Source organism: Acinetobacter sp. AOR41_HL (assembly GCF_027854645.1).
In the GTDB taxonomy this organism is placed as follows: Bacteria; Pseudomonadota; Gammaproteobacteria; order Pseudomonadales; family Moraxellaceae; genus Acinetobacter; species Acinetobacter nosocomialis.
Genome location: NZ_JAKTHZ010000033.1, coordinates 1 through 57,671, shown reverse-complemented (window position 1 = coordinate 57,671; position 57,671 = coordinate 1). Strand labels below are relative to the sequence as shown.

54 protein-coding genes and 2 pseudogenes (1 of these 56 running past the window's edge) are annotated in these 57,671 nt (G+C 38.5%); 43 read left to right on the top strand and 13 right to left on the bottom strand.

The window, feature by feature from the left end:
• Both MKL35_RS13315 and MKL35_RS13310 read right to left on the bottom strand, forming a co-directional pair.
• Window positions 1–1,346, bottom strand: the 5' portion of a protein-coding gene (locus MKL35_RS13315; protein ID WP_032010504.1) for an IlvD/Edd family dehydratase. It extends 442 nt beyond the left edge of the window; 1,346 of the gene's 1,788 nt are visible here — the first part of the coding sequence; it begins with the start codon at window positions 1,344–1,346; its stop codon lies beyond the left edge, outside the window.
• An 87-nt stretch (window positions 1,347–1,433) separates the two neighbouring features.
• Window positions 1,434–2,609: a fumarylacetoacetate hydrolase family protein gene (locus tag MKL35_RS13310; RefSeq protein WP_032010501.1), complete on the bottom strand. Its 1,176-nt coding sequence runs from the start codon at window positions 2,607–2,609 to the stop codon at window positions 1,434–1,436.
• A gap of 111 nt (window positions 2,610–2,720) precedes the next feature.
• Between MKL35_RS13310 and MKL35_RS13305 the strand changes: the two genes are divergently transcribed.
• The 8 genes from MKL35_RS13305 (at window position 2,721) to MKL35_RS13270 (ending at window position 10,666) form a co-directional block, all read left to right on the top strand.
• Window positions 2,721–3,656 carry a LysR family transcriptional regulator gene (locus tag MKL35_RS13305; RefSeq protein WP_032010500.1) on the top strand — a complete coding sequence of 312 codons (936 nt, stop codon included), beginning with the start codon at window positions 2,721–2,723 and terminating at the stop codon, window positions 3,654–3,656.
• A 210-nt stretch (window positions 3,657–3,866) separates the two neighbouring features.
• Complete coding sequence (gene denD, locus MKL35_RS13300) at window positions 3,867–4,838, top strand: D-erythronate dehydrogenase (protein ID WP_002133608.1); 972 nt, start codon at window positions 3,867–3,869, stop codon at window positions 4,836–4,838.
• 33 nt (window positions 4,839–4,871) lie between these two features.
• Complete coding sequence (locus tag MKL35_RS13295) at window positions 4,872–6,248, top strand: MFS transporter (RefSeq protein ID WP_032010498.1); 1,377 nt, start codon at window positions 4,872–4,874, stop codon at window positions 6,246–6,248.
• Window positions 6,248–7,120: an NAD(P)-dependent oxidoreductase gene (locus MKL35_RS13290; protein WP_032010496.1), complete on the top strand. Its 873-nt coding sequence runs from the start codon at window positions 6,248–6,250 to the stop codon at window positions 7,118–7,120. Before MKL35_RS13295 ends, MKL35_RS13290 begins: the two co-directional genes overlap by 1 nt.
• Before the next feature lie 261 nt (window positions 7,121–7,381).
• On the top strand, window positions 7,382–8,401 hold the full coding sequence (locus MKL35_RS13285) for an ABC transporter substrate-binding protein (RefSeq protein WP_032010495.1): 1,020 nt from the start codon (window positions 7,382–7,384) through the stop codon (window positions 8,399–8,401).
• A 2-nt stretch (window positions 8,402–8,403) separates the two neighbouring features.
• Window positions 8,404–9,414, top strand: a complete 1,011-nt coding sequence (locus MKL35_RS13280) for a FecCD family ABC transporter permease (protein WP_081404404.1) — start codon at window positions 8,404–8,406, stop codon at window positions 9,412–9,414.
• The gene (locus MKL35_RS13275; RefSeq protein WP_270913853.1) at window positions 9,411–10,175 is read left to right on the top strand and encodes an ABC transporter ATP-binding protein; all 765 of its coding nucleotides are present in this window, start codon (window positions 9,411–9,413) and stop codon (window positions 10,173–10,175) included. Before MKL35_RS13280 ends, MKL35_RS13275 begins: the two co-directional genes overlap by 4 nt.
• A 2-nt stretch (window positions 10,176–10,177) precedes the next feature.
• A complete protein-coding gene (locus MKL35_RS13270) occupies window positions 10,178–10,666 on the top strand; it encodes a GNAT family N-acetyltransferase (RefSeq protein WP_270913852.1) in 489 nt (162 codons plus the stop codon).
• Here the strand turns inward: MKL35_RS13270 and MKL35_RS13265 are convergent.
• Window positions 10,661–11,449, bottom strand: coding sequence for an AraC family transcriptional regulator (locus tag MKL35_RS13265; protein ID WP_032010489.1), 789 nt, complete (start codon window positions 11,447–11,449; stop codon window positions 10,661–10,663). The genes MKL35_RS13270 and MKL35_RS13265 overlap by 6 nt on opposite strands.
• Window positions 11,450–11,547: 98 nt before the next feature.
• Here MKL35_RS13265 and MKL35_RS13260 point away from each other — a divergent pair, with 98 nt between their 5' ends.
• The 25 genes and pseudogenes from MKL35_RS13260 (at window position 11,548) to MKL35_RS13140 (ending at window position 34,878) form a co-directional block, all read left to right on the top strand.
• Window positions 11,548–12,357: a sulfite exporter TauE/SafE family protein gene (locus tag MKL35_RS13260; RefSeq protein WP_032010487.1), complete on the top strand. Its 810-nt coding sequence runs from the start codon at window positions 11,548–11,550 to the stop codon at window positions 12,355–12,357.
• 181 nt (window positions 12,358–12,538) lie between these two features.
• A complete protein-coding gene (locus MKL35_RS13255; protein ID WP_106479811.1) occupies window positions 12,539–13,423 on the top strand; it encodes a phosphoribosyltransferase family protein in 885 nt (294 codons plus the stop codon).
• Window positions 13,424–13,434: 11 nt separating this feature from the next.
• The gene (locus MKL35_RS13250; protein WP_032010483.1) at window positions 13,435–14,928 is read left to right on the top strand and encodes a nicotinate phosphoribosyltransferase; all 1,494 of its coding nucleotides are present in this window, start codon (window positions 13,435–13,437) and stop codon (window positions 14,926–14,928) included.
• Between the two features lie 60 nt (window positions 14,929–14,988).
• Entirely contained in the window at window positions 14,989–15,756 is a 768-nt protein-coding gene (gene ntrR, locus MKL35_RS13245; RefSeq protein WP_032010481.1) for an ADPR responsive transcriptional repressor NtrR, read from the top strand.
• Between the two features lie 72 nt (window positions 15,757–15,828).
• Window positions 15,829–17,223 carry a methylenetetrahydrofolate reductase C-terminal domain-containing protein gene (locus MKL35_RS13240; protein ID WP_146134265.1) on the top strand — a complete coding sequence of 465 codons (1,395 nt, stop codon included), beginning with the start codon at window positions 15,829–15,831 and terminating at the stop codon, window positions 17,221–17,223.
• A gap of 297 nt (window positions 17,224–17,520) precedes the next feature.
• Entirely contained in the window at window positions 17,521–17,925 is a 405-nt protein-coding gene (locus MKL35_RS13235; RefSeq protein ID WP_228132247.1) for a hypothetical protein, read from the top strand.
• A 7-nt stretch (window positions 17,926–17,932) separates the two neighbouring features.
• Window positions 17,933–18,181 carry a hypothetical protein gene (locus tag MKL35_RS13230; protein WP_032010475.1) on the top strand — a complete coding sequence of 83 codons (249 nt, stop codon included), beginning with the start codon at window positions 17,933–17,935 and terminating at the stop codon, window positions 18,179–18,181.
• A 151-nt stretch (window positions 18,182–18,332) separates the two neighbouring features.
• On the top strand, window positions 18,333–19,037 hold the full coding sequence (locus MKL35_RS13225) for a hypothetical protein (RefSeq protein ID WP_106479813.1): 705 nt from the start codon (window positions 18,333–18,335) through the stop codon (window positions 19,035–19,037).
• A gap of 91 nt (window positions 19,038–19,128) precedes the next feature.
• Entirely contained in the window at window positions 19,129–19,383 is a 255-nt protein-coding gene (locus MKL35_RS13220; protein WP_032010472.1) for a hypothetical protein, read from the top strand.
• Window positions 19,380–19,642: pseudogene (locus MKL35_RS13215) on the top strand (hypothetical protein). Before MKL35_RS13220 ends, MKL35_RS13215 begins: the two are co-directional and overlap by 4 nt.
• A 95-nt stretch (window positions 19,643–19,737) precedes the next feature.
• Window positions 19,738–20,256, top strand: a complete 519-nt coding sequence (locus tag MKL35_RS13210; protein WP_032010470.1) for a hypothetical protein — start codon at window positions 19,738–19,740, stop codon at window positions 20,254–20,256.
• 243 nt (window positions 20,257–20,499) lie between these two features.
• On the top strand, window positions 20,500–20,856 hold the full coding sequence (locus tag MKL35_RS13205) for a hypothetical protein (RefSeq protein WP_032010469.1): 357 nt from the start codon (window positions 20,500–20,502) through the stop codon (window positions 20,854–20,856).
• 4 nt (window positions 20,857–20,860) lie between these two features.
• Window positions 20,861–21,052 (top strand): hypothetical protein, encoded by a 192-nt coding sequence (locus MKL35_RS13200; protein ID WP_032010467.1) that lies wholly within the window; start codon window positions 20,861–20,863, stop codon window positions 21,050–21,052.
• Between the two features lie 67 nt (window positions 21,053–21,119).
• Window positions 21,120–21,419 (top strand): hypothetical protein, encoded by a 300-nt coding sequence (locus tag MKL35_RS13195; protein WP_032010466.1) that lies wholly within the window; start codon window positions 21,120–21,122, stop codon window positions 21,417–21,419.
• Between the two features lie 145 nt (window positions 21,420–21,564).
• Window positions 21,565–22,239: a DUF6988 family protein gene (locus tag MKL35_RS13190; protein WP_171073635.1), complete on the top strand. Its 675-nt coding sequence runs from the start codon at window positions 21,565–21,567 to the stop codon at window positions 22,237–22,239.
• Window positions 22,240–22,389: 150 nt separating this feature from the next.
• Window positions 22,390–23,109, top strand: coding sequence for a response regulator transcription factor (locus MKL35_RS13185; RefSeq protein WP_032010464.1), 720 nt, complete (start codon window positions 22,390–22,392; stop codon window positions 23,107–23,109).
• A 92-nt stretch (window positions 23,110–23,201) separates the two neighbouring features.
• Window positions 23,202–24,662, top strand: coding sequence for an indoleacetamide hydrolase (iaaH, locus tag MKL35_RS13180; RefSeq protein ID WP_032010463.1), 1,461 nt, complete (start codon window positions 23,202–23,204; stop codon window positions 24,660–24,662).
• A gap of 681 nt (window positions 24,663–25,343) precedes the next feature.
• The gene (locus MKL35_RS13175) at window positions 25,344–26,405 is read left to right on the top strand and encodes an HlyD family secretion protein (RefSeq protein ID WP_032010461.1); all 1,062 of its coding nucleotides are present in this window, start codon (window positions 25,344–25,346) and stop codon (window positions 26,403–26,405) included.
• 25 nt (window positions 26,406–26,430) lie between these two features.
• A complete protein-coding gene (locus tag MKL35_RS13170; protein WP_032010459.1) occupies window positions 26,431–27,978 on the top strand; it encodes a DHA2 family efflux MFS transporter permease subunit in 1,548 nt (515 codons plus the stop codon).
• 188 nt (window positions 27,979–28,166) lie between these two features.
• Complete coding sequence (locus MKL35_RS13165) at window positions 28,167–28,955, top strand: hypothetical protein (RefSeq protein ID WP_170318192.1); 789 nt, start codon at window positions 28,167–28,169, stop codon at window positions 28,953–28,955.
• Window positions 28,952–30,538 carry a GH3 family domain-containing protein gene (locus MKL35_RS13160; RefSeq protein ID WP_106479826.1) on the top strand — a complete coding sequence of 529 codons (1,587 nt, stop codon included), beginning with the start codon at window positions 28,952–28,954 and terminating at the stop codon, window positions 30,536–30,538. Before MKL35_RS13165 ends, MKL35_RS13160 begins: the two co-directional genes overlap by 4 nt.
• Window positions 30,535–31,863, top strand: coding sequence for a TolC family protein (locus MKL35_RS13155; protein ID WP_032010455.1), 1,329 nt, complete (start codon window positions 30,535–30,537; stop codon window positions 31,861–31,863). The genes MKL35_RS13160 and MKL35_RS13155 overlap by 4 nt, the downstream gene beginning before the upstream one ends.
• Window positions 31,856–33,019: a hypothetical protein gene (locus MKL35_RS13150; protein ID WP_032010453.1), complete on the top strand. Its 1,164-nt coding sequence runs from the start codon at window positions 31,856–31,858 to the stop codon at window positions 33,017–33,019. Before MKL35_RS13155 ends, MKL35_RS13150 begins: the two co-directional genes overlap by 8 nt.
• A gap of 231 nt (window positions 33,020–33,250) precedes the next feature.
• Window positions 33,251–34,222 carry a 5'/3'-nucleotidase SurE gene (gene surE / locus MKL35_RS13145; RefSeq protein ID WP_081404403.1) on the top strand — a complete coding sequence of 324 codons (972 nt, stop codon included), beginning with the start codon at window positions 33,251–33,253 and terminating at the stop codon, window positions 34,220–34,222.
• 11 nt (window positions 34,223–34,233) lie between these two features.
• Window positions 34,234–34,878 carry a hypothetical protein gene (locus MKL35_RS13140; RefSeq protein WP_032010449.1) on the top strand — a complete coding sequence of 215 codons (645 nt, stop codon included), beginning with the start codon at window positions 34,234–34,236 and terminating at the stop codon, window positions 34,876–34,878.
• A 35-nt stretch (window positions 34,879–34,913) separates the two neighbouring features.
• Here the strand turns inward: MKL35_RS13140 and MKL35_RS13135 are convergent, their stop codons facing one another.
• Window positions 34,914–35,354 carry an HD domain-containing protein gene (locus MKL35_RS13135; RefSeq protein WP_032010447.1) on the bottom strand — a complete coding sequence of 147 codons (441 nt, stop codon included), beginning with the start codon at window positions 35,352–35,354 and terminating at the stop codon, window positions 34,914–34,916.
• Window positions 35,355–36,166: 812 nt separating this feature from the next.
• On the opposite strand from MKL35_RS13135, the gene MKL35_RS13130 reads away from it, so the two are divergent.
• Window positions 36,167–36,715, top strand: a complete 549-nt coding sequence (locus MKL35_RS13130; protein WP_119689169.1) for a TetR/AcrR family transcriptional regulator — start codon at window positions 36,167–36,169, stop codon at window positions 36,713–36,715.
• Between the two features lie 139 nt (window positions 36,716–36,854).
• Here the strand turns inward: MKL35_RS13130 and MKL35_RS13125 are convergent, their stop codons facing one another.
• Entirely contained in the window at window positions 36,855–37,628 is a 774-nt protein-coding gene (locus MKL35_RS13125) for a hypothetical protein (RefSeq protein WP_119689168.1), read from the bottom strand.
• 310 nt (window positions 37,629–37,938) lie between these two features.
• On the opposite strand from MKL35_RS13125, the gene MKL35_RS13120 reads away from it, so the two are divergent.
• From MKL35_RS13120 to MKL35_RS13110, 3 genes are all read left to right on the top strand, one after another.
• A complete protein-coding gene (locus MKL35_RS13120; RefSeq protein ID WP_032010442.1) occupies window positions 37,939–38,757 on the top strand; it encodes a hypothetical protein in 819 nt (272 codons plus the stop codon).
• Window positions 38,754–39,251, top strand: a complete 498-nt coding sequence (locus MKL35_RS13115; protein ID WP_032010440.1) for a type II toxin-antitoxin system VapC family toxin — start codon at window positions 38,754–38,756, stop codon at window positions 39,249–39,251. Before MKL35_RS13120 ends, MKL35_RS13115 begins: the two co-directional genes overlap by 4 nt.
• A 96-nt stretch (window positions 39,252–39,347) precedes the next feature.
• On the top strand, window positions 39,348–39,866 hold the full coding sequence (locus MKL35_RS13110; protein ID WP_032010438.1) for a GNAT family N-acetyltransferase: 519 nt from the start codon (window positions 39,348–39,350) through the stop codon (window positions 39,864–39,866).
• Between the two features lie 179 nt (window positions 39,867–40,045).
• On the opposite strand, the gene MKL35_RS13105 is transcribed toward MKL35_RS13110, so the two are convergent.
• The 3 genes from MKL35_RS13105 to MKL35_RS13095 form a co-directional block, all read right to left on the bottom strand.
• Complete coding sequence (locus tag MKL35_RS13105; protein WP_032010436.1) at window positions 40,046–41,086, bottom strand: NAD(P)-dependent alcohol dehydrogenase; 1,041 nt, start codon at window positions 41,084–41,086, stop codon at window positions 40,046–40,048.
• A gap of 22 nt (window positions 41,087–41,108) precedes the next feature.
• Complete coding sequence (locus tag MKL35_RS13100) at window positions 41,109–41,867, bottom strand: SDR family NAD(P)-dependent oxidoreductase (protein ID WP_106479827.1); 759 nt, start codon at window positions 41,865–41,867, stop codon at window positions 41,109–41,111.
• Between the two features lie 88 nt (window positions 41,868–41,955).
• Window positions 41,956–42,879, bottom strand: coding sequence for an alpha/beta hydrolase (locus MKL35_RS13095; protein WP_171073634.1), 924 nt, complete (start codon window positions 42,877–42,879; stop codon window positions 41,956–41,958).
• Between the two features lie 109 nt (window positions 42,880–42,988).
• On the opposite strand from MKL35_RS13095, the gene MKL35_RS13090 reads away from it, so the two are divergent.
• Window positions 42,989–43,888 carry a LysR family transcriptional regulator gene (locus MKL35_RS13090; RefSeq protein WP_016654076.1) on the top strand — a complete coding sequence of 300 codons (900 nt, stop codon included), beginning with the start codon at window positions 42,989–42,991 and terminating at the stop codon, window positions 43,886–43,888.
• Between the two features lie 50 nt (window positions 43,889–43,938).
• Here MKL35_RS13090 and MKL35_RS13085 read toward each other — a convergent pair whose 3' ends face one another.
• From MKL35_RS13085 to MKL35_RS13075, 3 genes are all read right to left on the bottom strand, one after another.
• Complete coding sequence (locus MKL35_RS13085; protein ID WP_032010432.1) at window positions 43,939–45,018, bottom strand: HlyD family secretion protein; 1,080 nt, start codon at window positions 45,016–45,018, stop codon at window positions 43,939–43,941.
• Between the two features lie 13 nt (window positions 45,019–45,031).
• Entirely contained in the window at window positions 45,032–46,666 is a 1,635-nt protein-coding gene (locus tag MKL35_RS13080) for an MFS transporter (RefSeq protein ID WP_032010430.1), read from the bottom strand.
• Between the two features lie 141 nt (window positions 46,667–46,807).
• Window positions 46,808–47,452, bottom strand: coding sequence for a TetR/AcrR family transcriptional regulator (locus MKL35_RS13075; protein WP_004708743.1), 645 nt, complete (start codon window positions 47,450–47,452; stop codon window positions 46,808–46,810).
• A 136-nt stretch (window positions 47,453–47,588) separates the two neighbouring features.
• Between MKL35_RS13075 and MKL35_RS13070 the strand changes: the two are divergent.
• Window positions 47,589–47,790 (top strand): annotated as a pseudogene (locus MKL35_RS13070) (hypothetical protein); the annotation flags it as partial.
• 17 nt (window positions 47,791–47,807) lie between these two features.
• Here MKL35_RS13070 and adeS read toward each other — a convergent pair.
• A complete protein-coding gene (gene adeS / locus MKL35_RS13065; protein WP_032010428.1) occupies window positions 47,808–48,875 on the bottom strand; it encodes a two-component sensor histidine kinase AdeS in 1,068 nt (355 codons plus the stop codon).
• Window positions 48,876–48,906: 31 nt separating this feature from the next.
• On the bottom strand, window positions 48,907–49,650 hold the full coding sequence (adeR, locus tag MKL35_RS13060; RefSeq protein WP_004887203.1) for an efflux system response regulator transcription factor AdeR: 744 nt from the start codon (window positions 49,648–49,650) through the stop codon (window positions 48,907–48,909).
• Between the two features lie 145 nt (window positions 49,651–49,795).
• Here adeR and adeA point away from each other — a divergent pair, with 145 nt between their 5' ends.
• From adeA to MKL35_RS13040, 4 genes are all read left to right on the top strand, one after another.
• Window positions 49,796–50,986 (top strand): multidrug efflux RND transporter periplasmic adaptor subunit AdeA, encoded by a 1,191-nt coding sequence (gene adeA / locus MKL35_RS13055; protein ID WP_032010426.1) that lies wholly within the window; start codon window positions 49,796–49,798, stop codon window positions 50,984–50,986.
• Entirely contained in the window at window positions 50,983–54,093 is a 3,111-nt protein-coding gene (adeB, locus tag MKL35_RS13050; RefSeq protein WP_106479829.1) for a multidrug efflux RND transporter permease subunit AdeB, read from the top strand. Before adeA ends, adeB begins: the two co-directional genes overlap by 4 nt.
• 80 nt (window positions 54,094–54,173) lie before the next feature.
• On the top strand, window positions 54,174–55,571 hold the full coding sequence (adeC, locus tag MKL35_RS13045; protein WP_032010424.1) for a multidrug efflux RND transporter AdeABC outer membrane channel subunit AdeC: 1,398 nt from the start codon (window positions 54,174–54,176) through the stop codon (window positions 55,569–55,571).
• A gap of 725 nt (window positions 55,572–56,296) precedes the next feature.
• Complete coding sequence (locus tag MKL35_RS13040) at window positions 56,297–57,622, top strand: ISNCY family transposase (RefSeq protein ID WP_016805832.1); 1,326 nt, start codon at window positions 56,297–56,299, stop codon at window positions 57,620–57,622.
• Window positions 57,623–57,671: the final 49 nt, after the last annotated feature.

The window sequence follows — 57,671 nt, the reverse complement described above, 5'->3', positions numbered from 1 at the left end:
ATACAATGTTCATCAATATTTAAGGCAGGGTCATTGATACGTGCGTGATAGTCTTCGGGACCTTCAAAAACGATTGCTCGTGCTTCGAAGCTATTTTCATTGTTTGGATCTGATAAATAGGTTTTTTTAAATGCTTCGCCCACCACAGACATTTTCATAATGGCACTGTCAAAGAAGTTGCCACTGAGCACAATAAAACCGGCGCCATGTTTAAGAGGTTGATCATAAGGGAAAATGACATCTGCATTTGAGGTTTTTGCATTTTTGGCAATTTCCCCAATTGTTTTACCGCTAACCGATGCACAATCTTCGTGTAATACACCAGCTTTTTGTAATTCGTGTAGAACGGCAGGAACACCGCCGGCACGGTGAAAACCTTCACCCAAATACTTACCCGCCGGCATACAGTTCACGATAAGCGGAATGTTTTCACCCACACGTTGCCAGTCTTCTAGACTCAGCTCAATCCCCATATGACGGGCAATTGCAATGAGGTGAGGAGGGCAGTTACTCGATGCACCTAAAGCTGAGGCTACCGCTATGGCATTTTCAAAAGATTGTTTGGTCATAATTTTAGAAGGACGTAAGTCTTCTAAAACCATTTCACATATTCTTTTGCCGGTCATATAGGCCATTTGCCCACGTTCGCGATACGGCGCCGGAATACTTGCACATGTTGGTAAAGACATGCCCAACGCTTCTGCCAAAGCATTCATGGAAAGTGCTGTACCCATAGTGTTGCAGTGTCCGACCGAAGGTGAAGCAGAAGTGGTCATTTCCATGAACCCTTCATAGTCAATTTCACCGGTCGCAAGTAAATTGCGCGCATGCCAAAGCACAGTGCCGGAACCAATTAACTCACCTTTAAAATGACCATCCAGCATTGGCCCACCAGACAACACAATTGCAGGTATATCTGTTGTGGCTGCTGCCATTAAACATGCAGGAGTAGTTTTATCACAGCCAGTGGTCAGCACTACACCATCAAGCGGATAACCATGCAAGATTTCAACCAAACCTAAATAGGCTAAGTTGCGGTCAAGTGCAGCAGTTGGACGACGGGTTTGTTCTGCAATCGGGTGGACGGGGAATTCCATTGGAATACCGCCTGCGTCTCGAATACCCGCTTTAACGCGTTCAGCAAGTTCTTTGTGATGACGGTTACATGGGGTCAAATCACTCCCCGTTTGTGCAATTCCAATGATCGGGCGACCTGATTGTAACTCGGCACGGGTCAAACCATAATTCATGTAACGCTCAACATATAAAGCGGTCATGTCGGCATGTTCAGGATCATCAAACCATTCTTGGCTACGTAAAAAAATCCGTTTATTTTGATCATTCATTTTTTGATCCTTTCACTCATACTTTTTGAAATTTAGTTTATTTACGAGATGAATCTTGCAATTCAATCGATCGATAATACGTGAAAATTATAGTAATTCACGCTGCTTCAAATTACGCATCAAAGCATTTATTCCAAAATTCCACGGTGTTGCTTTGTCACTGGTCATAACCGTGTTGTATAAAGTACCAAGTTTAGGTGAATGAATACGGACGACATCTCCGACTTTATGGGTAAAGCCAGCCCCAGCTTGTTCTCGATCTTGAGTAGGTGCAAATAAAGTACCTAAGAACAAAACAAAACCGTCTGGATATTGATGGTTTTCATTGAGAGTTTGTTGAATTAAATCTTCAGGATCTCGGCTAATTTGCGACATAGAACTCACCCCATTTAACACAAAGTTATCGCTGCCTTGAATTTGCAGTTCAACATCGCAAGCACGAATATCATTTAAAGTAAAAGTATGGTCAAAAAGGCGAATAAATGGGCCAATCGCACAAGATGCATTGTTATCTTTCGCTTTACTCAACAGTAAGGCACTACGGCCTTCAAAGTCCCGTAAATTCACATCGTTACCTAAAGTCGCGCCTAAAATTTTACCTTGGCTATTGGCAACTAATACGACTTCCGGCTCTGGATTATTCCATTCAGACTTTGGATGAATACCAATATTTTGTCCTGTGCCTACAGCTGCTAAAACAGGGGCTTTAGTAAAAATCTCGGCATCTGTACCAATACCCACCTCAAGATATTGAGACCACATTTTTTGTTCGATTAAATATTCTTTGAGTTGTAGCGCTTTTTCAGAACCGGGTTCGATTGTTTTTAAACTATCACCGATTACGCCTTGTACAACTTCACGAATCGATTGAGCTTTTTGTGCATCGCCACCAGCTTGTTCTTCAATCACACGTTCTAACATACTTGCAGCAAAGGTAACACCTGCCGCTTTAATTACTTGTAAATCAATTGGGGCTAAAAAGTATGCCTTGTTGGTATCTGGCTCGGCGACAGTATTGGCAAATAACTCATCAATTGAACCAACTTGTCTTCCTTCAATTTCAGATAAAGCTTTTAAAGGATCAGCGTTTTCAAGTAATTCGGAAATGGTATGAAATTTTTCCGAAATATCAAAAACTTGATTGCCTCTTAAAATAATAGGTGATGGACCCGAGATTTGACTTGGAATCCACGCACGGCCAATTAAGCATCCTTGAGTTGCATCATCTGGTAATGAGTTCTGGGAATTTAACGTAAAGTTCATTTAAAGCTTCCTTCTTTTATTTGAAATCATGATATGTTTCTTATTTAATAAACACCAATCGTAATAATTTAATTATTAATAACCACTGGTTATCGAAAAGGAATTTTAAAAATGGCAGATTTGACTTACTCAAGTTTAAATAACTGGCTTAAATTCAAGCACTTGGTTTTGTTAGAGACGTTAGCTCGAACCAATAACATGCACTTGGCTGCCGAGCAGATGAATTTAAGTCAACCTGCTGTAAGTAAAATGCTAAAGGAAATTGAGGGCCTTCTTGGGTTTCAGGTTTTTGAGCGTCTGCCCCGAAATATGCCCGTAACGGCATTGGGTGAACATGTCATTCGTTATGCACAGCGTGTTTTGAATGACGCAAAACATTTTGTTGAAGACATCGAGATTTTACGATTGGGTGGACATGGGTTTTTAAAAGTAGGGGGAATATTTGCAGCAACCGCAGTGGTAATTCCAAATTCAATTATCGAAATTAAGAAACAATGGCCGCTACTTTCTATTGATGTTGTTGAACAGACCAGTGACCATTTAATGGAAATGTTGAGTGAACATACTCTAGATTTAGCCATAGGTCGTTTTACAGATGTAACGCAAAGCCAGTCTTTCGATTTCCAGCCGTTAGGCCCAGAGCCGTTCTGTATTGTTGTCAATAATGCGCACCCATGTGCCCAGAAAAAGTTTTGTACATTAGAAGAATTATTAAAATGGCCGTGGGTACTTTATCCTAAAGGCACACCCATTCGGGAGCGTATGGAAGGTGCATTCGCCCGAGCTAAAGTCAAAATTCCTTTAAATACGGTAAATACCATGTCGATGCAGACCTTTTTACAGATCTTAAAAGGGGCACCTATGGTGGGCATGTTGCCAGAAGCAATGGTGATTGATCAGGTGAAAGAAGGACAACTACAGATTTTAGAAACAGACCTGATTTTAGATGCTCAAGATTATGGAATTTTGACACGTAAAGATGAACCGGTATCTGATATAGCCGCAGCATTTATCAATATTTTACTTAAAAATGCAAAACGTAAATAAAGCCCTTAGCTTCAAGACATAGAAGACTTGGGGCTTTTAAATTAAAAGAAAGCCTACTTAATTTAGTCAATGTTTCATCATAAAACTGATATTAAAAAGTTATCAATATTTAGAAATTATTCATTGGAAATTATTACAGGGACTCCTTATCGTTTAATTCATGATGATTAAAAATCTTTAAGTGAATAAGAATTAGGAAAGGATCACTGTATGAATGTGTTAATTACTGGTGGCACGGGTTTTATTGGAAAGCAAATTGCCAAAGAGATTTTAAAAACCGGAAGCCTAACTTTAGACGGTAATCAAGCTAAGCCTATCGATAAAATTATTTTGTTTGATGCATTTGCGGGTGATGATTTACCGCAAGACCCTAAGATTGAGGTGATTGTAGGGGATATTACCGACAAAACCACAGTCGCAAATATCACAGAAAATATTGATGTTGTTTGGCACTTGGCTGCTGTGGTGAGTTCGGCAGCAGAGGCTGATTTTGACTTGGGAATGGATGTAAACCTTTATGGCCTTTTAAATTTATTAGAAGAATTAAGAAAAAAACAAACAATGCCTCGAGTCATTTTTGCGAGTGGCTGCGCTGTATTTGGTGGTCAATTACCAGAAGTTGTGACAGATGATACGGTGGTTACACCAAAGTCCTCTTATGGTATGCAAAAAGCAGTAGGAGAATTGCTCGTTTCAGATTATTCACGTAAAGGCTTTATTGATGGCCGTGTTTTAAGATTACCGACGATTGTGGTTCGTCCGGGTAAGCCTAATAAAGCCGCATCTACATTTTTTAGTTCAATTATCCGCGAGCCTTTAAAAGGGGAAACGGCAGTTTGTCCAGTCCCGCCAGATACTCCAGTTTTCATTACTTCACCACGACGCTGTGTTGAGTCAATGATTAAGGCTGCATCAATTTCTTCAGAGGCACTCCAAGATAACCGAATTATTCCCTTACCTGGATTGACCGTTACCGTTAAGCAAATGCTTGAGGCTCTTGAAAAAGTTGCCGGTAAACAAGCAACTGATTTAGTGCAGTGGCAGGAAGATAAAACGATTCAAAGGATTGTTCAAAGTTGGCCGGTTCAAGTGAAAGCCGAATATGCCGAATCTTTAGGTTTCCAAGCAGATGAGAATTTTGAAAGCATCATTCAGGCACATATAGAAGATACCCAAAATTAATGGCAGTGATCGCCAATTCATGTGAGAGTTATTATGGAAGATATCAAAAATGTCACTGCTCTCGAAGAGCAGACAATTAAGCGTATTTCGAGTCGAATTATCCCGTTTCTTATTATTTTATTCATTATGGCCTTTCTAGATAGAACCAATATTGGTTTTGCTGCGCTACATATGAATGATGCAATTGGAATTACCCAAACTATTTTTGGCTTAGGTGCGGGTGTATTTTTCTTGGGTTACTTTATTGCAGAAGTACCGAGTAATGTTTTACTTCATCGGTTTGGTGCACGGATCTGGATTGCCCGAATCATGATTACTTGGGGAATTATTGCCGGACTTATGGGATTTATCCATAGTGGGACTCAATTTATTATTTTACGGTTTTTACTGGGTATTGCAGAAGCGGGTTTCTTTCCGGGGGTTATTTTTTATTTAACCTTATGGTTTCCTGCTAAATATCGTGCCCGTGTCTTCGCGACCTTCTATTTAGGGTTACCAATTGCTCAAATTATCGGAGCACCAATTTCGGTCGGTCTTATGCAATGGGGTAATACCATTGGCTATGAAGGCTGGCGTTTGATGTATATTTTAGAAGGGATTCCTTCCATTATTTTAGGACTGGTTTGCCTAAAATATTTAACCAATAACCCAAAAGAAGCACAGTGGTTAACAGGTGAGCAGCGTCAATGGCTCATGAATACGCTAGAGCGTGAAGAACGAGAAAAACAGCAATCTGCCGATGCTGCTTTAACAAAAGGTGAACTCATTAAACAAGTGTTTAAAAATCCTTTAGTGTGGATTATGGCAATTGTTTATTTTGGAATTACGTCTGGTTCAAATGCGATGTTCTTCTTCTTACCAAGTGTTTTAGAGTCGTTCCGTAATACCTTCGGTATGCAAATCAGCCTTATCCAAAATGGCTTACTCACTGCTATTCCATATGCATTTGCGGCGGTTGGAATGGTTTTATGGAGCCGCCGTTCTGACCGTAAACAAGAACGTTATAAACACGGTGCTTGTGCTGCACTTATGGCGGCTTTCGCAATCGCAATTGCTTTGATTGTGAATCAACCGTGGGCAATTATTGTGGGCTTTATTCTGCTCGCAATCGGTGTATTTAGTGCGATTAATATCTTCTGGACTATCCCTGGGCAGACTCTAACAGGAGTGGGCGCTGCAGCCGGTATTGGCTTAATTAACTCTGTAGGTAATTTAAGTGGTTTTACTGGTCCATATTTAACAGGCTATTTATATACCACCACGGGCACCTATACAGTAGCGTTCCTTGCCATTGCAGGATTTGTTGCCATGGGCGGTTTGGGGTTACTGCTTTTGGCAAAGTTAAAGTCTGATAGCCTAAAAGTAGAACAACAGCGACTTAAAGTGCGGCCTGCTACGGAGATGAAATAATGGCTCAAATTGGTTTTGTTGGAACTGGTATTATGGGAATGCCAATGGCCATGAATTTATTAAAAGCTGGTCATCAAGTTAAGGTCTGGAATCGAACTTCATCTAAAGCAGAAATTTTAAAAGAAGCGGGTGCACATGTTTGTAGTGAACTTGAGCAAGTCGGAAAAGATGTAGAGTTTCTGATTTGTATGCTCAGTGATGGAAAAACCTGTGATGAAATTTTATTTCAAGAAGGTGGTGCAATCTCACAGCTAAAACCTGAAAGCACGGTCATTGTAATGAGTTCAATACCGGTTGAAGTTGCAAAAACACAAAGTGAAAAATGTAAAGAAAACGGACTTAGATATTTGGATGCACCTGTTTCTGGCGGTGAAAAAGGTGCTCAAAATGCAAGTCTGGCGATTATGGTAGGTGGCGATGCTCAAACATTTTCACATGCTGAACATGTTCTATCTGCCATGGGGCGGCCAATTTTAGTTGGAGAGGCTGGCTGTGGAATGTTGGCAAAACTCGTCAATCAAATGATAGTCGCATCTACCATTGCAACCGTGAGTGAGGGTTTATTGCTTGCCAGTAAAGCAGGAGCAGACCCGATAAAACTAAAACAAGCATTAACAGGCGGTTTTGCAGATTCTCCGATTTTGCAACAGCATGGCGAACGCATGTTAAATCGAGATTTTAAACCGGGAGGTACAGCTCGAAACCAGCATAAAGACATTCATACAGCCGTTAGCTATGCGAAATCGCTTGAGTTGAATTTACCTATTGCCCAAAAAGTCAGCCAATTATTCGAAAATATGCTTGCTGCCGGAGACGGTGAGCTTGATCATTCTGGCTTAATTCGTGAATTAGAACGCATGAATCATGTGTAATTATTGCTTTACTTAAGATCGGTATATTTTAATTTATTTATAAAAAGCAGCAGATTCGTTCTGCTGCATATTCAAACTCATTTGTAGTGCTGGCATTTTTATTGCTTAATCATAATTATCTTCTTCACAACTTTTAATTTGCTAACGTATTAATGATCATTCAAATAGTCTTGCTCACTTATGGTGTTTTTTTTACATGAAAAATGCACTAAATAAACACATCTTTATATTTTGCACTATGTCTGTGCATTTGGGGCCATCATGAGGTTGTTGGCTCCCATACTCACATTATTGATTCTATGCGGATGCTCTTCATCTGAGCAAAATAGAAAAACTCAAGAAAACTCAACTTCCCATTCAATATGTGTTTTTGATAGTACAAATACTAAAGTCTGTGTAGCTAAACCAGCGCAAAGAATCGTTTCTCTGTTTGAGTCGGGTTTAGATGGCCTCTATATGCTAGGGCAAGGTCATAAAGTGATTGGTATACCGGCCGAAGTATACATTCAACCTTTATTATTTAATGCCTATTCAAAAATAGATCAACGTATCGCCAATAAGCAGCTTGCAGCTCCTTCGCAAGGAGCCAATGCAACCAATATTGAAAGTCTCGTGTTGCTAAAACCAGATTTGGTCATTTTGGGAAGTGGGCAAACCCAAACGATTGAACTGTTACGGCAATTTGGCATCGCTGTATATGTAATGGAGTCAGGCACCTATAAACAGGTGAAAGAAGAGCTATCCGAAATTGCCGTTCTTAGTGGTGCCCAAAAGCGCGCTCAAGAAATTTTAAGTTTCTCTGATGAAATTGTGGCAGAAGTCGCAGCCAAAACTGCACGTCAGCCAAATAAACAATCGATTTACTATGCATGGTCAGGAGGGCGAATTTTTTCTACTTCAGGACGGGAGTCGATTACCAATGATTTTATTGAGCTGGCTGGTGCTTACAACATTGTTCAGACTGCTGCTAATCAGCCCAACGTCAACCCCGAGACTTTAATTGAATGGAACCCTGACAATATTGTGCTTTGGAATACCAATCCTAAACTGATTTATGAACGAAAAGAATTACAAGGTTTAAGCGCCGTACAAAACCGAAAGGTATTTAATTTGAGTCCTGCATTTATATATAACCCACACACCATCAAAATTATTATTACGGCGATTTATCTAAATCACAGTATTTATCCTGAACAGTCCGACTTACCTGTAAGTGGTTTACAACAGCGTATTTTAACCAAGTTGTATGGTGAGCAACTTGCCAAAGCGTTGGTGTCATGAATATGGAAAAGCTGAAATATTATTGGTTTTACCCGTTACCTTTCTTCATGATTTTTATCTCGCTGCTTATTGGGCCAACGCAAACATTGAGTGCATGGGACTATTTGCGGTGGGGGGTACAAGCAGTCTTTGATACGCCATATTTTGATGCGGAACAATTTAGACTTATGCAAAACATACTGGTCAATGTCAGATTACCCAGAATTTTACTGACCTTTATGGTGGGAGCTGCATTAGCAACTGCAGGTAATGGCTTGCAAGCATTGTTTCGTAATCCCTTGGTCGATTCGTATGTACTCGGTATTTCATCTGGTGCCGCGTTCGGTGCAGCTTTAGCGCTTTCATTAAGTTGGCTTTCGCCAAATCTATCTGCCTTTATTTTTGGTGTATGCGCTGTTGCCTTAACCTATTTATTTGCACATCAGAAACATGAAAGCCAGACGTCTTTAGTCATGGTAATTTTATCAGGCATGATTGTTTCTGGACTGTTCTTGGCAGGACTTACCGTTATTCAATACTTAAGTGATCCATTTAAACTACAAGCGATTGTGCAATGGACGATGGGCAACTTACATCAGGCGTCTTGGCAAAAAGTTCAATACGCCGTGTTACCAATCTGTATTGGCCTTGCCGGATTATTTGCGATGCGTTGGCGTTTAAACTTAATGGCACTCGGTGCTGAAGAAGCGCAGGCGGTTGGTGTTAACCCAAGGTGGGAACAGCTTCTTTTAATTGTACTAGTAACTGTATGTACTTCCACATCTGTGGCTGCGGCGGGCATTATTAGTTTATATGGGCTGTTTATGCCACATATTGTCAGAATGTTGGTTGGACCAGATCACCGCTACAGTATTCCTGCCAATATGGTGTTAGGTGGCAGTTTTCTACTGTTGATTGATAACTTTTCTCGGGTTTTACTGACGTTTGAAATCCCGATTGGCATTTTTACCATGTTACTTGGTGCGCCATTTTTCTTATTATTAATGAAAACACAGAGGACTCAGTGGGCATGATTCAAATTGATCAGTTAAATTATGCCTATGGGCACAAACAGGTTCTTAAAAATATTCATCTGGAGTTTCCCGAAAATCAGTTTTCAGTGATTTTAGGGCGTAATGGTTGTGGTAAATCAACACTTTTTAAATTGATGGCGGGCCTAGAACCTGTAAATGATGGCTTGATTCGTTACTCTGGAAAACCACTATCGGACTTTAAAGGGAAAGATCGGGCAGCCTTACTCGGTTTTTTACCGCAGTCTCATAAAACCCTATTTCCATTTTTGGTTAAAGATGTGGTGATTACAGGGCGTGCTGCTTTTAGCAGATATAGACCTTCAAAATCAGACTGGGAACGTGTAGACCAAGCTTTGCTTGATTTAGACATCGAGCATTTGCGTGACCGTCCTTATACCGAGCTATCGGGTGGCGAACGGCAATTGGTTATGATTGCCCGTATTTTAGTGCAAGCTCCAAAAGTTATTTTGCTCGATGAGCCAACCAATCATCTCGATGTTTATTACCAGTCTTATTTAATGAAAAAGTTGCGTCAGTTGTCGCGGCAAAATTTTACGGTGATTGCGATTATGCATGATCCCAACTTGGCTTTTTTATTTGCAGATCATTTGTTCTTTATGCGCCAACACGAAGTAGTTAAGCCTGAGTCAAAAACTCGAATCACCGATCCGAAGTTTTTAAAAAGTGTCTACGATGTTGAGTTTCATGAAGCCATGATTCAAGATAAAACCATTGTTATCCCTGATCATTCGTGGCTGTAAATATGACGCTTCGTTATCAGTTAGTAGACAAATCAGACTATGCGTCTGCGGTAGAGTTTGCACTTTATACAAGACAGTTGTTATTCCCAGAAATCTATCATGGGCAAATTCCTAAAGATTTACAAAATTTTGGGCAGTCCTATGTTAAAGACTCATTGGGCTGCTTTATTACGGTAAAAGATCAAAACCGTATTATTGGCAACATTGCATATCGGGCGTATGACCATCGTTTTGATTTAAATTTGCCGACCAATACGGTAGAAGTCGTTAAGTTGTTTGTATTGCCTGAATACCGCCGTAAGGGCATCGCGACTCAGCTATGTGACATGTTGTTTAGTCATGCCAAAAACAATGCAAATACTACTTTGTATTTGCATACCCATCCATTTTTACCGGCGGCTGAAGAATTTTGGGCTCTACAAGGCTTTGAGGTTATTCAACGGGAATGGATCGATACCTATGACACCATACACATGAGTAAATCTTTATAGCGTTTTATCATGCACATGAAATCTTTTTTGAAAATGGGTAGGCGGATAACCCATAATTTTACTAAACATTCCTGTAAAAGCTGCCGAGTGTTCATAGCCCAAACTAAAGGCAATTTCCGTAATTGAGATATTTTCTTTTAAGGCATTTAAAGCATAGATGATGCAGACTCGATTACGCCAAGCCTGAAAGGACAAGCCAGTTTCAGACTTAAACCAGCGGTGAAATGTTCGCTCACTTTTATTGTGATCATGTGCCCAATCTTTAGGGCTGCTATGAATATCGGGATGCTCCATAAACTCAGCACACTGTTTAGATAATAATGTGTGGTGAGGCAATGGAATAAACAGAGGCAGGGCTGGTGCAGCTTCTAACTCATATAACAATAAATCGATAAGAGCGCCGTCACGGCCTGAATGTTGATAGTCAATAGGCAATTGATTAGCCTGAATCAACAACTGATGCATTAACGGTGAAACTTGCACGACCTCGCAATAGTTTGCCTGTCTTGGGGCATTACTCACTTCTATATACAAACTATATGTACTGACTTTAGATAGCCATACCCGATGTGGTTTGCCTGCGGGTATCCATACACCGCTGTATGGTAAAACGAGCCATTGACCATCTTCAGTTTCAACTTTCATGAGACCTTCGGGTGCATATAAGAACTGTGCACGGCGATGGCTATGCGTATCTAATAAGGTATCAGCAGGATAATCTGACCCTAACGCTAGAACTGCTTGTGGTAGATGGTCTACCTCGTTAATTGAAATATTACGCATATATTTTTGGCTGAAAAAAATAAAAATATGGCTTTTTTACGTTAGTTTGCCATAGAGCTATTTTATATCATACCTCTATAAATGTGAGGAAGATGATGATGCTATATGAGCTATTTTTATTTGGACTACTTTCAGGCGTTACCACTTGGTTATTTGGTTTTGGTGGCGGATTTGTTGCTGTGCCTTTGCTTTACACCGTCATTATTCAAAAGTGGAGCAACGAAAATAGTGTTAGCATACATGCCATGCAAATCGCCGTTGCTACGTCCGCTTTTGTCATGCTGTGTTCGGCAAGTTTTGCAACCTTTCGACACTATCGGTCTGGACACATAGATTGGCAAAAGATCAATTTTTTATGGGGTGGTATCGCATTTGGGGGAATTGTGGGTGCAGTAATGGCCTCATTATTTAATGGAAATTGGCTTCGCTGGATATTTATGGGTTATGTATTCATAACCATTCTAGATTGTTATTACCGACCAGGCTTTATGGTTGCATCAAAACAAAAGCAAAACCATGGTCAAAACAGTGAACTGATTAAAGGCGGAATAATTGGTTGGGTTGCAGCACTTTTAGGTGTTGGAGGAAGTGTAATGACGGTTCCTTTATTACGGCGGCGGGGTAGTTCTATGGCAGAGGCCGCGGCGATTGCAAATATTCTCACACTGCCTCTGTCTTTAACTGCAACGTTTACTTACTGTGTATTGTCAATTTGGCAATCTACATGGGTACCTAAAGGATTTATCGGTTTGATCTGGTTTGAAGCCGCTTTATTCTTGGTTGCAGGGACATGGATCGGGCTATATTTTTCAGAAAAATTTATTTCAAAACTACCTGATTTATGGCGTGCAAAGTTCTATCCGCTACTTTTAATAATAGTTCTAATAGTCATGCTTTTTGTAAATTAATTTTTTATTTCAATTGATTGAAGAATAATTTTTCTTAAATAACAAATCTCTAAATGCTCTAAAACTGCAAAATTTATGTCTTAAATGGCTTTGAAAAAAGTTTGAAAATTAGACTTGAAATATATAGTGGCTTTGTGCCAATATATATTTATCTAAGGTCATCAGACAAAAAGAGGATGATATGGCTATCCAGCTTTTAGATGCGGCAAGAAATGAAATTCCAGTGAAATTCACGCAGTTTTCTGGTGGCGAGCGTCATGTTCAGATTGATGAGACAACGTTAGGTTCACTATCTGGCAAGGTATTGATCCGTGCAAAGATGGTCTCAAGTCACGATGTGATGGACTATTTACTACTTGAAAATATATTGCTGACTCAGGGTTTAACCATTGACCTAGAAGTTCCGTATTTTCCATATGCACGTCAGGACCGTATTTGTGCAGTAGGCCAAGCATTCTCACTTGATGTGATGACGAAGCTACTCAACATCAATGCAGACAAAAAGGCAGGCAAACAAGGCAAAGTGACTGTTTGGGACAGTCATAGTGAAGTCACTACAGCCTTACTTGCTGCCAATACGTCTTTTAGTGAAGTTGTAAATGTGAGTTCAGTCGACATCATCGAAAAGAGTGAAGCGCTAAGTACATTGTTAAAAGATGAAAAAACAGTACTGGTTTGCCCAGACAAAGGCGCAAAAGCACGTACACAAATGGTTGCAGATGCTTTTAATCACGAGCGCAAACAACCACTCACTATTGTTCAGTGTGATAAAAAACGTGATCCAGTGACTGGCAAAATTTTGGGTACACATGTACATGCGACTGATTTATCGGGCCTAACAGCGGTCATTACCGATGACATTTGTGACGGCGGTGCAACCTTTATTGGTATTGCCAAAGAACTGCGTCGCCTCAATTGCCATAAGGTTGTTCTATATGTGACACACGGTATTTTTAGTAAAGGAATAGAGGTTTTTGATGGATTGCTTGACCAACTGTTTACCTCGGACAGCTTTCCACAACAACCATCAGACAAAATTTCAGTAATTGCTTTTGCAGCAGAATAAAGAGAACAAAGATGACGATTAAACTTAATCCATTAAACGCTATCGATTTTTATAAAGCTGATCACAGACGTCAGTATCCAGCAGGCACAGAGTACGTGTACGCAAACTTTACGCCGCGTTCATCTCGACTTGCTAAAATGCTACCGGACTTTGACGATAAAGTTGTGTTCTTTGGGCTTCAAGGTTTTATTAAACACTTTTTAATCGATACATGGAATGAAGGCTTTTTCAAGCAACCTAAAGATAAAGTGGTAGCTGCATATAAACGCCGTATGGATAGTTCATTAGGTGAAGGTGCTGTACCAGTCGATCACATTGAAGCATTACATGACTTGGGCTATTTACCTTTACGGATTAAAGCTTTGCCAGAAGGTAGCCGCGTCAATATGCGTGTACCCGTGCTCACCGTCATTAATACCGACCCGCGTTTCTTTTGGCTAACTAACTATATTGAAACAGTTTTGAGTGCTGAACTTTGGAAAAGCTGCACTACAGCAACGATTGCCTACGAGTACAAACGTTTATTAACGCAATATGCCGTAAAAACTGGCGCACCACTCGATTTTGTACCTGTGCAAGGACACGATTTTAGTAGCCGTGGCATGAGTGGAATTTATGATGCGGCACAATCGGGTGTGGGGCACTTAACCAGTTTTATTGGAACAGACTCGGTTGCTTCAATTGACTACGCAGAAGAATATTACAATGCAACAGGTGTGATTGGGGTTTCTGTACCAGCGACCGAACACAGTGTGATGTGTATGGGTACAGAAAACAGTGAGCTAGAAACATTTAAGCGTTTAATTTGCGAGCTTTATCCGTCTGGTGTTGTCAGTATTGTGTCTGATACTTGGGACTTTTGGCGAGTCATTACAGAATTTACGGTGGCTTTAAAATCTGAAATTCTGGCGCGACAACCCAATGCTTTAGGTTTGGCTAAATTGGTTTTCCGTCCAGACTCTGGTGACCCAGTTAAAATTATTTGTGGTGATCCAGACGCGGAAATTGGCAGCCCAGCTTATAAAGGTGCAGTTGAATGTTTATGGGAAGTGTTTGGCGGTACAACCACAGACCAAGGCTATAAAATGCTTAATGAACGTGTTGGTTTAATTTATGGCGACTCCATTACCCTAGACCGTGCACAGCGTATTTTAGAAGGACTTGAAGCCAAAGGATTTGCTTCAAACAACTTGGTGTTTGGTATAGGCAGCTTTACCTATAACTACTTAACTCGCGATACTTTTGGGTTTGCTGTGAAAGCAACTTGGGGACAAGTGAATGGTGTAGGCAGAGAGCTGTTTAAAGACCCGATTACCGACTCAGGCGTAAAAAAATCTGCGAAAGGTCTGTTACGCATCGAAGAAAGTGAAAATGGTTTTACCTTGTTTGATCAGCAAACAACCGAACAAGAACAAGGTGGAGCACTAAAAACTGTCTTTGAAAATGGTAAACTTCAATATGAGTGTACTTTGGATCAAATACGTGAGCGTTTATCCATCGCATAACTGAGTTTAGATGAGCCGTTGCATGTGTATCGGCTCATCGTTTTTATCGAGAGGTTGAACGTGACTATTCAAACTGAACAAGAATTCCTTGCCAGTTATGATCGCCGAGATTATGACGCACCCTTACTCACGGTCGATATGGCTATTTTCTCGGTATTTAATGGTCAGTTACAGGTATTACTCATTAAGCGGCCAAATTTTCCAGCCAAAGACCAATGGGCTTTACCGGGCGGTTTTGCCGATTTAAAGCACGATCAAGATTTGATGGCCACCGCATATCGTAAGCTGGTCGAAAAAACAGGGATTGTTTCACCTTACTTGGAACAAGTTGCCTCTGTGGGCAATGCCAAACGTGACCCGCGTGGTTGGGCAGTGACGATTTTGTATTTTGCTTTAATTGATTTTAATGCTTATCAACATCAAGCCTTAGCTGAGTACAGCGAATGGGTGCCTGTAGCAAAAGCACAAGATTTCGCATTGGCGTTTGATCATAATGAATTGCTTAAGTTGGCATTAGAGCGTTTAACCAATAAAACCCGCTATACCGCATTGCCAGCCAGTCTCATGCCAGAGTTATTTACGCTGACCGAGCTACAGACCATTTATGAAATTATTCTTGGGCAATCCTTAGACAAAAAAGCGTTTAGACGCCGTATGATAGAAGCGGGTGCAGTTGAAGAAACCAACCATAGTAAAATTGTGGGTAAGCGACCAGCTCAGCTTTACCGGTATGCACTCGATTCTTTCGATTTTATATTTCCTCGCTCACTTGAATTACCTCGAAATAAAGAGGGTGAAGACAAGCAAAACAATGAGCTTTCTGACTAGCGCATCTTGATGCGCTTTGATTTATAATGCCGCGCTTATGATTGATGTCATGTTTTGATCAGCACTTTGCCTATGTCACACGTTTCTCCCTGCTTCCAGCAAAACCAGTTTTTTGTGTTGGTGGAGTACCTCACTTCACTGCATGAAATTTATCCTGTGAAACATGAGTTTGCAGGATATCCGGCTGCAATGACATTGGCAGATCGCGTACATTCAGATCATGATATTGTGCCGCTTGAAGCCAGTAAAAGTTACCCTGACTCAATAGAGAAAGTCTTACACTTTTCAGGTAAGGCCCGAGACATACAAGACTTTGAGCATTTTTTAGAGCAAGCTCAAACAGCCAATATTCAAAACTTGTTATTGCTTACAGGCGACAAACTTAAAGAGCATCATAATGGTCGAGATGGACAGCCTCGTAGCCGATACCTAGAGTCGGTAAACGCCGTAATGGCTGCCAAGCAACATGGCGGGTTTCGCATTGGGGTGGCTTTTAACCCATTTAAATATGTTGAAGCTGAGCGTGATGCACAGTATTTAAAACTACATAAGAAAATTAAAGCAGGCGCTGACTTTATCATTACCCAATTGGGCTATGACATTGAAGCTTTAAAACAAGCTAAAGCATTTTTAACTAAAAACAATTATTCGCAGCAAATACTGGCTTGTGTTATGCCACTGACTTTGGGCCGAGCCAATTTTATGGTGAAGCATAAAGTCGCGGGTATTGTAATTACTCCACACATGCTAAAAGTCTTGGCAGATGAAAAACAGATAGGGCATACAGACCGCGTTTATTTGCGCTGTGCTTTGCAGATTTTAATATGTAAACATTTAGGGTTTGCTGGAATTCACTTATCTGCCTGCCATAAGCCAGAAGAGCAAATGCTGCTTGAAAGCTACGTCGAGCAATACAGACATCTGGAGCTTAATGTTTTAGAAGAGCTTTGGAATTCACTTTGGCAAGTCACGTCAGGCAAAGAGTTCTCACCTGAAATTACTCGGTTTTCGCGTCAGCCAACATCTAAACAATTAATTAAATATCGTCAGTTACATGTTATGCATGAAGCAATGTTTGGATCAAAAATTGCTAAAGGCGTCGGACGTTTTATTTTTAAAGCATCTTTTTGGGAAAATGCTTTGATCGTCAAACTCTTACTTAAAACAGAAGTACTGAGTAAACATAGCCTAGTAGGCTGTGAAAGCTGTGGTCAGTGCCGTTTAGGTGACACTTTATATATTTGCCCTGAAACATGTCCAAAAGGTTTAGCCAATGGTCCTTGTGGTGGAACAACTTTAGACCGCTGCGAATTTGGTGACCGTGAATGTATTCATTCAGTCAAAGCGAGACTTGCAAAAGCGGTTGAACAAACTGAAATATTAAAAGAAAAACTCATTCCAACTGTACCTATTGAAACTAGGGGAACCAGTTCTTGGAAAAATTGGTATTTAGCGACTGAGGCTTAAGTTTTGTATTAACTGGATGTGTTTATGACCCGGTTAATTACGACAAAATACACGACCAAGAGTTCCAAGACCACCTCAGGCAAAACGGTTAGTAATAAAAAACCCACTCAATGAGTGGGTTTCATTGTTTAAAAAGCCCGACTATCTAATACATCTGCCTAGCCTTATTATCCTTCATTAATTTAAATTACTATTGTTTACATGCTCTTTTTTGAAAAGATTCATCTATTCTGCATTTCAGGAAAAAACGGCACAGGCAGCGCTTAAATTAGCTCTCTATTAATCTGATTTTAATTTATTCACTCTTTAATTGATGGATGGTTGGAGCAGTTGGGCACGTGGTGCGAAACGGTTCGTATGAAAGGAGGGGATTTACCTGATGGTCTTCATATCAATCAAATTTACTGGTTGATGCGTGAAGCAGAAAGAGAGCTTCCAAAAGGTAAATCTTACATTCGATGTGAGATCAGCGATTATGAGGCAGATCAGATTCAAGCACTTTTACGAAGTCTTTTAAAATCTGATAAAACAGATTTTACAACGAAGTTTGCACTAATATGTTTAATCAAAAATAAAGTTGAAAATAAAGGATTAGGTAAAGTTGCTCAAGAAACAAACCAATCAAAAGCTCAAGCTGCTATTATGGTAAGTTGCGCTAGATTTTATTTAGCTGGGCATCATAAAAGATTAAAACAAAATTGAGACTCAAATGAAAAAATACAAAGTAAAACTATATGAAGGTATCAATCGGGAGAAAGTGAATGAGGTTTTAAAATACTTCCCTGATTATGTCGGCAAAATATCTATTATTACAACTGTAATTAATAACAAGTTGGAATTAACACTAGTAGCATTTGAAGGAATCGATTTTAAAACAGCCAATGATCTTATAGTTCAGATTGTTGGCCGATTAGTACTTTTAAAATTGGTTGAAAACCATAATTTAAATGAGAGTTGACTGTCTAGACGCAATATGTCATATTTGTGATAACATGGCGATTTTACATTTAAATCGGCAATTTAGAAGGCTCGCTTATGCGAGCTTTAATTTTTTTAAATATCTCATGCTAGAATGAAGATACCTTAGTGAATTTGATAATAATTGAAATATGAGCATTAGTTCAAATATACAAAAATATCTTGAAAAGCTTGAGAAAAGTCTTAAAGTTTTATCTCAAAGTCACACACTGAAAGACCAACTTTTTGATTACGGATGGTATCCAATTAAATTTGTCAGTAGAGTCGAAAAAGATTCAAATGAGTCTATTGATGCATTTATGGAAAGGTTGATATTAGATAAATATGATCAAATCAAAGAATATTGTTTTGAGTTATTTCCTTTGCGGAAGGAGGTTATGGAAGTAGCATTTAAATTGTATGAAGCTGAAAACTATATAGCATGCATACCTCTTTTTCTGACTCAAACCGATGGTATAGCTAGAGATTATGGAACAAAAGGAATGTTCTCAGGTAAAATCAATGTAGAACCTAATAAAAGTAAATTCATTCCGTATGTGAATCAAGTAGCCAATCAAGATATAACAAAAGCAATATTTATTAGGTTTTTTCATAGCGAAAAATTTGTTGGTTCTAAAAGCTACGAAGAATTACCAATTTCAGTTAATACTGATAAAACAACCCCGAATGATAATTATTCAATGAATAGACATGGTATTTTACATGGACTTATTGAATATCAAAATTACGGTACAAAGTTAAACGCTTTAAGAGCTCTATGTTTCATGGTTTATACGATAAATCTTGGTGAAGATGTTAAGTTTATTTTTAAAAGTAACAATGATATAGATCATTAATATAAATGTCCTTAATTATATTAAGGCTCATTGCAGTGGTGAGCTTTTGTGTTTTGTGTTATAAAAAAAAACTCTAATAAAGGAAGTACATATGTCAATTAACTCTGGAAAATGGCTTTGTATTGGTGGAAGTGAATCTGGGAAGTGGATTGAGCAAAATGAATTTCATGAAGTTCATCCATATAACAATAATCCCCTAAGACCTCATATATATCGTCCAAAAATGTTGTTAAATCCGCATACTAATGAGAAAGAAAATTTTTACGTTTTAACTGATTTGCATGAAGATAGATATGAATATGCTTTAAATGAAGCATTAGCAAACCAAGTAGATACTAGTAATTGAATATCTGTATTGGTGGTGAACTAGATGATCAAATTATAGAAAAGAAGGGAAGCTATTAAAAGCTTCTGTTATTAACTCATCATTTAAAACTGAGTACTACAAACAGATTTACAACCGTTCTAACACTGAATACCAATTGTGGTTGCCTATAGATACTAATCTCAATGAAATGTCAAAATTGGTATTGGATATCCTAAGAGCACCTAAAAATAGTTTTATCGTTTGCCGAACATGTTACGACGCAAAAGAGCCCCGCTAAATATCGCTTATTGGCGGGGTTTTTATTTATTAAATTGTTAAGATAAAAACACAAATGTTATATAATTATAGTTAAAACCTATAATTGGAAACTTTATGACATCTTGTGTGTTAGATTGGGAATTAGCATCAAAATTTATTCCATTGATTACAGCATTAACCACAATATCTGTTGCATGGTTTGTATATAAGGTATGGCATAAACAAAAAGCTAAAGAAGTAATGGCTAGCGAAGCTAAACAATGTATAAAAGATCTATTAGAAATGATAAAAATCATTAATTTTATTGAAGTTGGAAAGTATGATGATGAAGAAGAGTTGAAGAAGCAATTTGCTAAGTTCAAAATTTTATTTGAACAAACAATAATAAATGTTATGTATGTTAATGATTGCGTAAATATTTTAAATTTAAAAAATAAAATATTTGAATTTACAGAGGCAGGAAATACACTCATAAACCTTAAATCTAAAAATTCTCTTAATTATGAGAATCCAAACTTTAAAGATAAATTTTATGGTGATACAAAATTATTTAGTGCTAAAGCTATTGATCTGACAAATATCTTACGACCCTATTCTGTATATATTAAAACTTTTGATTTTCGCGATAAGTGAAGTTATTAGAAAGACTTATATTTTTTTATATGCTTTTTCTCTAAAGATAAGGCCTTTTTTTAGGGAGGTTATATGAAAAATGAAATCGGCTTTCATGTTCCTGTGCGTCCAATGCTTTTTTGATAAATTAGTCTGCTACGGTTAAGTTTTTAAAAATTATTAGAGATCCCGATAGCTGATATTGTAATATTGTTTTGTATATATGGGGATAGATACGTGAGACTAATACTTATAGTAATTTTAATGTCAGTTGGAAGTCTATTGCATGCTGAAGAAAAAGAATCAACGGTCTGTGAAAAGCTCAATAGTGCAGCATATCAAATCATGTTAGAAAGACAGTCTGGTATTAAGCCTCTTGATTTGCTTGAAAAGCTACTTATTCCATTAGATCAAGATAAGGAAAATGTAATAACGAATTACTATATCAATCACTTTTTTGGTCATGTAAGTGGTTTGGCTTATGAGACACCTCTCTATACAACAGAAGATGAAAAACAAAAAGCGGCTACAGATTTTGGTTTGAGAATTGAAAGAATTTGCACAAAGGATAAGACGGCATTATTTGCTCCTCCGCAATTTCAGACTTTTGAGGAATATTAGCCTAATGCAAAATCAAATTGAACCAATTAATAAGATTGAGCAATTAGATACCGAGAATGAGCAAAAGCAGGAAAACTCGGTACTTAATTCTGTGAATCCTGATCTAGTTGAAGTAAAAAATTTAATTGTAGAAATCGGAAAAGATATAGTTGATTTTGCCTCATCTATTTTCGATAACATTGATATCAATTTTTAACTTAAGAGCTCCCTAATAGTGAGTTTTTATGTGTTATAAAAAGATTTCCCATAATAAGGAGATCGAAGTGGAACTTACGCAAATTAAGGCAACAATAGATCGAGAATATGATCTCTTTGTAAATTCACATGAATTTAAGACCTATCAGTACGATAAAGAAAAGCAAGCTAGATTTTTGGGTCATGCATTAACAACATTGAAATATCCTTATACGAACATCATTACTTTAGGCGGTGGTCGATATAAAATTTCAGGACATCATGATTTAAATGTTGATATTGACCTATTCCAGGCACCTTCTTTTACAGCCAAGCAAGCGTTTAATACTTGGTTGACTAAAATCCTATTCCAACATTTATATTCTTAAAATATATTGTAAATACATATTTTAATTTGTATTATCAGTATCAAATACTGCGCTGAAAGTTTTTTGTTTTGTGACCCGTTTCTTTTTTAGAAGCGGGTTTTTTAATGTAATATTTGATTTCACTAGAATAATTTATAGAAATTTTATGGAACGGGGAATCCTTTTAGAAAAATCATTAAAAATGATTTTGGAACTTAAAGATGAGATCATTAATAGCGAAGTGATTGATTGTGGACTACGTTTAGATTTGGTTGAACAATGTATTTATATTTCATTTGAACATGGAATAGGGGTTAATACTTTATTGACATTAGATATGCCAATTCAAGCGATGGTTTTATCACGCGCTCAGTTCGAGTCTACCGTAAGGGCCTATTGGCTATTGTTTTGTGCATCAAATCTTCAAATTTCTAAATTAAGTTTTGACTATACTTTTGAAGAACAGTTTGTCAAAGATAGATTTCCTACTTTAAATGAAATGTTGGGCATACTTGATAAAGCAAATTTACCAGCTAGAACGGTAATCAATATGTTGGTCGAATTTAAAAAATATCATCTCAACCAGCTGAATTCATTTGTTCATACAGGTAAACATTCATTCACTCGTGATGAGATAGGTTTTGATGAGAATCTTGTCCTAACTCTAATGAGACAATCAAATAATTTAATCACAGCTTCAGCACAAATAATGTTGGCACATACTATTCCAGATAAACAGAAATTCATTCATTTATTGACTGAAAAATATCGGGATTGTTTCTTTTTGCAGGAAGATTTAGATCCCAAAGTGAAAGCTAGATTAGATAATTATTTCAGCTAAATTTTTAAGTAGGCCGTATGCTTTAAAATTATTTTAATATTTGCATATAAATGTTATAGAAAAGGATGGAGTTAATAATAAGAATAAGTTCAAAGGAAGCACTTAACCGATCTTCTTAAAATTCGATGGATTTCGTTATATAGGTAAATGATGACCGAACTTTTAGAAAAGGATTTCAGCCCATCTGAGTTTACATTGTTTTCTGAAATATTATGGAAACTTGGCTCAGGGAAAGGGCACTATAATTTACGTGAAAATATCCTTGCTGATATTGCCATCTTATTACGGGCTGATTTCGCGGCATCTTACATTTGGGATTCAACCAATAACTTATCGAGAGAAGGCGTAATATGGAAAATCGACCCAAAAGCCATGAAGGACTATGAGTGTGTTTGGCAATTTGATGATCCGATTACGGCACAGCTTCGCAAACGTCAAAAACCAACATTTGTAAATGAAGTTATGCCTCTTGCTAACCTGAAAAAAACACCCTATTACAATGAGTTTTTGAGTGCCTATGGCTTATATCACGGTATAAATATTTATTTTGTCCGAAACGGTATGGATATTGGTGATTTACGCATTTGGCGTGCGAAAGACGCCGACATGTTTGGTGAACGTGAAAAAAGAATATTAAGCCTACTTGAGCCTTATTTTACTCAAGCCTTACCAACTGATTTATCAACCCAATACGGTTTGACTTCGCGTGAGCAAGAAGTGGTTCGCTTGGTATCTAAAGGTTTAAGTGATAAAGATGTGGCAAATTTACTGGGTATTAGCTTTACTACATTAAGGACTCATCTGAACAATTCTATGAGAAAAATCGGCTGCAATAATCGCACTGAAATGGCCTTGCTCATTCGACATTAAAGTTTAAGCAATCCTCAATTTTGAGGATGCGAATGAAAGAGCAATTTATACTAAGTTCCTAAAATTACAACTTAAACGGATTCTAAGTTACTATGTTAAATATAAATGAAAAAAATAATTGGATCGAATCACAGGGTTTATCAAACGCTTCAGTAGATATCATTACTAAACTGATTCATGAAAGAAAAGTATCTTGTGAAGAGCTTGTGCATCATTACTTCGATACGATTGAAAAACAGCAATCCTTAAATGCTTTTATTAGCACAGATAAAGCTTCGGCAATTCAACAAGCTCAATATTGGGATGAATACCTACTGAGTGGAAAACCATGTCCAGCTTTGATGGGTATTTTAATTGCGGTTAAAGATAATATTCATGTTGCAGGTTTTCCAAATAGTGCAGGTACACCAGCTTTAGCTCAATTTAGACCTCAAACTTCTGCGCCCGTTATTCAAAAGCTTATTGATCAAGGTGCAATCATTGTTGGTAAAGCCAATATGCACGAATTGGCCTTTGGGGTAACTGGTTATAATACTGCCATGCATATAGAGGGCGTTGTGGGTACACGAAATGCAGTAAACCCGTTACACATTGCTGGTGGGTCTTCTTCGGGTAGTGCGGTGGCTGTTGCGGCGGGCATGGTTCCGATTGCTATGGGTACAGACACAGGTGCTTCTATTCGTCTGCCAAGTGCCTTAAATGGCTGTGTCGGCTTTCGTCCTACGGTAGGACGATATTTACAAGAAGGTATTACCCCGATTTCACATACTCGAGATACCGCTGGACCTATTGCACATACCGTATCTGACATTATCTTAGTTGATGAGCTTATTACTCAGGAGCCAAGAAAAGAACCATTACAGCCCCAACAAATTCGACTCGGTATCAATTCATATTTTTGGAATCATTTAGATGAAGACGTTCATGAACAGGCTCATATTGCGCTTGAGCTTTTAAAAAGTGCAGGAGTCGAAATTATTTCGGTTGATATGCCAAATTTAGAACAACTCAATCAAGCTATTTCATTTCCTGTGGCCATCTATGAAGGCAAGTATGACCTGATTCAATATTTGAAAGATCATCATGTAAAATTGACCATAGAGACTGTAGTCGATCAGATCTCAAGCCCAGATGTACAGGCAATTTTTAAACTGAATATTCTTCCTGAGTTAACTTTAGATCAGACTGGTCAATTTGTTCCTGTTTTACCTTTGTATAAAAAAGCCATCAGTGAAGCTCGTCCACAATTGCTTGAACTCTACCAAAACACATTTAAAGCGCATAATTTACATGCTTTATTATTTCCGACATCACCGATTGTTGCACCACTAGCAAACGAAGACGTCTATTCAATTGAAACTTTCCAGACCCTCATGCGAAATACAGACCCTGGCAGTAATATTGGAATACCGGGCCTGAGTTTACCTATTGGAAAGGGCGCGAAATCAAAACTGCCAATCGGATTTGAAATAGATGGCTTAGCTCATCAAGATAGTGAATTGCTTGCGATTGGAATAACTTTAGAAGAAATTTTTAAGGTTTTAAATCAATAGACAAAACCTCTTAAATCACTATTTTTAAAGCTTTGTTTGTCTTTTAATAATAGGTCTAAATTTATTTTAAGACTGTTTTTTATCCAAAAAATTATAAGCCATTTTACTTGTTATAATGGCTTATTTATTAAGCAATCATTGCTTATTAGATTTAATATTTTGTCAGTTTGTTGTTGTTAATTTTAGAAAATATAATATTTATAAATCATATATATTCTATTTTTATAAGTATAACAATTTTTATTGTTAACTCATTTTTAAATTACATATTATTTTAATTAATAATACTTAAATATTACACAATAAAATTTATTCTTAATATTTCTGCAATATATTGCTTTTATTAAAGGAGTTTTATTGAAGCTTAAATAAAAATTAAAGTGTTTATTAACAATAGCTTGTATTGAATTTTTAGATGGATTTATTACGAGAAATCTACACTAGTTCGAATTACATAATTTTTAAACATAGTTTATATAATATGCTTTATTGACATAAATAGAAAAAATATATGGCAAAGAAGTCAATGATATTTAATTAACTTCAGAACCATAATTTGCACCAAATTTTACGCTGTCACGATTCATTGAATAAAACCAAGTGAAAAGTTACGTAAAAAAGAAACCAATAATTTTATTGGCTTAAATAAAAAATCGAATATTACAAATAAGCGGAATGAATATGGATAACGTAGCTCAGCTAGAAACTGATACTAATTTCCAAAGTCGAAAGAAAATAACTTGGGGTGTTTTTAGTGTCCTGCTGTTATTTTTAGTTGCCGGTATCGTATATTATTTTTTGGTATATCGATTCTATCAATCTACTGATAATGCTTATGTGCAAGCTGATGTGACTTGGGTTATGCCAAAGATTTCAGGCGAAGTGATGGAGTTATTAATTAACGATAATCAGGTGGTAAAAAAAGGGGAAACTTTAGCGGTATTAGACCATCGTGACTATCAAGCTCGTTATGACCAAGCCCGTTCTGTGGTCAGCTTAAAAGAAGCCGCACTGGGCGTACAACAACAAAATGAAAAGTCTGCCAAGTCGTCAATTACCGAAGCAAATAGTGGTGTAGTGGCAGCACAAGCCGACCTATCTCGTTTGAAAAAAGAATATGAGCGTTATCAAGATTTATTAAAAGATGGCGTGATTACCCGACAAAATTTTGAAGGGATCCAGTCTCAATATTTAACAGCTCAAGCACAGCTCAGCAAAGCGCAAGCCTCCGTAAATGCAGCAGAAGCTCAGTTGGGGAGCTTACAAGCGAGTCGAGCGCAGCTTTTAGCAGATATTCAAAGTGCCAATGCAAATTTAAACCTGTATCAGGTTGATTTAGCTTCATCAAAAGTGGTCAGTCCTGTTTCGGGTAAGATCGGTAGCCTTGCAATTCAAAAAGGTTCACGCGTTTCTCCACAAACCCGCTTAATGGCAATCATTCCTGAAAATAGTTTGTATGTACAAGCGAATTTCAAAGAAACCCAAATTGAAAAAATGCATATCGGTCAAAAAGTGAAGTTAAAACTTGATGCCTATCCGAGCCTCACCTATACCGGAAAAATTGAGAGTTTTTCACCAGCTTCAGGTGCAACTTTTTCACTCATGCCACCAGACAATGCAACGGGTAACTTTAACAAGGTTGTACAGCGTATTCCTGTACGTATTGTCATAGATTCAAGCCCACATATTGATTTGATTAAACCTGGAATGTCGGTGAGTGCCACCGTTGACCTAAGAACTTAATAAAAAAATTTTAGGTAATAAGAAAATGAATAAGCATGTTGAAGCCGAGTGGAGGTTTCCTGCAAAAACTGCATGGGCAATTTTTGCTGCCATGATTTTTGGCAACTTTATGGCGATTCTTGATATTCAGATTGTGGCGAGTTCTCTAAACGAAGTTCAAGCTGGTATGAGTGCAAGTCGTTATGAAGTCACTTGGGTACAAACGGTTTATTTAATTGCCGAAATTATTGCAATTCCAATGTCGAGTATTGTCTCGCGAGTGCTTTCAACACGGGTGTATTACACCATGTGTGCAATTGGCTTTACGGTGAGTTCTTTACTTTGTGCTTTGTCATGGAACTTGGAAAGTTTACTAGTGTTCCGTGGCATTCAAGGCTTTATGGGTGGCGGCATGATTCCGACTTCCATGACAGCGTTGTACTTGCTTTTCCCAGAAGCAAAACGCTCATTGCCTTTGGTCATGTTTGGCATGATCAGTACTTTAGGGCCTGCGATTGGCCCAACCATTGGTGGTTGGCTCACCAATAACTTCTCATGGCACTGGATGTTCCTGATCAATATTATTCCGGGCATTATCATTGCCACAGTCATTTACTCAGGCCCAAATATCGACCGTGCAAACTATTCACTCATCAAAAGCATGGACTGGCTCAGTCTAGTGGGAATGGCGATGTTTTTGGGTGGGCTTGAATATTTCCTCGATGAAGGCGCACGACATGACTGGCTTGCAGACACAGGCGTTCGTATTGCTTTTATGATCTGCGTTGTAGGCGGCATGATTTTCTTCTCTAGAAGTTTTACCCAGCCTAAGCCTTTGCTCGATTTATCGGTATTTAAAAACAAAAACTTTACTTTAAGTGCCATCACAACGTTTGTGATTGGTATGGCGCTGTATGGCTTAGGTTACATGATTCCTGTGTTTCTTGGGCAAGTCCGTGAAATGAATAGTAGCCAAATTGGTCATGTCATGATGGTGACAGGCATTGTCATGTTCTGCTTTGCACCGTTTCTTGCATGGCTTATTCCTAACTTTGATACCCGCAAAACCGTATTTGTCGGAATGGTTCTGGCTGGCTTTGGTGTATGGCTCAATTCGCACCTCAGCATTCATAGCGATTATGACTTTATGTTTTGGCCGCAAATTTACCGCGGTATTGGTCTTATGATTTGCCTGATTGTGGTGTCACATTTGGCTATGAGCACTTTGCCACTCAGTAAAGTGGCCGATGCCAGCGGTATTTATAACCTCATGCGTAATATCGGTGGTGCGGTTGGACTGGCACTGATTAACTCATCTTTAGACTGGCTTACCGCAATGCACGTCACCCAGATTAATCAGTCGATGACACCGCAAAACTGGATATTTACAGAACGACTCGACCAACTCACGGCGCAATATCAGGAAGTCGGCGCAAATGCTCAGCAAATTGCACTCAGTGTGATTTACCGCGACATTCACTTTCAAGCATTAACATCGAGTTTCAACGATTTATTACGCATGCTCGCAATCATCATGTTTGTGACCGCCTTTTTAACCATCTTTATGGATAGGGGGAAGAAAATGAATATGTAAGGTTTTAGCAGTAGAGGGCAGCTTTTAAAGAATGAAAAACAATAGGGCATATCAAAACGTATCCCTTCATAGAAAAAGAACATTTATACGAGTTTCTAATATCGCCGTATGAGCGAGTGGAACTCACAGATCTGAATGTGGGAGATTAAAGTATTATGATTAATACAACATATAAACTAATTTCAAAATTGAACCTGAAAAATGCAACTTATGGGCAATATTTTGAAAAAGAGCAAATTGATACTGATCGACTAAAAGTGATGTATTCCATTTACGAACAGTATTATGAAAATACCAGATTTTCTATTTTTGTAGATGATTTTGAAAATAAAAGCGGTGCGATTTTAATTTTTGACTCTGAAACAGACGAAATAGTCGGTTTCTCGACGGTTGTTGTGCAGCACTTTTATTTAAACGGTAAAGACTACACCGTACTCTTTAGCGGTGATACGGTTATTTTGAAGAAGTTCTGGGGCACGCGTAGCTTACAAAGCACCATGCTTAAACTCATGATTAAACTTCGCATTAAATATCCTTTTAACGAACTTTATTGGCTCCTTATTTCTAAAGGCTATAAGACCTATCTCTTACTTGCCAATAATTACTATGTGTATTACCCAAACATTAAAGATGAAAACCAACACCTTTCGGAAGTGGTTGAGCACTACTGTGAGAAATTCTTTGGTGAATATTACGACCGTGAAGCAGGCTTACTCAACTTTGGTGATGACTATCAGCCACTAAAAGGTGAAGTTGCACCGATTACTGCCGAAATGAGAGAAAAGAACCCAAATATTCATTTCTTTGAACAGAAAAATCCAACTTGGAAAGCCGGTACAGAACTGCCTTGTATTGGTCGTCTTGGCTGGAAAGATATTGCCCGTTTCCCTGTAAAGCTGATGACTAAACCGACCAGTAAAGGGAAGTTTGAAGCCCGCGTAACTCATAAAACAAAACGTAGAGAGGCTATCCAATGAAATCTAATGAATGGCTGACTCTCGGCTCGCATCTTATTTTAAAAAAATGGTGTGATGCATCTGACCGTAATTTCCAAAAGCAGTTTAATGCTTTAGAGACCACACAACGTCAAATTTTGCATTCGATATTACAGACCTCGACCTTTGCCAAAGATAAGAAGGTTCAAAATTATGAGCAGTTTGTAAAAGCATTTCCTGCCACTCGCTATAGCGCTTGGCGAGAAGACATTCAGCGTTACCGTGAACAAAAGCTTTCACTCTCGAGCAGTAAACTGGTTCGCTTTCAGCCGACTAGTGGTTCGAGCGAACAAATCAAGTTTATTCCATACACCAAGCTGTTTTTAGATGAACTTGACCATGCGATTGCGCCGTGGATGGCAAGTTTATACCGTAAATGCCCACAGCTGAGTTCAGGTACACACTACTGGTCGGTGTCATGGTTGCCAGAAAGTCAGCGTGAAGTTTTAAAGGACAAAAATCTAAATGATGACAGTGCGCTACTTGGCGTAGGTAAACGCATACTGTCTAAGTTTACCCAAGCCGTTCCAAGTAACGTTGCCTTTGCAGCCAACGCGGACGATGCACTGTTTGCCACCATTTGTTATTTGGTCGCAAACCGTAACTTAGCCATGATTTCGGTATGGAGCCCAACGTTTGCGCTGCAATTGCTTGAGCGTTTGGAGACACTGCAAAAAGATGTGGTTGAAGTTTTACAAAGTGGTAAATGGGGCAACCGTCAGGCTTCACTAAAAGAAGTGACGGCACCGCATAGCCCTGAAAGTGCTCAAGCTTTAATTGCAAGTTTAAACGGCGCACAGATCGACTTTAAAAAACTTTGGCCAAAGTTAAGTCTGGTTTCGAGTTGGGATACCGCAGGTTCAAAAGCTTGGGCCGAAAAATTAAAAGAGAAACTGCCCAGTGTTCAGTTTGAAGGCAAAGGGTTATGGGCAACCGAAGGTGTAGTGACCATTCCCTATAACGATCAATACCCACTCGCATACCAAAGCCACTTCTATGAATTTGAATATTTAGAAGGTGAGAAACAAGGCCAAATCGTTCCTTCATGGCAGCTTAAACAAGGTGACGTGGTCAGCCCACTGATTACTTCGGGTAATGGCTTATTGCGTTACTGTTTGGATGACTGTTTAAAAGTGACTGGCTTTATAGAGCAAATTCCGTGTTTTGAGTTCCAAGGCCGCCGCTTTGGTGTAGATCTGGTCGGTGAAAAACTCGCACCTGAAACTGCTCAACAGTTGTTGTCTCAGTTAAACGAAACCGAATCGAAAGCGATTTCTTTACTGGCGATTGATACGGAGCAACAGGTTAAACCATTTTATTGCGTGCTTTTTGAAGGTGAAATTCATCACAGCATTAGCAATGAATATATCGACAGTATCTTACGTCAAAACTTCCACTATGAACTTGCACGAAACTTGGGGCAGCTCGACCAGCCTCAAATTCGCCAAGCCAATAATGGCTGGAATGCCTATAAAAAACTGGTCATGTTTGATGGCATTATCGAAGGCAATATCAAGCCTGAGCCACTTAAGAAAGTCACCCTCAATAGTTTGGAACAACTATGAAAGGGATGAAGCACTTTAATACTCGTTTTTTTACACTTCGACACGCCTTGTATTTCGGCGTGTTGGTTGTGTCGAATACACATGCCATGACTTTAGACGAGGCGTTGTCTGCCAGTTTAAAACATGAAAGTCAGCTTGAAGTCAGCCGTTTAAGTGTAAACCAGTCTACCGCTATGCTTGAACAGGCCAAACAGCGTGATGGACTCAAAGTCAATTTAGTCGGGCAACTTGACTATGAAAGAATAGATACACCGCCAAAAGTCATGTTTCCAACTGAAGGAAACCGTAAAGGACGAAGTTTGCAGTTACAGGCAGATTATCCGATTTATACCTCTGGGCGGCACCGCTTGGGTGTAGATATTGCCGAAAGTCAGCTTTCTGCCCAACACCAAGGTTTGTCAGATCAACGGTCGGAAACTATTTTAAATACCGTGATGGTCTATACCGACGTATTAAAAAAGAAAGCCATTCTAGAACTTAGACAAAAGACCATGGCGAACCTGCAACGGTCTTTATATGAGTCAAAGCGCCGTTTTGATGTAGGAATGATTACCCGTGCAGACTTGGCTCAAGTTTTGGCGCAAGTCGCCCAAGGCCAAGCCGATATTACACAGGCGCAGTCTAACCTGACTGTAAGTGAAGCACAGTTTTACCAAGTGACAGGTACAACACCAGACAACCTTGTTGCAATAAAACAACTACCGGCTATACCGAATGGGTTAGATGAGATTTTGGCGCAAACCAAGAATCATCCCGCTTTAATGCGCGCTAAATATGAAATGCAAGCTGCAGAGAAACAATATGCCTTAACTAAGCGGGAACTTTGGCCCACGGTTATGCTGACCAGTCGTGCCGGAAAGCAAGATGAAGCAAGTTATATTGGTTCTGAAAGTAATAACTATATGGTTGGGGTACAGCTTAATTTACCGCTCTATGACGATGGTTTAAATCGCGCCAATGTTAAAAAAGCGCAGGCCGATATCGATTTGGCTGCGCAAAAAATTCGAAGTCTTGAACTGGACTTAAATAAGCGTACCCGTACCACCTATGCGCAGCTTCAAACCATCCGACAAAATAAAGAAGCACTGGCAAATGCCATAGAGGCAGCGTCTATTGCTTTTGTCTACACACGTAAAGAGTTTGATGTCGGCACCAAAACTACCTTTGATTTGCTCAATACCGAGCAGAAACTTCTCGATGCCCAAACCCAAAAAACCGTAAATGACCAAGACGAAGTAGTGTTTGTTTATCAGCTACTCGACCAAATGGGACGTTTAAACAATTTGGTTCCTACACAGACCACACAACAGGTGAATAATGAATAAAACAAATACACCACTTGCGAATAACACTCTCATTACCCGTGAAGCGACTTTGGCAGATGACGAAGCTTTACGAGAGTTAATTGCTGTGCCCATGACCACCAAAGGCATACAAATCAGCTTTCAGCGTGAACCGAGTTATTTTAAGGCATCCGACATTGTCTATCGGCATAAACTGCATGTCGTGATTGAAGATACCGAAAGCCAAAAGAAAGTGGCTTGTTATAGCAATGGCTATCGTCCTTGTTATGTCGACCGAAATATACAAAACTTACGCTACGCGGGCGATTTACGGGTAGATCATAGCTATCGGGGTAAATCACTGGTGAAGGTATTAGGCAAGCATGTAAAAGATACCATGCACGCACCTAACTTTAGCCAAATGATTATTTTTGATGATAACCACGCCGCACGCGCCGCTATACAAACGGGCAAAACGGGAATGCCCGATTATTATGATGAAGGGCTTATAGAGACACTCAGCCTAACGAGCACTGGTGCCAAACGAAAAATCACGGCTTTTTTAAAACAGACTGTTAAACAGAGTAACCTTCAAGAGATCCGTAGCTGTGTTGCCGAAGCTAAACATGTGGAAGCCATGAACCAGTTTATTCGCGACATGGCGGAACACTATAACTTTATACCTGCCTATAACTTTGAAGAGCTTGCCCAAGGTCATCAGTATTTTTCAGGGATAAAACTTTCAGACTTTTCACTTTACTTTAAGGATGAAAAACTAGTGGGTATGTTTGGACTATGGGATCAGCATAGTATTAAGCAAACCAAAATTTTAAATTACAGCTCGGCCATAGCTGTGCTTAGACCCGTTTATAACTTATTGACGCCAATAACTAAGGGCATGCGTTTGCCTAAGCTGGGTGATTCTATTCAATACCACGTGCTACATACGCTTATGTGCCATCCCGAAGATTTGGCTTTGCATCATAAAATGCTCGAAGATGCCTATAACAAGTCAAAACAGCAGGGTGTTGGCGTGGTGAGTTTTACGCTTTCACATAAAGACCCGCGTTATCAGCTAAACCAGTTTTATAAAGGTGAGCGTTTAACGGGTATGCATGGCTTTATTAGTTTTGAAGGTGACCCACGTCCAAATTTTGATAAAAACCTGATTCCATATTTAGAGGTTGGGCGTATTTAATTTAAAGTCTGAGGTGATACTTTGAATGAGGCCCACGAAAGTGGGTTTTGTCATTTTTAACATGAACAATGAGGCTGATAATTAGTTGATAAAAAGAAATATAGCAAGAACTTATAATATAATTATTTAATTTTAATGGAAAAATATTTGGATTTTTACGAGTGATTAGTCACTAAACCTACATATAGGGCAACTACTATACAAATCAAAATTTAAGAACATGGTAGTTAAGTGATGAAAAAAAGTTTATTGGGCGGCCTTATTCTGTCTTTGTGTACGACTCAAGCTTTTGCATTAAATATTTTATTGGTTAATGATGACGGTCTAACCAGCAATATCAAAGCACTCTATGATGAATTAAAAGCAAATGGTCATAACGTGCTTGTGTCTGTACCTTGTTCACCACAAAGTGGTCGTGGTGGTGCAATTGTCATGTACAGCTCAACGACGATTAACGCAGATAATGATAAGCAAATTACGGCTGAAAACGGTTGTCACAATGGTGCAGCACCGATTGGCGCACCTGCGGCTGGAACCTTTACCAAAGCGGGCTATACCAATGGCGACTGGAATTACACGCATGGTACACCAGTCATGGCAACCGTTTATGGACTAGACGTGGTTGCGCCAAAGCATTGGGGTAAAGCACCGGACTTAGTTTTATCTGGCCCAAATGAAGGCCTAAATGTCGGAAAAGTCGTTGTACACTCTGGCACCATTGGCAATGTACAGTTTTCGGCAGGCCGTGGCATTCCATCTATTGCATTAAGCGCCGATACCAACACGGTAGATGACAAAACTTTAAACAACCCTAACTCTGCAATTGTGGCAAAGCAAACCGTAGTGTTATTAAAAGAATTACAAGCTAAGGCGGGTAAGGGCCCGTTGTTGCCAAAAGGCATTACCCTTAATGTGAATTTCCCTAAAAATTTAACAACCAGCACGCCGTTTGCTTTTTCAAAAATTGGGACGTATGACTTATATAAATTGAAGTTCCAAGTGACCAAAGATAGTAAAGGCAATAACCAATATGGCCTTGGAATAGACGCGGCACCATCTGCTCCAACAGCCGCGCAAATGTCGGATGAAAGCGCTGTAATGCAAAGTAAAATTGCCGTGACTGCCATGCAAGTGGCTTATGATCAAAGACCAGCAGGTCAAGAATGGCTTAAAATCCGTTTAAAAAGCTTATTTAACAAGTAAGGAGAAAGACCATGAAACGTTGTTTATTGGTTTTACTCCTTGGGTTTGGATTGGCAGCTTGTAATGACAATGATCATGATGACCAAGTCTCGACTGAAAAACCTGCACTAGCGCCGAGCTTAGATGTCGGTACTTATATTATTAGTACCGAAACTGATGAAGAGTTACCTATGGCGGGTAAATACTATTCTGGCGCAGATGGAACTAAATTATTGGTTTTAGATGATGACGAAAACCGTGCCAAGATTGTGATGAGCTACGATGCCAAAAATAAGACTTGGAAGAGCAACCAGTCTAATCAAGTGATGACAGTCGAATTAGCACATTATGAAAAAATTGCTGATCAAAAACTTTTGCTTAATCAATTGGTCGGCACCTACGATTTATCGTTTCCAGATGGAACGACGGTAAATGCCGAGGTGAATGCACAAGGTAAAATTGTCTCGAAAGATTCGAATTGTGTGTTTATGGGTGTGATTACTGAAAGTGCATTAGCCAATACGGCAAACTATCAACTTACTGATAACAAGTGTGATGCGCTAAAAAATAACTCAAAAGGTTATGTTGTGGTAGATGAAGATTTAGAGCCTATGAGTTTTAGACTTGTATCTGACGCGGTTGCATCAAAAGACATTTGGGCATTTGCACAATCTTAAAAATAAAAAAGACAACGGATTCATTTCGTTGTCTTTTATCTCAACCTATCTTGCGCCGTTGAAACAATTAACATGGTTTGAAGGTAATAATCGACACGTGACTGATTATTTTCTTTATGTGAATTATGCGCATTAAAAGCTGCATCATGAAGTTTTACGACTCGAGCGATCGGGTTCAAACCACAACGAATTAAATATTCTTCGCGTGTTTCACTTTCTCGTTTAGTTAATGCATCTACTGCATCACGGACTTCTTTTCCAAATAAGCTTTCGATTTTTTCTAGGGTAAGAGGCGTGTCTTCAACGCTATCGTGGAGAAGAGCGGTAATAATATAGACTTCTGAAAATTGATGCTCAATTAATGAGTTGACCACACCTTTAATATGGTAATCAAAGTAATCATGAGGACCATACTTTTGACCTTGATGAGATTCTTTTGACAATTTCTCTGCTAATTCAACTTTATTTTGAGTCATTTTTTGCTCTTATTACTTTAAAGATATAACGCAGCCTAATGGGTGAAATGGGGCGCTTAAGTCATAATTTTATACTGGATACCTAAGTTAGGCATAAGAGTAATTGCTCATTTTTGTTTATTCATTCTTGTTTGATAAGAACAAAACCCGACCTTAACTTTTTGCAACTTTAAAATTTAACTTAATGATATAAAAGCAGATTGTAAATATTACTTAAGAATATCCTTAATTATGTAATTAAATGAAAAATAATAATTATTTAAATATTTTCTAGCCAATTTCACATTGACACTTCAAATATTGAAGATTACCATTTGCGGGCTGGCCTACATTGCCAGTCGGTTTTAGCAGACCGTTTTTAAGACCGCATCAGAATTTATTCCTTCTGAGGGATAGTTCTATGTGTACCTCTCGTCTCTTTCCCGTAGCGGTAGGACGGGAGAGGGACACCTTCGGGTGTGCTGGATGTCTTAACCAGTCTGCTAACCCTCTTTCGTTCTGCCACCATAAATTTTATGCTCTGGCAGAACTCCATATATAAGGAGTTAGCTTTGCGCATCCATCATTTCTTGGCACCCATTGCCAAAAGCTATAACAATACAGCTTAAAACATTTAACGCAGCTTGATCGCCGTAAGGCTTTTTCAGGCTTTAGCTCGTTATTACTTAAAACTTTCATCAACAACTAAAACTTGAGATGTGCTAGGCACAGTCTTTATGGCTTTGCTACGCCTTTTTTTCACCTTTAGAAAAGTGGAAGGCTTTTATATCTCATTTATATACAACAAAAATTTAATTTATAACGGTAAAAATATGCCAAATTTAGTTCTCCCAACACGTGCATTAAAAGTCGTAAATAAATCAATTGAACTTTTCCATTACAACGGGTTTCATATCGTGGGTGTCGACAGACTTGTGAAAGAGTCGGAAATACCAAAAATGACGTTTTATAACTACTTTCAATCTAAAGAACGCTTTATTGAAATCTGCTTGATTGTGCAAAAAGAACGACTTCAAGAAAAAGTAGTCACTATGCTCGAATACGACCACGACACAAGCGCAGTCGATAAACTCAAAAAGCTCTATAACTTACACGCAGACATAGACGGGCTGTATTACCTATTGTTTAAAGCCATTTTTGAAACGAAAAATACCTACCCAAACGCATATACAACCGCCGTGAGATATAGAACATGGCTCACCAACGAAATATATAGCCAGCTTAGAGCACTTAACCCCGATGCTTCTTTTAACGATGCCAAACTCTTTCTATATATGATCGAAGGCGCCGTCATTCAGCGTTTAAGTTCAGATGAAGTTGATGGGAGAGTGGTTGAGGTGTTTTTGAGGGGGATGGGGTGAGAAAGAAATAATTTTGAGTAGGTTACCTCAACCACCTATAAGTATTATACCTTTTGTATCTGTGCATTCGGCTAACAAGATGCACAGCTCATTTTACTTTTCATATTCCTTGCAATTTTATGAAAAATTAAATTAATAATTATTCATTTAAAAAATTTCTTTTTTCTTTAAATAGTTCAATAAATTTCTTTTTAAGTTTTATTTCTAACTCATAGATTTTATCGACTTCGGGAAGTGTTTTTAGAGTTGAATAGTCTATTACCTGAAAGTTTCTCTTTTCTGTAAAATTATCCAAAACTGTTGAATTTAGAACCTTTATATGATTAACAATTTCTGTTAAAAGTTTTTTAATTTCATCGTCAATTGGATTATTGCCCTCTAAACTTAGATCAATCGAAATTGCAGCTATTTCTAGATTTCTGACAATTGTATTTGTTTCATCGAAGTTTTTATTAACCTCTGCATAAGTGTTTTGACCTTGTTTATACGTATTATAAGCATTAACCGTGGATAAAGCCTGTATAACTACTCTACCTGTATTATACAAAAATTGTGCTGCTGACTCTCTCAGCTTATCGATCCATATCTGTTTTGAGTGAGTATTTAACTCTTTATTTTTTTGATTTTCTTGGCTTTCAATTTGTCGAGCTAAAAATTCCTCTTGCTTAATTAATTGTCTTTCATTTTGATCTTTTTGACTTTCTATTAATTGATTGTTAGATTTTGTAACTAGGTGAATAGTTACAAATGCTGTAATTGCTGAGATAATTGCAGAAATTATAAGGGTAAAAGTCAAAGCACCGTAATCAGTAATTTGATCTACTTTTAATTCGATTGGAGATTTTACTTTATTCACATCCAAAATCAGTGTTTGACTTAAATTGGATTCATTGGATTTTAAAGGTTCTTTCATTGGGATTTTATGTGATATTAAAATAATTATATATTAATCATTTATTATTAATAATTCATCCTAACGAAAGGGATTTCTACTCAATTTATCCCTACTCATCGAATGGCTCAAACTGCCAATAGAGAAGACGCCACCTCAAATCTGATTATAGAAACATTTTTAGTTCACAAGCCTTTGAAATAGTCAAATATTTTGGTTGACAAATTATAATATTAGTCCTAAAACGAGGAGTAATTAATTTATTAAGTTTGCTTTCATTTGTTTATTACTTTGAACATACTATAAGCAAGGTGTTTTTAGATAACCGAAAATGACAAAATTGGATAAAAAGGGTAGAAAGCCTACTCAAGAAAGACTTGACCTCGAGGATTCATCAGTTCATCAAGAACTAGATGATAATCTTGACTTCGTCTTAAAAATCCATGACGGACATCTTCATGATCTAGAAATATCGAGTGTTGCCAATCTATTGTCTGCACTTGGTCAAATCGTGGGTGTCAAACAAGCTAGCTTCAAAACCATTAAAGAAGGTTCGACAACTATAGCAGTAACAGTTCCTCGTGATTGTAAAGCTATAGCTATGGCTAATGTTCTTAAGGACACAGCATTAAAGCGTAAACAGGTTACTCGAATACAGAAAGAATTAAGTAAGTATGGTTTCCATAATGCTGAAATTTCGAATGGACATTTGAAAGAAAATCAGCCATATGAACCATCTCAAATTCTATATTCTGTCCCTGAACTTGATTATGAAGAAAACTTCACTCAAGACGAATCAATAGATGGGTACTTAACTCGATTGCAAAAGGGTAAAGATAATTCAGATCACATCACTATTATTTTAAATAACGGTGATGAAATCCCCGCAGAATGTTCTCATAAATTATTAGAAGAATTACATCCATACTTTAATACTAACAAATGCTTAAGATTTGAAGGCATAGCGTCATATTCATCGAAAACTAACACTTATCAACTAAAACTCAAGAAATACTCGATTACTAAATTTACTGTGATTGAAGATATGGGTCTTGATCAATGGATTGATAGTTTTAGAGCACAGGGGGCATCTAATTGGTCTAAATTTGATGATCCTATTGCCGAGTGGCTGAAGGAGCGTCAGGATTGATCATCTTAGATACTAATGCGTTAATAACATTACTGACTGCTGACAAGGCCAGTGCTGAGTATTTAAATCTGGTTGCTTATCTTAAGCAATGTGAACGTTTGACACTGGCTTTGCCGATGCCTGCAATAGCAGAGTTCATTGCTGGTGATGAAAATGAATCTAGAAGTAGTATGCTTCTAAGTCCAAATTCTAAATTTAAAAATCTGGATTTTGATGCTAAAGCAGCTTTAATAGCGGCACGTATCTATAAAGATTATAAAAAGCTACCTAAGAATCAAAGATCTCAAAATCCTCATCAGAAAGTAAAGGTAGATATTCAGATTTTAGGCATTGCACTTGCGAATAATGCAAAAATGATTGTGACTTGTGATAGAGGGATTAAAACTATTATTGATGCATTAGACTTATCAATTTCAGTTTTTGATTATGCTGATAATAATTATTTAGAACAGATGGTTGGGGCAGAAGTAGCGCAAAGTAATATAGTGCAGTAGCTTATCAAAAGACAAAATAATAAATTTGATGCATTTGAGTTTTTTCTTATAAAAGTAAATATTCAAGACAAACTTCATTTTACTTAGAGAAGAAATATGAAAAATATTGAAATTTTAGAAATAAAAGAAACTGGCGATTATGAAGAAGGCCTATCATTATTGTTAGAAGATTCTATCAATAGCGGAGCTTCTATAGGTTTCCTAGCTCCTATAGAAAAGAACGAAGTCGTGAATTATTGGTGTGAGGTCAACCATAAATTACCACAAGGTAATAGCCGCCTATGGATTGCCAGTCAAGAAGGAAAAATTATAGGTAGTGTTCAATTATCTTTAGTAAGTAAAAAGAACGGTGTACATAGAGCCGAGGTTGAAAAACTTATGGTTCTGACAACAGCAAGAAAACAAGGAATAGCAACATTACTAATGAATGAACTAGAAAATTTTGCACGAGAAAAGGGCTTGCGATTACTTGTTTTAGATACACGTGAAGGCGATGTGTCCGAACTTTTATATAGCAAAATTGGATTTGTTCGTGTAGGTGTAATTCCAAGTTTCGCATTAAGCTCAAACGGGAACTATGACGGCACAGCCATTTATTATAAGCAGCTTGTTTAGTTGCTATAAGTATCTATAGAGCAACTCATTGATCACTTAATTTTTATATTCAAAGTCTTTTCAAATAAATATTCAGTTAAAAATTTCTAGCTGAGAGGGGTATTATCTTCAATCTTTTGCGCTGATTTTAGAAAGGAAACAACTCTCAACTAGAAAATTTAGTCAGAACGTATTTGAGTTTATAAGGGGCTCATATCAATGACAAAACGATAGCGCACGTCCGAACGTTCTAGTCGTTCAAATGCCTCATTAATTTGATCCATACGAATCATTTCACAGTCAGGTAAAATATTTTGACGGGCGCAGAAATTCAACATTTCCTGAGTTTCAGCAATCCCGCCAATCATAGAACCTGCAATTCGACGGCGGCCCATAATCATTGGAACAGTAAACGGCTCGTCAAGTAACCCTAATTGTCCAACCACCACAAAAGTTCCATCAATATCTAATAATGGAATATAAGGGTTAATATCATGTTTTACTGGTACTGTATCCAAAATCACATCAAAGCCATTCAATGCTTGCTGCATAGCAGCCTCATCTGAAGTATCTAACAAATGATGTGCACCCAATTGCAAAGCATCTGTTTCTTTACTTTTTGAACGGCTAAGTACTGTGACATCTGCACCTAAGCCTACAGCAAGTTTTACGGCCATATGACCCAAACCACCAAGCCCGATAATGCCTACACGAGTACCGGGGCCAACATTCCAAGTACGTAGAGGAGAGTAGGTAGTAATGCCTGCACATAGTAAAGGTGCTGCACGCGAAATATCTAAACGGTCCGGAATGCTTAGGACAAAATGCTCTTTCACGACAATATGTTTGGCATATCCACCATAGGTATTTTCACCTGTGACACGGTCCTGACCATTGTAGGTTTCGGTCAGGATTTCACGGCACATGTGCTCTTCACCTTTTTGACATTGATCGCACGCCATACAACTATCAATAAAAGTTCCCACGGCAACATGGTCACCAATTTTAAACTTGGTCACATCTCGACCAATGGCAATTACTTTGCCAACAATTTCATGACCGGGAACCAACGGGTAGACCGTGCGTCCCCAGTCGTTTTTTGCCATGTGCAAATCTGAGTGGCAGACGCCTGAATATAAAATCTCGATTGTCACATCATCGCCATTTGATTCGCGACGTTCAAATGTAAATGGCACGAGAGGCGTACCTTGCTCTACAGCCGCATAGCCATAAGTTTTCATCTTTAAATCTCAACTTTTGAATTTATGAGCCAAGAACTACTCGAGGGTAAATAAGATCTTTGAGATCGAAGCCATTTTGCTCATTGACAATGCCAACCACTTTGTCGCTTTGATACAGTTGGTAGGCATAATCCGCTAATTGTTCGGCGCTAATAAATGCTTCTGGACTAAATAGATGGTCGCCATCTATGCCGCCATTAACAGAAGCTTGGCCTACAAATTCGGTTGCCGTTGCACCCGGTGCCAAGACTTTAACTCGCATTTTTTTGCCCTGAGTCTGCATAGCTAAAGCTAGACCTTCGGTAAACGAAGCCACATAAAACTTGGTGGCGCAATAGATAACTGCAATATCAAATTGGGCGTATCCACCAATGGAAGCGGTATTGATTAAGGTTGAATCTTTGTCTGCATAATCTTTTACATACAGCAAAGATAAATCCGTTAAAGCCTTAATATTCAGGTTGATCATATCGTTGGCTTTTTCGAGATTAACATCCCATGGAAAGCCATAATCACCAAAGCCTGCATTGTTAATGAGAACATCAATCTGGAAAGAATTTAGCTTTTCATAAAGTTGTTTTGCACTGCCATCTTTACTTAAGTCGGCAGTTTCAACATAAACTTTAATGGCAGGATATTTTGATTCAATATCTTGTTTGATTTGCTCAAGTGCCTCAACGCGGCGGGCAACAATAATTAAATTAAAACCTTCAGCCGCAAATTTATAGCTCAGCGCTTTACCGATACCCGAGCTGGCACCAGTGATAAGAACAGTTTTCATAGATATATTCAGCTTATAAAGAGAGGGTGAAACACGAGGTGAAGGGAGTGGAAAGTTTCCCTGCTTGAGAAACTTTCCAATTTATGAATTAAAGATGTTTTTGAAAAAATGGAATAATTTTTTCTAAGGCTTGAGCAACAGGTTCAGGTTGATCATATAAGTCATAATGGCTTGCATCTTTAACCACAAAGAGGTTTTTATCTTTAGAAGCCGCTTTGCTATATAGCTCATAACCGTCACGATATGAGCCGAAGCCTCCCGGAACTCCACCAATCACAATTTGTAAGGGTTGGGTGAGTAGGTGGTCTGCCAAATGAAACGCATCAAACCCAACAGCAGCCGCTAAGCCTGAAAAGCGAAGTTTATTTGGTGAACCTTCTGCCTGACCGCGCGGGGTTTTGTAGTAATCTACAGCTTCTTTAATATCAATATCATGAATGCCAGCTTGCTCACGCTCTTGTTGTGAGTTTGGAATGTACTGGGTAATAAACGGTTCGGCACCACGAGCTTCCGCAGTACGCTGTGCTGCAATGGCTTCTAAAGTTTTAATGGCAGCTTCAGGTGTTTGATCACCTTCACGCATTAAACGACCATAGTTTGCTGCAACTACAGTTGCGACTGCTTTAAAACGGCGTTCAGTCATAGCAGCATTAACAGCATAACCACCGCCACCACATACGCCTAATACACCAATACGGTTTTCATCAACATAAGCAAGCGTTGTTAAATAGTCGGCTGCACAGCGGAAATCTTCTACACGTGTTGCAGGGTCTTCAAGAAAACGAGGTTCACCACCACTAGCACCTTGATAAGATGCATCAAATGCTAAAGTAATAAACCCAGCTTCAGTGAGTTTTTCACCATAGATTGCACCGGCAATTTGTTCTTTACAGCTACTAATTGGGTGAGCGCATACAATCGCTGCATATTTTTTGTTTTCATCAAAATCTTTTGGAAAACGTATAGTTGCAGAAACATCAATATCTTTATTTTTAAAAGTTACAGTTTTCATCATTTTTCTCCAAGAGAAGAACTATCTCGATGAAACCAATATACCCCTAGTGATTCATTATGATAATCCACTATAATGAGATAGCACTTATATTGAATACTTATAAATAATGAAAGAAAATCTGAATGATTTGCATACATTTATTGTGGTTGCACAGGAGCGAAGCTTCACTCGTGCGGCTGCAAAACTCAGAACTTCACAATCAGCCATTAGCCAAACACTCCGTAATTTAGAGGACCGAATTGGTATAAAGCTATTATCACGAACCACCAGAAGTGTTGCCCCCACAGAAGCAGGTGAATATCTGCTCAGCTTGATTCAACCTGCCATCGAAGAAATAGAACATGGCATGAATCAGCTTAGTGCTTTAAAAAATGATCCGGCAGGAACATTACGTATTAGTGCCGATGAATATGGAATTCAAACTGTTTTATGGCCCGCCGTTGAAAAAGTCATACAACAATTTCCAAAAATTTCAGTCGAAATTACCTCTGATTATGGTCTGGTCGATATTGTAGATGGTCGTTTTGATGCAGGGCTTCGAAGAGGCGGTTTGGTTTCTAAGGATATGATCGCTTTACAAATTAGTGATCCTATACAAATGCTGACAGTGGCTACCAAAGAATATTTAGAACGTTACGGCCATCCTAAGCAGCCAAAAGATTTAGTTGAACATCAATGTATCAATTTAAGGTTACCCACACATGGCGAACTTTATCGTTGGCAATTTACCAAGGGAAATAAAACGCAGAGTGTTAACGTTAACGCTAAAATTGTTTTTACAACCTTATCTCCAGTACTTCAAGCAGTAAGAAGTGGAGTAGGAATCGCTTATCTACCTATTGATATGGTTCAGCCTTATATTGAAAGTGGTGAACTGGAAGAAACACTAAAGGACTGGCGACATAGCTATGAACCGTATCACCTGTATTATCCGCATAGACGTGAGCAAGCGCCTTTATTAAATATCTTAATCAATGCATTAAAAGAAAATTTTAATAAGGCATAGCGCTTAATCAGATTGATCTTCTTAAGCGCAATCATTGGAAATAATAAGTATTAGTTCATTACAGTGGTAATCACGGACATTCCCGGACTTAAGCGATTTAAATCTTTTTGATTTGGATCAATCGCAATTCGCACCGCAATGCGCTGTACCACCTTGGTAAAGTTTCCTGTCGCATTATCCGGTTTAATAACACTAAATTCAGAGCCGGCAGCAGGTGAAATTTCTTCTACATGACCTGTGAATTTTTGATGGCCCAACGCATCGACCGTAAAAGTAGCTTTTTGGCCAATACGCATGTTTTTCATTTGGGTTTCTTTAAAATTGGCAATCACCCAAGTCTTTTGGGGAATTAAAAAAAGCAATTGAGAACCCACTGATACATATTGTCCAACACGTGGATTGACTTCACCCAACTGTCCATCCATAGGTGCATAAATCACACTATAATTTTTAGTTGTTTTTGCCTGATCCAGTTGAGCTTGGGCATTATTAACCTCAGCCTGTAAACCGACTTTAGCCACTTGCGTCGTTTTTAAAGCCTCCTTTGCAACCGACAAATTTGCTAAAGCTTGTTTAAGAAGTGCCAAATTATTTCTTTCATTGGCAAAAGCTTTATCTTGTTCGGATTGTGAGGCAGCACCAGAGCTTCCTAATTGTGAATAACGTTTTGACTCAGCCACAGAAAGATCATATTCAGCTTGAATCTGATCTACTTTTGCTTGTGCTGAGGCAATATCGGCCTGACGCTGTGCAATGGTCTGTTGTTGATTGGCCAAATTATTTTTTGCTTGTTCAACCATTGATTGTGCCTGAACTACTTTTTGATCATAGGTTTGAGCATCAATAATCAGGAGCGGTTGACCTTTTTTGACATGATCAAAATCTTTCACTAAAACACGTTTTACATAACCATTGATTTGTGAAGATAAAATCGTGGTTTGACCTTTAATATAGCTGTTATCGGTTTGTTCACTGTTTAGAGCAAATGGCGGTAAATGCCATGCCCTGAAAATAAACAGTACTCCGACCAATAGTACAATTGCCATAATAATAAGGGTCGATTTCTTCGGTTTAATTAATTTGGAACTAAACTGAGCTGAAGAACCCAGTGTTTGTGCTTGTTCAGCCATTTTAATTACTCACTCATGCTTGTTTGCGTGCGCTATAACGCGTCCATAACAATGAAGTCACGCCAAAGATAAATACGAGGGTTGCCAGTAGCGCATTGATTTTGATTACGTCATTAAATGCGAGAACTTGAGCTTCACGGGTAACAACTTGATTTAAAGATTTTTGTGCATAATTCTGCTGAAAATTGGGATCGGTACTGTTTTGTCGAGCCTGACTGCTATATAGCTGAAGCCGAGACTCTACCGTAGCATTGGTTGTATCTAGACTTGTGTAGATCGCATTTTGATGTAGACGAGTTTGATGTTGCTGGTAGGTTGAAAAGAAAGACGTACCGATTAACCCACCTAAGTTTTGAGTAACTCCCAATAACACCGCAAAAGTCACCACACTCCATTGGCTGTGTTGTAGTACACGGAAGTAGCCAATCAATACGAGTGGTCCCATAAAAATACCGCCTGCACAGCCAATCAAAAACTGCGAAAGGTAGAGATTATGAGGTCGAATATCATGCGTGAGGCCAAGATCTAAACCGCAACCGATCAGAATAAGCAGTTCTGCAACCAGCAATTGCTGCATTAATAGGTGTTGTTTAAACGTTAAAATACTTGCAACGCTTCCGACGAGAACACCCAGCCCAATCATGCCGTAGAGTCCTACTAATTGTTCGGGTAATAAGCCCATCGCTTGTAAAAAATGTCCGACCGCATAGTTTTGTTCTGACATGAGAATGCGGATTGAAAAGGCCCCGATCATAAACGTAAGCGTCGATTTCATGACAAGCCATTGGGTCTCGATGAGCGGATGTTGGCGATGATGTTCAATCACAAGACCAATGACTAAAAGGACAAAGCCCAAAGCAAGGGCATAAGCAATCCAAGTGTTGTTAAACCACCAGACAATAGGGCCTTGAACAAGTACTGCACTGAATAAGGCTATGGCAGGAAAGATAAAAAGAAGGGGAAAAATATCGGCTTTTTCTAATACGGCAGCTCGGATACTACGCGGTAATTTGAGGCTGACCACCATTGCTAAGCAGCATAGATAAAGACCAAGTTCAAAATAGGCTAAATCTGTCCATCCTTCACCGTGGGTAATACCGGGTGAAATCATCCATGCCAAAGGTAAACCAAACTGTTGTAAACCTAAAATGACATAAATACCTTTCAGTGCTGACGGTTTTTTAAAGGACTGGATAACATAGTGTGCGCTCATCGAAGTCAGAGGAGCTGCGACAATACCTGCAAAAAATCGAACCGCTAAAGCCATTTCATAGCTATTTACAAGTAAATGTAAACCAATACAGATACAGCATAAAACTAAACTGATTTCAGCAAATAAACGAAGCCCGAACTGTTGCCTAATTTTAATGACATATAAATTTGCAGCAGTATTTCCAATAACGAAAGCTGCAGGAAGCCAAGCTGCTTCACTTGGGGTAAGACCAAATTCACCTTGAAAGAGCAAAGCATTGGAAATAATTAAACCATTTCCTAGACTTGCCGAGAGTGCGATAAATACACCAATAAACAAGTAAGCCACTCTCAGGTGATTCGGATGCTCAATTGAGGCAGGTGAGCCAATCAATGCCGGACGTTCTGTTTCCGTCCAGTTAGGCATAGGCTCTAAATATTTTGGCGTTCTTTGCATAACTGAAGCCTCTGCTTCACAAATTTAAGGCGTAAAAATCTATCGACGCATTTAAAATGCAATCGTTTAGATAAGTGAGAACGTAAAAAAGAACGAGAGCTGGGTACGCTTCGTTCTTAAGAAATGAGCATATTTCTAGGCTTATTCGAGCTTATGAAAATTTGTATGAAATAGCGCATATAAATTTGTACGGAAAAGATTATTGATATTGATTGTCTCAATATTTTGTAGCATGCCGTTATATAAGACACCCATCCATGTGGGTGCAATGAGTAATAGTGAAAACTCTTTTGTATTTACAGGTGCAATTTCTTTACGATCTATAGCAATTTGGATTAATTTTTCAAATTCAACCAAATATGGGGAAAGGATGCGTCGAAAGTAAATTTCCTTAATATTTGGAAAATTTTCACCTTCTTTTAAGACCAATCGTGAAATGCCATCTCGGCCAGATTTTTCAACAGTACCCACAATTTTATCTAGATGTTCTAGCAAAAAAGAATAAACAGTTTGATTTTCCTGTAAATCTGTAGCCCGAATTAAACGAAGATCTTGTTGTAAGATGTCTTCAATCACACCTTCAAAAAGTTCTTCTTTGGTTTTGAAATAAGAATAAATCGTACCATTGGCAATGTTTGCTTTCTTTGCAATATCGCTAACTTTGGCTTTAGCAAAACCTACCTCTGCAAAATGGATACGTGCAGCTTGAAGAATAGCTTCTTTGGTGGCTTGTGTTTTTTCGAGGCTAGGGCTACGTTTACGTTTTACAAGCTGAGGCTCAGTCATAGTTAATAAAAGTGATTATTTATTCATTTTTATTGTATTTAAAAATGAATATTAAGTCAATTTTATAAATTTATAGCGCTTAATAGTGTTTAGGCTTATACAAACCGAAGTTTTTCAACTGCCACAGAACACAAATAAATTTTCTGGCACATTGGATTTTTTGTCTGAAGGAGTGCTCGAGTGTGTGATAGATATTATTTATGAAACCTGCATTGCCTTAATTGGGGGGGGCAGTCACCGCTTATGTGTTAGGTGTACTCTTAAATAAACAACAGGAAAACGCCACAAAGTGGCGAGAAGAAATTCGTAGAAAAATAAATGAGAGTGAAGAGTTGTAACGCTAAGGTTTTTCTCGCTAATCCATAGAAATTTTTATGGTAAAAATACTTTTTGGACCCTGACTACTGTATTCAATAGTACCTTTCATTGCCACAATAATTGCGTGTACAACAGCAAGTCCTAAGCCTGTACCACCAAACTCTTTATTTCTTGATTCTTCTAATCTAAAGAAAGGTTTAAACAAGTCATCTCGGAACTCGGTTGCAATTCCCGGGCCTTCATCTTCAATTTTCAATGTCCAGTTTTGTGAATCAACTACTGAAGAAATTTTAAGTTTACCTGCATTTGAATAACGAATAGCATTGTCAATTAAAGCAATTAAAACTTGCTCTATACGACGGCGGTCACTAAAAACAGGAGTCGTTGTCAGATCTAGTTCTGGCACTAGCTTCGCTTGTTGCAAGCGATCTTCAAAAGCCTTGAGAACCTTTTCAAGTACCGACTTAAAGTCAAACAATTCATAATTTAATCTGAGTTGCTGGTTTTCGACCAAACTTAAAGTCCGTAGGTCTTCGACTAAGTGTGATAATCCTTCAACTTGGTTTAAAAGGCTTTTAAAAAGAACTTCATCAGGTTTAAAAACACCATCAATAATTCCCTGTAATCGACCTTGTAAAATGGTTATGGGGGTTCTTAGCTCATGGGCTATGGCAGCATTCCAAACTTGCGCATTTTTAACAGAAACTTCTAGCTTTTGAGCCATATTATTAAAGTTATATAAAAGTTCCGACATTTCGGCAGAGTGAACTCGATTATCATAAGCTCTAGCAGAGAGATCGCCTTGACTAATTTTTTTGGCTGCTTCTGCTAAGAAATTAATCGGTATAATGAAACGCTTCGCAAGATGCATACCGATCACCAAGGAAATCATACTGCCACAGAAGATTACAGTACATAACCAGATCCAATCTACAAGGTGGAAGCTTGTCCAGTCTTCTTGAATTGAGCTTAAAGTAATCCAGCCTTTTTCAAGCGCATAATTATAAACCAGATACCCCATTAAAATAGAAAATAGGGTAACACTTAAGTTAACGATACTTAGTGCGATAAAAAGCTGTTTGCTAATTCCTAACTTATATTTCATAACATATTCTCTAGCTATATTTTTATATTATTTAGACATCATCTTTCACAGCTAGTGGATTATCTAGTCTATATCCCACACCACGTACATTAATGAACATTTGAAGTATTCCTTGTTCTTCTAATTTTTTTCTAAGTTTACTGACGTGGCTATCTACAGTTCGTTCTAGGGCATCGCTATCATTCATACAATGATTCATGAGTTCACCACGTGTAAAGACTTTATGTGGCTGATCAATCATAAATGAAATAATTTTATATTCGGTCAGCGTTAAATTAAGCAAGATTTTCTTATTCTCAGAGTGTATATAAACACTATGAGTGTCAGTATCAATTTCAATATTTTTATAGATCTTATTTTTATTAGAAGCTTTATTTGCAAATTGAGTTCTTCTTAAGACAGCCTGAACTCTAGCGACCACTTCATTTGGGTTAAATGGCTTAACCACAAAGTCATCTGCACCGATGCGTAGTGCCATCACCTTATCAATATCTTGATCGAGCGCCGTTAGCATAATCACGGGAGTTTGAGCTTTTTGGCGTATTTTATTTAGCACTTCCCAGCCATTTAGCTCTGGTAATTTAATATCAAGTAAAATTAAATCAATAGGTTGGCTAGCGTGCAATTCAATGGCCTGTTTTCCATTCATGGCACGAATCACACTCATTCCTTCACGTCTTAAATAATTTTCAATAATGTCGCCAATATCGTAGTCGTCTTCTACCACAAGAATAACTTTATCTTGGCAATCAAAAGAAAAAGAATGATCGAACATAGAAAATCTATCTATTAAAGCGCTTCAATCCATCATACGCTAAATTATCCGTGTTTCTCCACACTTCCTCCACACTTTAGCGATTATCCCTACACACTCATCAAAAATAATACGACCATCAAAAAACTCCCTAGGTTCGGACAGTATGCAAAAGCATCTTTTACTTCCTTTATTTTTATCTATTGGGCTTATATTACAGGGGTGTGATTCAAAAGAAGCAACTCAACCTGAGCCACCGCCGGCTAAAGTCAGTGTATTAAGTATTCAACCGCAATCGGTAAACTTTAGTGAAAATCTTCCTGCACGGGTCCATGCATTCCGTACGGCTGAGATCCGTCCACAAGTGGGAGGCATCATTGAAAAGGTTTTATTTAAACAGGGTAGTGAAGTTAGAGCAGGGCAAGCTTTATATAAAATTAATTCAGAAACTTTTGAGGCAGATGTAAATAGTAATCGGGCTTCGCTAAATAAGGCTGAAGCAGAGGTTGCGAGGCTCAAAGTTCAGCTAGAACGTTATGAGCAGCTGTTACCAAGTAATGCAATTAGTAAGCAAGAAGTAAGTAATGCCCAAGCTCAATATCGCCAAGCTTTAGCTGATGTCGCTCAGATGAAAGCAGCATTGACTCGACAAAACTTGAACCTGCAATATGCAACAGTTCGAGCGCCTATTTCCGGTCGAATTGGACAATCATTTGTTACTGAAGGCGCATTGGTTGGTCAAGGTGATACCAATACCATGGCAACCATCCAGCAAATTGATAAAGTCTATGTTGATGTAAAGCAATCAATTAGTGAATATGAACGTCTACAAGCAGCTTTACAAAGCGGTGAGCTATCAGCAAATAGTGATAAAACCGTTCGTATTACTAACAGCCACGGACAGCCTTATAACGTAACAGCAAAGATATTATTTGAAGATATTAATGTTGATCCTGAAACTGGCGATGTTACGTTCCGTATAGAGGTAAATAATACTGAACGAAAATTACTTCCTGGCATGTATGTGCGTGTCAATATTGACCGTGCTTCTATTCCTCAAGCGTTATTGGTTCCGGCACAAGCGATCCAACGTAATATTAATGGTGAGCCGCAGGTATATGTCATCAATGCCAAAGGCACAGCGGAAATTCGTCCTATCGAAATTGGACAACAATATGAGCAATATTACATTGCCAACAAAGGCTTGAAAATTGGCGATAAAGTTGTTGTTGAAGGCATTGAACGCATTAAGCCAAATCAGAAATTGGCAATGGCTGCATGGAAAGCACCAGCCGTTGTAAATGACGCTCCAAGTATAGAAAAGAAAGCTTCTACAACTGAAGGAGCTCAATCATGATGTCACAATTTTTTATTCGTCGTCCTGTTTTTGCATGGGTTATTGCGATCTTTATTATTATATTTGGATTGCTAAGTATTCCTAAATTACCAATCGCGCGCTTTCCAAGTGTAGCTCCGCCACAAGTAAATATTAGTGCGGTTTATCCGGGTGCTACAGCTAAAACTATTAACGATAGTGTCGTCACCTTAATTGAGCGCGAATTATCGGGTGTAAAAAATCTACTCTACTATAGTGCGACAACAGATACCTCCGGTACAGCAGAGATTACTGCTACGTTTAAACCGGGCACGGATGTCGAGATGGCTCAGGTCGACGTTCAAAATAAAATCAAGGCTGTAGAAGCTCGTTTACCGCAGATTGTGCGTCAGCAAGGTTTACAGGTGGAAGCTTCATCGTCCGGATTTTTAATGCTGGTCGGGATTAACTCTCCAAATAATCAATATTCCGAAGTTGATTTAAGTGATTACCTTGTTCGTAATGTTGTAGAAGAGCTAAAACGTGTCGAAGGTGTAGGGAAGGTTCAATCTTTTGGTGCCGAGAAAGCTATGCGTATTTGGGTCGACCCAAATAAGTTAGTTTCTTACGGTTTATCAATTAGTGATGTGAATAATGCAATTCGAGAAAACAACGTCGAAATTGCACCCGGTCGACTTGGTGATTTACCCGCTGAGAAAGGGCAACTCATTACTATTCCACTGTCTGCACAAGGGCAATTGTCTAGTGTCGAGCAATTTAAAAATATCAGTTTAAAAAGTAAAACTAACGGTAGCGTTATCAAGTTATCTGATGTTGCAAATGTTGAAATCGGTTCCCAAGCCTACAACTTTGCCATTTTGGAAAATGGTAAACCTGCGACTGCTGCAGCAATTCAGTTAAGCCCCGGTGCGAATGCCGTGAAAACTGCCGAAGGTGTTCGAGCAAAAATTGAAGAGTTAAAGTTAAATTTACCGGAAGGCATGGAGTTTAGTATTCCTTATGACACCGCGCCGTTTGTTAAAATTTCAATTGAAAAGGTAATTCATACATTACTTGAAGCCATGGTTCTGGTTTTCATTGTGATGTATCTATTTTTGCACAATGTCCGCTATACGCTTATTCCAGCAATTGTGGCGCCTATTGCCTTACTCGGTACTTTTACCGTAATGCTACTTGCCGGTTTTTCAATTAACGTACTCACCATGTTCGGTATGGTGCTTGCCATCGGGATTATTGTCGACGATGCGATTGTCGTGGTTGAAAACGTAGAAAGGATTATGGCGACTGAGGGATTAAATCCTAAAGAAGCAACATCTAAAGCAATGAAAGAGATTACCAGCCCGATTATTGGTATTACGCTGGTATTGGCTGCAGTATTTTTACCAATGGCATTTGCTAGTGGTTCTGTAGGGGTAATCTATAAACAGTTTACCTTGACCATGTCGGTGTCTATTTTATTTTCAGCGCTATTGGCACTCATTTTAACACCGGCACTTTGCGCTACGATTCTAAAGCCAATTGATGGGCATCATCAGAAGAAAGGCTTCTTTGCATGGTTTGACCGCAGCTTCGATAAAGTCACTAAAAACTATGAGTTGATGCTGCTTAAAATCATCAAACATACAGTTCCAATGATGGTGATCTTTTTAGTGATTACCGGTATTACCTTTGCCGGAATGAAATATTGGCCAACTGCATTTATGCCAGAGGAAGATCAGGGCTGGTTCATGACTTCATTTCAATTACCTTCAGATGCAACTACAGAACGTACCCGAAATGTAGTCAATCAATTTGAACATAATTTGAAAGATAACCCCGATGTAAAAAGTAATACAACTATTTTAGGTTGGGGCTTTAGTGGTGCAGGACAAAACGTAGCGGTGGCTTTTACTACCCTTAAAGACTTTAAAGAACGAACTGGTACGGCATCCGAAATGACGAACGCCGTGAATACCTCAATGGCGAATAGCACAGAAGGTGAAACCATGGCTGTATTGCCACCCGCTATTGATGAGTTAGGTACTTTTTCTGGTTTCAGTTTACGTTTACAAGACCGTGCTAACTTAGGTATGCCTGCTTTATTGGCTGCTCAAGATGAACTTATGGCAATGGCAGCCAAGAATAAAAAATTCTATATGGTTTGGAATGAAGGGCTGCCACAAGGTGACAATATTTCTTTAAAAATTGACCGTGAAAAGCTGAGTGCACTTGGTGTTAAGTTTTCTGATGTTTCAGACATCATTTCTACATCAATGGGTTCAATGTATATCAATGACTTCCCTAATCAAGGACGCATGCAACAAGTCATTGTACAAGTTGAGGCTAAATCACGTATGCAATTGAAAGATATATTGAATCTGAAAGTCATGGGTTCAAGCGGTCAATTAGTATCTTTATCTGAAGTCGTGACGCCACAATGGAATAAAGCACCGCAACAATATAACCGTTATAACGGACGTCCATCTTTAAGTATTGCCGGTATTCCGAACTTCGATACTTCATCGGGTGAAGCAATGCGTGAAATGGAACAATTGATTGCGAAATTACCGAAAGGTATTGGCTACGAGTGGACAGGTATTTCCTTACAGGAAAAACAGTCTGAATCTCAAATGGCCTTTTTACTTGGCTTATCCATGTTAGTTGTTTTCCTTGTATTGGCTGCACTCTATGAGAGCTGGGCAATTCCACTTTCCGTGATGCTGGTTGTGCCACTCGGTATTTTCGGCGCAATCATTGCCATTATGTCTAGAGGCTTAATGAATGATGTGTTCTTCAAAATCGGGCTAATTACCATTATTGGTCTATCGGCAAAGAATGCAATTTTGATTGTTGAATTTGCAAAAATGCTGAAAGAAGAAGGTATGAGTTTGATTGAAGCCACTGTTGCCGCAGCCAAACTTCGCTTACGTCCAATCTTGATGACTTCTCTTGCGTTTACCTGTGGTGTAATTCCTTTGGTGATTGCTTCTGGTGCAAGTTCAGAAACTCAACATGCTTTGGGTACAGGAGTTTTTGGCGGCATGATTTCAGCAACCATTCTGGCTATCTTCTTTGTTCCTGTATTTTTTATCTTCATTCTGGGTGCAGTAGAAAAGCTATTTTCCTCTAAGAAAAAAATCTCTTCCTAAATTCAATGCATCAGAGGGAATACTAAATTTCCTCTGATGCTACACAGCTACTCAACTCATTTTGTTATTTGGAGAATACTATGTCGAAATCGGCAACTGTATCTCGTGGACTCGTTATTTCTACACTCTCAATTGCACTCGTTGCATGTGTCAATATGCAAGCTCCACAACCTGCAATTACATCTCATATTCCACACAATTTTTCTCAAAATGCTTCTGGAAAAACGATTGCTGAACAAAGTTATAAAGAGTTTATTTCTAATCCGAAATTAGCACAGGTTATTGAAATAACTTTAAATAACAACCGTGATTTACGTACTGCCACACTCAATATTGAACGTGTACAGCAAGAATACCAAATCACAAAAAATAGCCAGTTACCCACCATTGGTGTAATGGGAAGTGCAGCAAGACAAGTTGATCCGTCTATTAATCCTAATAACCCAGCTTCTACATTTCAGGTTGGTTTAGGAATGACCGCATATGAACTAGACTTTTGGGGACGTGTGCAAAATTTAAAAGATGCGGCATTAAATAATTATCTAGCAACACAAAGCGCTAAAGAAGCAGTTCAAATTAGTTTAATCAGCAATGTCACACAAGCTTGGTTAAACTATGCTTTTGCTCAAGCTAATTTAAATCTTGCCGAGCAGACTCTAAAAACACAACTCGATTCTTATCATCTTAATAAAAAGCGTTTTGAAGTTGGTATTGATAGTGAAGTTCCGTTAAAACAGGCACAAATTTCGGTTGAAACAGCACGAAATGATGTTGCAACGTATAAGACTCAGATTCAACAGGCAAAAAATTTACTGGATTTGCTAGCAGGTCATCCTGTTCCGCAACATTTACTTCCTGATCATCCAATTCAAAATATTACCTTTGAGAAAACCTTTGCAGCCGGTTTACCAAGTGATTTATTAAATCATCGTCCAGATCTTAAAGCTGCCGAATATGAGTTACGTGCTGCCGGAGCGAATATTGGTGCTGCCAAGGCACGCATGTTCCCGACCATAAGCCTGACGGGCTCGACGGGTTATGCATCGTCTGAACTGAAAGATTTATTTAAAACTGGCAATTTTGCATGGTCGATTGGACCTACTATTGATCTACCAATTTTTGATTGGGGAACACGAAAAGCTAATATTAAAATTGCAGAAACTGACCAGAAAATTGCATTGGCTAAATATGAAAAAGCTATTCAATCGGCATTCCGTGAAGTCAATGATGCTTTGGCTACGCATGCACATATCGGAGAAAGATTAGATGCACAACGTCGCTTAGTCTCTGCGACTGATGCAACCTATAAACTCTCCATGGCACGTTATAGAACAGGCGTTGATAGCTATTTTTCGGTTTTAGATGCGCAGCGTTCTGCCTATGCAGCACAACAAGGCTTACTTGCACTTGAACAGATGAAATTCAATAACCAAATCGAAATATATAAAGCTTTAGGCGGAGGAATATCTAAAAGCTAACTAGTTTGGCTCTAAAAAATAAGCTGATAGAGATATTCCTCATCAGCTTACTTTTGTTTTAGATGATTAAATGTTGCTATGACATCATATATTCAGCGCTTAAGTTCATATGAACTATTAGGTTAAATTTAAGCAATAGCTGTACACACGTACTATATCAGTTTTTCCAAGCGTGTAAAGAAGTTTTTTGAAAATTTATTATTAAATTTCAATGTAGTACAAAAAATTAATATTTTAATCTTTAGCGTGGGCAGGCTAAAAATTTTGAGATTAAAAGGCGATTTAGGAAAAGAAATCTATATAGCAGCCAGTAGTAGCCACAAAATAAAGCTCGTAAAGGTGGTGTGCAGTTCACTAGGGTAAATATAGAAATGTAATGACAACTTATAGCAAGCTGTGTAGAGAATTATTCTAACTAAGATTAGAAATAGGGTTAGCCAGTTTAAGTATTTAAGAATGCCACGGCTTGATAAGTTGCTTGAGCAACAGATACCAAGCAAAAAATTTACTGTAGTAAAGAAATAAACGGCGTAGCAATAACGTAGAGTAGCCAGAGTCAGATATATGGTAGGTTTCCAAATCTTTTATTTAACATAATATACATTATACGAACTGTTATGTAAGCCCAAAATAGAAATGTCCGGTTTCTCCAAAGTAAAAATGTCCGCTTTTAGAATATGCACTTTTGCAATTTCCTTAGCGGACGGTTTGATATGTTGGTGTCTATGTCGGATAAAGAACTTAAACGATTGTCGGTCTTGCAGGAAATCTGTGATCAACGCATAACCCAGTCCCAAGCTGCTCAGCTACTTCATATTTCAGAGCGTCAGATCAGGCGTTTATTGCAAAAATACAAAGCTCAAGGCCCAGCTGCATTAGCCCATGCCGGTCGTGGTCAAATCAGCAATTCCAGGCTTCCTGAAGAGCTCAGACTCAAGTGCCTCAATATTGTTTCTGATCAACTGCATGGTTTCGGACCCACTTTAGCGCATGAAAAGCTCACCACCGTTCATGGCTTTGATATTTCAGTGGAAACACTGCGTTCCTGGATGATTGCAGCCGATTTATGGACTCCTCGTGCCAAGCGTCTGAAACGCCCGTATCAGCCTCGTTATAACCGGGACTGTTATGGTGAACTGATCCAAATCGATGGCTCACACCATGACTGGTTTGAAGGTCGAGCCCCTAAATGCTGTCTGCTGGTATTTATCGATGATGCCACAGGCAAATTACAGCATTTACGCTTCTGTAAGTCAGAATCAACCTTTGACTATATGATTTCAACACGTTTGTATGTTGAGCAGCATGGTAAGCCTTTAGCCTTCTACAGCGATAAACATTCAGTCTTCAGGGTGAATCAAAGCAGTAAGAAAGACACCAAGATTACCCAGTTTGGGCGCGTACTCAGCACCCTGAATATCGATATTATCTTCGCTAATTCACCACAGGCCAAAGGCCGTGTAGAACGAGCCAATAGAACGCTTCAGGACCGTCTGATCAAAGAAATGCGTCTGGAAGGCATCAGTTCGATTGCCGAAGCCAATGCCTGGCTACCCTGCTTCATTGAGCAGTTCAATCAGAAGTTTGCCAAGATGGCCTTTAATCCCAAGGATCTACACCGGACTGTCACTGAAACAGCCGAAGAATTAGATGATATTTTTACCTGGCGTGAACCCCGCAGAGTCACGAATAGCCTGACGATCACTTATGATAAGTGCGTATATCTCTTGGAAAACACGGAAGAAAACCAAAGATTGATTGGCAAGTATCTTGAGTTTCTGGAATACCCGAATAGTACAGTCGCGATTGAATATCAGGGAAGAAAAATCAATTACAGCATCTTCGATAAATTAAGTCAGCTCAACCAGCGAGAGATTGTTGAAAATAAACGTTTGGGTTCTGTATTAGCCCATATTCAACAGCAGCATGAAGAACTAGAACAACAAAATAAACGCAATCGTTCTCAAAAGATGCCAAGCAGACGTGCACAGAAAACAGTAATCAAAGAACGAAATCTGAATCCTGTGCTTGACTTGGAAATGTCGGTATAGGACATTTCTATTTGGTTTTAAGGTAGGACATTTCTACTTAGGAATAACA

What these genes read in the sequence shown, in the direction of transcription:
- MKL35_RS13170 (WP_032010459.1), top strand. Translation starts at nt 26,431, where the DNA reads ATGAATAAGCATGTTGAAGCCGAGTGGAGGTTTCCTGCAAAAACTGCA.
- MKL35_RS13225 (WP_106479813.1), top strand. Translation starts at nt 18,333, where the DNA reads ATGAGCATTAGTTCAAATATACAAAAATATCTTGAAAAGCTTGAGAAA.
- adeC (WP_032010424.1), top strand. Translation starts at nt 54,174, where the DNA reads ATGTCGAAATCGGCAACTGTATCTCGTGGACTCGTTATTTCTACACTC.
- denD (WP_002133608.1), top strand. Translation starts at nt 3,867, where the DNA reads ATGAATGTGTTAATTACTGGTGGCACGGGTTTTATTGGAAAGCAAATT.
- MKL35_RS13190 (WP_171073635.1), top strand. Translation starts at nt 21,565, where the DNA reads ATGGAACGGGGAATCCTTTTAGAAAAATCATTAAAAATGATTTTGGAA.
- MKL35_RS13155 (WP_032010455.1), top strand. Translation starts at nt 30,535, where the DNA reads ATGAAAGGGATGAAGCACTTTAATACTCGTTTTTTTACACTTCGACAC.
- MKL35_RS13150 (WP_032010453.1), top strand. Translation starts at nt 31,856, where the DNA reads ATGAATAAAACAAATACACCACTTGCGAATAACACTCTCATTACCCGT.
- MKL35_RS13220 (WP_032010472.1), top strand. Translation starts at nt 19,129, where the DNA reads ATGTCAATTAACTCTGGAAAATGGCTTTGTATTGGTGGAAGTGAATCT.
- MKL35_RS13095 (WP_171073634.1), bottom strand. Translation starts at nt 42,879, where the DNA reads ATGAAAACTGTAACTTTTAAAAATAAAGATATTGATGTTTCTGCAACT.
- MKL35_RS13255 (WP_106479811.1), top strand. Translation starts at nt 12,539, where the DNA reads ATGGCTATCCAGCTTTTAGATGCGGCAAGAAATGAAATTCCAGTGAAA.
- MKL35_RS13140 (WP_032010449.1), top strand. Translation starts at nt 34,234, where the DNA reads ATGAAACGTTGTTTATTGGTTTTACTCCTTGGGTTTGGATTGGCAGCT.
- MKL35_RS13310 (WP_032010501.1), bottom strand. Translation starts at nt 2,609, where the DNA reads ATGAACTTTACGTTAAATTCCCAGAACTCATTACCAGATGATGCAACT.
- MKL35_RS13205 (WP_032010469.1), top strand. Translation starts at nt 20,500, where the DNA reads ATGTCAGTTGGAAGTCTATTGCATGCTGAAGAAAAAGAATCAACGGTC.
- adeB (WP_106479829.1), top strand. Translation starts at nt 50,983, where the DNA reads ATGATGTCACAATTTTTTATTCGTCGTCCTGTTTTTGCATGGGTTATT.
- MKL35_RS13135 (WP_032010447.1), bottom strand. Translation starts at nt 35,354, where the DNA reads ATGACTCAAAATAAAGTTGAATTAGCAGAGAAATTGTCAAAAGAATCT.
- MKL35_RS13175 (WP_032010461.1), top strand. Translation starts at nt 25,344, where the DNA reads ATGGATAACGTAGCTCAGCTAGAAACTGATACTAATTTCCAAAGTCGA.
- MKL35_RS13090 (WP_016654076.1), top strand. Translation starts at nt 42,989, where the DNA reads ATGAAAGAAAATCTGAATGATTTGCATACATTTATTGTGGTTGCACAG.
- iaaH (WP_032010463.1), top strand. Translation starts at nt 23,202, where the DNA reads ATGTTAAATATAAATGAAAAAAATAATTGGATCGAATCACAGGGTTTA.
- MKL35_RS13085 (WP_032010432.1), bottom strand. Translation starts at nt 45,018, where the DNA reads ATGGCTGAACAAGCACAAACACTGGGTTCTTCAGCTCAGTTTAGTTCC.
- MKL35_RS13305 (WP_032010500.1), top strand. Translation starts at nt 2,721, where the DNA reads ATGGCAGATTTGACTTACTCAAGTTTAAATAACTGGCTTAAATTCAAG.
- MKL35_RS13125 (WP_119689168.1), bottom strand. Translation starts at nt 37,628, where the DNA reads ATGAAAGAACCTTTAAAATCCAATGAATCCAATTTAAGTCAAACACTG.
- MKL35_RS13100 (WP_106479827.1), bottom strand. Translation starts at nt 41,867, where the DNA reads ATGAAAACTGTTCTTATCACTGGTGCCAGCTCGGGTATCGGTAAAGCG.
- MKL35_RS13280 (WP_081404404.1), top strand. Translation starts at nt 8,404, where the DNA reads ATGGAAAAGCTGAAATATTATTGGTTTTACCCGTTACCTTTCTTCATG.
- MKL35_RS13185 (WP_032010464.1), top strand. Translation starts at nt 22,390, where the DNA reads ATGACCGAACTTTTAGAAAAGGATTTCAGCCCATCTGAGTTTACATTG.
- MKL35_RS13210 (WP_032010470.1), top strand. Translation starts at nt 19,738, where the DNA reads ATGACATCTTGTGTGTTAGATTGGGAATTAGCATCAAAATTTATTCCA.
- MKL35_RS13040 (WP_016805832.1), top strand. Translation starts at nt 56,297, where the DNA reads ATGTCGGATAAAGAACTTAAACGATTGTCGGTCTTGCAGGAAATCTGT.
- MKL35_RS13110 (WP_032010438.1), top strand. Translation starts at nt 39,348, where the DNA reads ATGAAAAATATTGAAATTTTAGAAATAAAAGAAACTGGCGATTATGAA.
- MKL35_RS13120 (WP_032010442.1), top strand. Translation starts at nt 37,939, where the DNA reads ATGACAAAATTGGATAAAAAGGGTAGAAAGCCTACTCAAGAAAGACTT.
- MKL35_RS13200 (WP_032010467.1), top strand. Translation starts at nt 20,861, where the DNA reads ATGCAAAATCAAATTGAACCAATTAATAAGATTGAGCAATTAGATACC.
- MKL35_RS13275 (WP_270913853.1), top strand. Translation starts at nt 9,411, where the DNA reads ATGATTCAAATTGATCAGTTAAATTATGCCTATGGGCACAAACAGGTT.
- MKL35_RS13290 (WP_032010496.1), top strand. Translation starts at nt 6,248, where the DNA reads ATGGCTCAAATTGGTTTTGTTGGAACTGGTATTATGGGAATGCCAATG.
- MKL35_RS13295 (WP_032010498.1), top strand. Translation starts at nt 4,872, where the DNA reads ATGGAAGATATCAAAAATGTCACTGCTCTCGAAGAGCAGACAATTAAG.
- adeS (WP_032010428.1), bottom strand. Translation starts at nt 48,875, where the DNA reads ATGAAATATAAGTTAGGAATTAGCAAACAGCTTTTTATCGCACTAAGT.
- MKL35_RS13250 (WP_032010483.1), top strand. Translation starts at nt 13,435, where the DNA reads ATGACGATTAAACTTAATCCATTAAACGCTATCGATTTTTATAAAGCT.
- MKL35_RS13130 (WP_119689169.1), top strand. Translation starts at nt 36,167, where the DNA reads ATGCCAAATTTAGTTCTCCCAACACGTGCATTAAAAGTCGTAAATAAA.
- MKL35_RS13285 (WP_032010495.1), top strand. Translation starts at nt 7,382, where the DNA reads ATGAGGTTGTTGGCTCCCATACTCACATTATTGATTCTATGCGGATGC.
- adeR (WP_004887203.1), bottom strand. Translation starts at nt 49,650, where the DNA reads ATGTTCGATCATTCTTTTTCTTTTGATTGCCAAGATAAAGTTATTCTT.
- MKL35_RS13265 (WP_032010489.1), bottom strand. Translation starts at nt 11,449, where the DNA reads ATGCGTAATATTTCAATTAACGAGGTAGACCATCTACCACAAGCAGTT.
- MKL35_RS13270 (WP_270913852.1), top strand. Translation starts at nt 10,178, where the DNA reads ATGACGCTTCGTTATCAGTTAGTAGACAAATCAGACTATGCGTCTGCG.
- MKL35_RS13240 (WP_146134265.1), top strand. Translation starts at nt 15,829, where the DNA reads ATGTCACACGTTTCTCCCTGCTTCCAGCAAAACCAGTTTTTTGTGTTG.
- MKL35_RS13160 (WP_106479826.1), top strand. Translation starts at nt 28,952, where the DNA reads ATGAAATCTAATGAATGGCTGACTCTCGGCTCGCATCTTATTTTAAAA.
- MKL35_RS13075 (WP_004708743.1), bottom strand. Translation starts at nt 47,452, where the DNA reads ATGACTGAGCCTCAGCTTGTAAAACGTAAACGTAGCCCTAGCCTCGAA.
- MKL35_RS13105 (WP_032010436.1), bottom strand. Translation starts at nt 41,086, where the DNA reads ATGAAAACTTATGGCTATGCGGCTGTAGAGCAAGGTACGCCTCTCGTG.
- MKL35_RS13230 (WP_032010475.1), top strand. Translation starts at nt 17,933, where the DNA reads ATGAAAAAATACAAAGTAAAACTATATGAAGGTATCAATCGGGAGAAA.
- adeA (WP_032010426.1), top strand. Translation starts at nt 49,796, where the DNA reads ATGCAAAAGCATCTTTTACTTCCTTTATTTTTATCTATTGGGCTTATA.
- MKL35_RS13260 (WP_032010487.1), top strand. Translation starts at nt 11,548, where the DNA reads ATGCTATATGAGCTATTTTTATTTGGACTACTTTCAGGCGTTACCACT.
- MKL35_RS13080 (WP_032010430.1), bottom strand. Translation starts at nt 46,666, where the DNA reads ATGCAAAGAACGCCAAAATATTTAGAGCCTATGCCTAACTGGACGGAA.